At 39.3% G+C, this 40,968-nt stretch carries 37 protein-coding genes, 2 pseudogenes and 1 riboswitch; of the genes and pseudogenes, 18 read left to right on the top strand and 21 right to left on the bottom strand.

Going from position 1 to position 40,968, the window contains the following annotated elements:
- Together QOS06_RS08480 and tnpA are read right to left on the bottom strand one after the other, a co-directional pair.
- Window positions 1-104, bottom strand: a 104-nt coding sequence (locus tag QOS06_RS08480; protein ID WP_283595822.1) for a helix-turn-helix domain-containing protein, incomplete at its 3' end; no start/stop codon positions are given.
- Window positions 104-502 carry an IS200/IS605 family transposase gene (tnpA, locus tag QOS06_RS08475; RefSeq protein ID WP_041816996.1) on the bottom strand — a complete coding sequence of 133 codons (399 nt, stop codon included), beginning with the start codon at window positions 500-502 and terminating at the stop codon, window positions 104-106. The genes QOS06_RS08480 and tnpA, both read right to left, overlap by 1 nt.
- Window positions 503-678: 176 nt before the next feature.
- Between tnpA and QOS06_RS08470 the strand changes: the two are divergent.
- Window positions 679-1,433 (top strand): annotated as a pseudogene (locus QOS06_RS08470) (glucose 1-dehydrogenase).
- A gap of 177 nt (window positions 1,434-1,610) precedes the next feature.
- On the opposite strand, the gene QOS06_RS08465 reads toward QOS06_RS08470, so the two are convergent.
- On the bottom strand, window positions 1,611-2,396 hold the full coding sequence (locus tag QOS06_RS08465) for a sulfite exporter TauE/SafE family protein (RefSeq protein WP_078009635.1): 786 nt from the start codon (window positions 2,394-2,396) through the stop codon (window positions 1,611-1,613).
- 107 nt (window positions 2,397-2,503) lie between these two features.
- Window positions 2,504-2,593, top strand: a riboswitch (TPP riboswitch).
- 67 nt (window positions 2,594-2,660) lie between these two features.
- Between QOS06_RS08465 and QOS06_RS08460 the strand changes: the two genes are divergently transcribed.
- From QOS06_RS08460 to QOS06_RS08440, 5 genes are all read left to right on the top strand, one after another.
- Window positions 2,661-3,221 (top strand): ECF transporter S component, encoded by a 561-nt coding sequence (locus tag QOS06_RS08460; protein ID WP_003670016.1) that lies wholly within the window; start codon window positions 2,661-2,663, stop codon window positions 3,219-3,221.
- A gap of 4 nt (window positions 3,222-3,225) precedes the next feature.
- Window positions 3,226-4,608 (top strand): ATP-binding cassette domain-containing protein, encoded by a 1,383-nt coding sequence (locus QOS06_RS08455; RefSeq protein ID WP_003670014.1) that lies wholly within the window; start codon window positions 3,226-3,228, stop codon window positions 4,606-4,608.
- Window positions 4,598-5,251 carry an energy-coupling factor transporter transmembrane component T family protein gene (locus tag QOS06_RS08450; RefSeq protein WP_035159611.1) on the top strand — a complete coding sequence of 218 codons (654 nt, stop codon included), beginning with the start codon at window positions 4,598-4,600 and terminating at the stop codon, window positions 5,249-5,251. The genes QOS06_RS08455 and QOS06_RS08450 overlap by 11 nt, the downstream gene beginning before the upstream one ends.
- Window positions 5,252-5,292: 41 nt before the next feature.
- Entirely contained in the window at window positions 5,293-5,634 is a 342-nt protein-coding gene (locus QOS06_RS08445) for a magnetosome magnetite crystal formation protein family (protein WP_003669070.1), read from the top strand.
- Between the two features lie 240 nt (window positions 5,635-5,874).
- On the top strand, window positions 5,875-7,836 hold the full coding sequence (locus QOS06_RS08440; RefSeq protein WP_003670011.1) for a cation:proton antiporter: 1,962 nt from the start codon (window positions 5,875-5,877) through the stop codon (window positions 7,834-7,836).
- A 47-nt stretch (window positions 7,837-7,883) separates the two neighbouring features.
- On the opposite strand, the gene QOS06_RS08435 is transcribed toward QOS06_RS08440, so the two are convergent.
- Together QOS06_RS08435 and QOS06_RS08430 are read right to left on the bottom strand one after the other, a co-directional pair.
- A complete protein-coding gene (locus QOS06_RS08435; RefSeq protein ID WP_003670010.1) occupies window positions 7,884-8,240 on the bottom strand; it encodes a DUF1304 domain-containing protein in 357 nt (118 codons plus the stop codon).
- A gap of 13 nt (window positions 8,241-8,253) precedes the next feature.
- Window positions 8,254-9,234: an alpha/beta hydrolase gene (locus tag QOS06_RS08430; RefSeq protein ID WP_003670008.1), complete on the bottom strand. Its 981-nt coding sequence runs from the start codon at window positions 9,232-9,234 to the stop codon at window positions 8,254-8,256.
- A 121-nt stretch (window positions 9,235-9,355) separates the two neighbouring features.
- Here QOS06_RS08430 and QOS06_RS08425 point away from each other — a divergent pair, with 121 nt between their 5' ends.
- Both QOS06_RS08425 and QOS06_RS08420 read left to right on the top strand, forming a co-directional pair.
- Window positions 9,356-9,769 (top strand): helix-turn-helix domain-containing protein, encoded by a 414-nt coding sequence (locus QOS06_RS08425; RefSeq protein ID WP_085650577.1) that lies wholly within the window; start codon window positions 9,356-9,358, stop codon window positions 9,767-9,769.
- Between the two features lie 10 nt (window positions 9,770-9,779).
- Window positions 9,780-10,637: an SAM-dependent methyltransferase gene (locus QOS06_RS08420; protein ID WP_099980003.1), complete on the top strand. Its 858-nt coding sequence runs from the start codon at window positions 9,780-9,782 to the stop codon at window positions 10,635-10,637.
- Window positions 10,638-10,690: 53 nt separating this feature from the next.
- Here QOS06_RS08420 and QOS06_RS08415 read toward each other — a convergent pair whose 3' ends face one another.
- Genes QOS06_RS08415 through QOS06_RS08405 form a run of 3 tightly spaced genes read right to left on the bottom strand, consistent with a single transcriptional unit; the run spans window position 10,691 to window position 12,832 of the window.
- Window positions 10,691-11,215 (bottom strand): zinc-binding dehydrogenase, encoded by a 525-nt coding sequence (locus tag QOS06_RS08415; RefSeq protein WP_229283245.1) that lies wholly within the window; start codon window positions 11,213-11,215, stop codon window positions 10,691-10,693.
- Window positions 11,184-11,375 (bottom strand): hypothetical protein, encoded by a 192-nt coding sequence (locus tag QOS06_RS08410; RefSeq protein WP_225429515.1) that lies wholly within the window; start codon window positions 11,373-11,375, stop codon window positions 11,184-11,186. Before QOS06_RS08410 ends, QOS06_RS08415 begins: the two co-directional genes overlap by 32 nt.
- Window positions 11,376-11,419: 44 nt before the next feature.
- Window positions 11,420-12,832 (bottom strand): PTS galactitol transporter subunit IIC, encoded by a 1,413-nt coding sequence (locus tag QOS06_RS08405; RefSeq protein WP_003670003.1) that lies wholly within the window; start codon window positions 12,830-12,832, stop codon window positions 11,420-11,422.
- A gap of 154 nt (window positions 12,833-12,986) precedes the next feature.
- On the opposite strand from QOS06_RS08405, the gene QOS06_RS08400 reads away from it, so the two are divergent.
- The 3 genes from QOS06_RS08400 (at window position 12,987) to QOS06_RS08390 (ending at window position 15,929) form a co-directional block, all read left to right on the top strand.
- The gene (locus QOS06_RS08400) at window positions 12,987-14,156 is read left to right on the top strand and encodes an MFS transporter (RefSeq protein ID WP_003670002.1); all 1,170 of its coding nucleotides are present in this window, start codon (window positions 12,987-12,989) and stop codon (window positions 14,154-14,156) included.
- A gap of 170 nt (window positions 14,157-14,326) precedes the next feature.
- On the top strand, window positions 14,327-15,208 hold the full coding sequence (locus QOS06_RS08395; RefSeq protein ID WP_003670001.1) for an XRE family transcriptional regulator: 882 nt from the start codon (window positions 14,327-14,329) through the stop codon (window positions 15,206-15,208).
- Window positions 15,209-15,218: 10 nt separating this feature from the next.
- Window positions 15,219-15,929: an ABC transporter permease gene (locus QOS06_RS08390; RefSeq protein WP_283595810.1), complete on the top strand. Its 711-nt coding sequence runs from the start codon at window positions 15,219-15,221 to the stop codon at window positions 15,927-15,929.
- Between the two features lie 232 nt (window positions 15,930-16,161).
- Here the strand turns inward: QOS06_RS08390 and QOS06_RS08385 are convergent, their stop codons facing one another.
- The 3 genes from QOS06_RS08385 to lplA form a co-directional block, all read right to left on the bottom strand.
- On the bottom strand, window positions 16,162-16,620 hold the full coding sequence (locus tag QOS06_RS08385) for a hypothetical protein (RefSeq protein ID WP_078009649.1): 459 nt from the start codon (window positions 16,618-16,620) through the stop codon (window positions 16,162-16,164).
- On the bottom strand, window positions 16,617-17,024 hold the full coding sequence (locus QOS06_RS08380) for a hypothetical protein (protein ID WP_003669993.1): 408 nt from the start codon (window positions 17,022-17,024) through the stop codon (window positions 16,617-16,619). The genes QOS06_RS08385 and QOS06_RS08380 overlap by 4 nt, the downstream gene beginning before the upstream one ends.
- A 284-nt stretch (window positions 17,025-17,308) precedes the next feature.
- Window positions 17,309-18,322 carry a lipoate--protein ligase gene (gene lplA, locus QOS06_RS08375; RefSeq protein ID WP_283595807.1) on the bottom strand — a complete coding sequence of 338 codons (1,014 nt, stop codon included), beginning with the start codon at window positions 18,320-18,322 and terminating at the stop codon, window positions 17,309-17,311.
- Window positions 18,323-18,522: 200 nt separating this feature from the next.
- Here lplA and QOS06_RS08370 point away from each other — a divergent pair, with 200 nt between their 5' ends.
- Both QOS06_RS08370 and QOS06_RS08365 read left to right on the top strand, forming a co-directional pair.
- Window positions 18,523-18,990, top strand: a complete 468-nt coding sequence (locus QOS06_RS08370; protein WP_085650117.1) for a universal stress protein — start codon at window positions 18,523-18,525, stop codon at window positions 18,988-18,990.
- An 11-nt stretch (window positions 18,991-19,001) separates the two neighbouring features.
- On the top strand, window positions 19,002-20,930 hold the full coding sequence (locus QOS06_RS08365; RefSeq protein ID WP_283595805.1) for an elongation factor G: 1,929 nt from the start codon (window positions 19,002-19,004) through the stop codon (window positions 20,928-20,930).
- 219 nt (window positions 20,931-21,149) lie between these two features.
- Here the strand turns inward: QOS06_RS08365 and QOS06_RS08360 are convergent, their stop codons facing one another.
- From QOS06_RS08360 to QOS06_RS08345, 4 genes and pseudogenes are all read right to left on the bottom strand, one after another.
- Window positions 21,150-22,052 carry an ROK family protein gene (locus QOS06_RS08360; protein ID WP_085680769.1) on the bottom strand — a complete coding sequence of 301 codons (903 nt, stop codon included), beginning with the start codon at window positions 22,050-22,052 and terminating at the stop codon, window positions 21,150-21,152.
- A 25-nt stretch (window positions 22,053-22,077) separates the two neighbouring features.
- Window positions 22,078-23,430, bottom strand: a complete 1,353-nt coding sequence (gene brnQ, locus QOS06_RS08355) for a branched-chain amino acid transport system II carrier protein (RefSeq protein WP_085680767.1) — start codon at window positions 23,428-23,430, stop codon at window positions 22,078-22,080.
- A gap of 133 nt (window positions 23,431-23,563) precedes the next feature.
- Window positions 23,564-24,310: an alpha/beta hydrolase gene (locus QOS06_RS08350; RefSeq protein ID WP_085680765.1), complete on the bottom strand. Its 747-nt coding sequence runs from the start codon at window positions 24,308-24,310 to the stop codon at window positions 23,564-23,566.
- Between the two features lie 34 nt (window positions 24,311-24,344).
- A pseudogene (locus tag QOS06_RS08345) lies at window positions 24,345-25,699 on the bottom strand (APC family permease).
- Window positions 25,700-25,785: 86 nt separating this feature from the next.
- Here QOS06_RS08345 and QOS06_RS08340 point away from each other — a divergent pair.
- Entirely contained in the window at window positions 25,786-26,709 is a 924-nt protein-coding gene (locus tag QOS06_RS08340; RefSeq protein WP_283595801.1) for an IS30 family transposase, read from the top strand.
- A 227-nt stretch (window positions 26,710-26,936) separates the two neighbouring features.
- Here QOS06_RS08340 and QOS06_RS08335 read toward each other — a convergent pair whose 3' ends face one another.
- Both QOS06_RS08335 and QOS06_RS08330 read right to left on the bottom strand, forming a co-directional pair.
- Window positions 26,937-29,348 carry a phosphoketolase family protein gene (locus tag QOS06_RS08335; RefSeq protein WP_085680761.1) on the bottom strand — a complete coding sequence of 804 codons (2,412 nt, stop codon included), beginning with the start codon at window positions 29,346-29,348 and terminating at the stop codon, window positions 26,937-26,939.
- Window positions 29,349-29,666: 318 nt separating this feature from the next.
- On the bottom strand, window positions 29,667-30,398 hold the full coding sequence (locus QOS06_RS08330) for a GntR family transcriptional regulator (RefSeq protein ID WP_003669974.1): 732 nt from the start codon (window positions 30,396-30,398) through the stop codon (window positions 29,667-29,669).
- Between the two features lie 128 nt (window positions 30,399-30,526).
- On the opposite strand from QOS06_RS08330, the gene ybaK reads away from it, so the two are divergent.
- The 3 genes from ybaK to nrdJ all read left to right on the top strand — a co-directional run bounded on the left by ybaK (window position 30,527) and on the right by nrdJ (window position 34,891).
- Complete coding sequence (ybaK, locus tag QOS06_RS08325) at window positions 30,527-31,033, top strand: Cys-tRNA(Pro) deacylase (RefSeq protein ID WP_013923874.1); 507 nt, start codon at window positions 30,527-30,529, stop codon at window positions 31,031-31,033.
- Window positions 31,034-31,111: 78 nt separating this feature from the next.
- Entirely contained in the window at window positions 31,112-32,548 is a 1,437-nt protein-coding gene (locus QOS06_RS08320; RefSeq protein WP_063164364.1) for a C69 family dipeptidase, read from the top strand.
- A 138-nt stretch (window positions 32,549-32,686) separates the two neighbouring features.
- Window positions 32,687-34,891, top strand: a complete 2,205-nt coding sequence (gene nrdJ / locus QOS06_RS08315; protein ID WP_180874858.1) for a ribonucleoside-triphosphate reductase, adenosylcobalamin-dependent — start codon at window positions 32,687-32,689, stop codon at window positions 34,889-34,891.
- A 72-nt stretch (window positions 34,892-34,963) separates the two neighbouring features.
- On the opposite strand, the gene QOS06_RS08310 is transcribed toward nrdJ, so the two are convergent.
- The 3 genes from QOS06_RS08310 to QOS06_RS08300 are packed head-to-tail and all read right to left on the bottom strand — an operon-like array spanning window position 34,964 to window position 38,974.
- The gene (locus QOS06_RS08310) at window positions 34,964-36,793 is read right to left on the bottom strand and encodes an ABC transporter ATP-binding protein (protein WP_003675109.1); all 1,830 of its coding nucleotides are present in this window, start codon (window positions 36,791-36,793) and stop codon (window positions 34,964-34,966) included.
- Window positions 36,777-38,519, bottom strand: a complete 1,743-nt coding sequence (locus tag QOS06_RS08305) for an ABC transporter ATP-binding protein (protein ID WP_078009657.1) — start codon at window positions 38,517-38,519, stop codon at window positions 36,777-36,779. Before QOS06_RS08305 ends, QOS06_RS08310 begins: the two co-directional genes overlap by 17 nt.
- Window positions 38,516-38,974, bottom strand: coding sequence for a MarR family winged helix-turn-helix transcriptional regulator (locus tag QOS06_RS08300; RefSeq protein WP_003675113.1), 459 nt, complete (start codon window positions 38,972-38,974; stop codon window positions 38,516-38,518). The genes QOS06_RS08305 and QOS06_RS08300 overlap by 4 nt, the downstream gene beginning before the upstream one ends.
- A 285-nt stretch (window positions 38,975-39,259) precedes the next feature.
- On the opposite strand from QOS06_RS08300, the gene QOS06_RS08295 reads away from it, so the two are divergent.
- Complete coding sequence (locus QOS06_RS08295) at window positions 39,260-40,282, top strand: D-2-hydroxyacid dehydrogenase (RefSeq protein WP_035161748.1); 1,023 nt, start codon at window positions 39,260-39,262, stop codon at window positions 40,280-40,282.
- Between the two features lie 257 nt (window positions 40,283-40,539).
- Here the strand turns inward: QOS06_RS08295 and QOS06_RS08290 are convergent, their stop codons facing one another.
- Window positions 40,540-40,725, bottom strand: coding sequence for a DUF8462 domain-containing protein (locus QOS06_RS08290; protein ID WP_283595798.1), 186 nt, complete (start codon window positions 40,723-40,725; stop codon window positions 40,540-40,542).
- Between the last annotated feature and the right edge of the window lie 243 nt (window positions 40,726-40,968).

Raw genomic sequence — 40,968 nt, 5'->3', positions numbered from 1 at the left:
AGCATTTGATTCCATACAAAACGAACACAACCGAAGGTTTGCCAGAGCTGATTTCGTTGTGCTGAATTTGGATAGATGCGCATTTTAACGGCTTTTAGAACCATTATTTTCTCCCTTGACTTTCAATATATCGTTTTACAACTTCTAAAGGCGCTCCACCAGTGCTAATTAAGCAATAGCTTTGTGTCCAAAAGGCTGATTTCCAAAGATATTGCTTGATTTCTGGAAATTGTTTTTTGACCATTCTGGAGCTAGACGATTTGTAAGCATTTAAAAATTTAGCCATTTCCGTATGAGGCGTTGCTCTAAACAAAACATGTACGTGGTCCTGATCATAATTCCATTCTTGCAAATTAATGCCGTATGCTTGTCCCACAACTACAAAACGATGTTTAAGATATTCAGATATTTCATCGTTAATTACTTTTCGACGATACTTAACCACCATTACCAAATGGTAATTAAGCAAGTATACTGAATGCTGATTTCTATCTAATTCTATTGTTATCACCACATTTTATAGATATATACTAAATATATCATAGAACAAAAGAAAAAGCACTAACGTACTTTAAGAGAGCGATTCATCCCCTACTTATAGAAGTGGGGTATTCTCGCAAATTTATGGATAAAATTTGTATAAGATTGTTTTGATTTTACTAAGGAAGTGTCTTATCAATGGGTCGTTTAGATAATAAAGTTGCAATTGTTACTGGTGGTTCTAAAGGAATTGGAGCTGCTGTCGCAAAAAAGTTTATTGAAGAAGGCGCAAAGGTTGTTTAACCGCTCGGAAGATGGATGAAGGACAAAAAGTCGCTGACCAATTAGGTGACAATGCGATCTTTATCCAACAAGACGTTGCTCGGAAAGGAGACTGGGACCGAGTAATTCGTCAAACTGTCCAAGTCTTCGGGAAGCTCAATATTGTGGTTAACAACGCGGTAATTGCCGAATACGCCGATGTTGAAAAGACACCTGCTGAAATTTGGGATAAAACAATTGCTGTTAACCTCACCGGTACAATGTGAGACACTAAGCTTGGTATTGAAGCAATGAAGAACAACGGGGAAAAGAATTTGATCATCAATATGTCATCCATTGAAGGACTAATTGGGGATCCTGATCTCTTTGCCTACAATGCTTCTAAGGGTGGTGTCCACCTCTTAACTAAATCCGCTGCGCTTGATTGTGCCCGAAAAGGCTATGACATCCGTGTAAATACAATTCATCCTGGTTATATCTCAACTCCACTAGTTGATAATTTGGTTAAGGATGATCCAAAAGCAGAAGGACACCTAGAAAGCCTTCATCCCCTTGGCCGTCTTGGAAAGCCAGAAGAGATTGCTAACCTCGCTTTATACCTTGCCTCAGATGAATCAAGCTTTAGTACTGGTTTGGAATTTGTCGCTGATGGTGGCTATACGGCTCAATAATATTCATAAAGGGAGCGATCGTGACTTCGTTTTTCGACGCGAAGCTAGCCTCTGGGAGCCCCTGCAAGCAACAATAGGCCTCCAACGTTCGGTTTTACCGGACGTTGGAGGCCATTGGTGTACTGCGCCATTTGTCTTTTATGAAAATAACTTGGCTTATGTCACAATCCTTTTGTTTCACATTAAATTCCGAATTACCAATGAAATTGCCAAAATCAATGATCCAATCCCGACAATTATTTGCATAAGACGGCCAGGCAGGTGGCGAACAATAATCGGTCCTAAGTAGCCCCCGATTACATTTCCAATCATCAACGGAATAACATAATTCCAATAAATTGTCGTCTCAAGGGCGAACACTATCCAGGATGTTGTATTTGTAACAGTCATCGCAACATTTTTTAGCGCATTATTAACTGCAAAGCTCTTTTGCCGATTGATCACTGTCAGCAAGGTTAGCATTAACACTCCGGCACCCGCATTAAAGAAGCCGGAATAAATCCCAACAATAAAAATACCAATGATTGATAAAAATTGGCCGATCCGTGACTTACCAAATAATTTACTGTTTCCTGCCATCGTCCCTGTACTTTGCTTCGGATGATGGGGAAACAACAAGATAATTCCGGCTAACGCAATGCATAATGGCACCAGTTCCGCAAACCACTTACTGGGGACAGCAAATAGCAAAAAAGCCCCAATAATGGAACCAGCAAATACCAATGGCAAAATAATCCATAATTGTCGCCGATTATGCTCTAATTCCTTAAACGATGAAAAGACCGAACTATAGTTACCAGTGACTGTCGAAAAAGCACTCGTTACGTTTGCCATCACTGGCGGTAACCCCAATGCAAGCAGTGAAGGATAGGAGACTAGTGATGCTAAACCAGCGGCTGCACTAATAATCCCCGAAAGAATTCCAATTCCCAGTAATAATAAAACAAAAACTACTCCACTCATTTTTGAACCATCCCTTTAAATGCTAGTACTAATTGTAAACCACTTTTCTAAGATAAGTAACCTAATTAACGATTTGCATTCTGTTATAATATTAGCTATGATAATAGAGAATAAATCTGGGGTGCCAAACGGCTGAGATAATACCCATTGAACCTGCTCTGGTTAATACCAGCGAAGGGAGATTCAGTGATATTAACTTAATGATTAACTCCATGATTTTTTGTCATGGAGTTTTTTTGCCCTTATATCTTAAGGAGTTTTATTATGACTAAACGTTCATTACATTTGCGTGACATTATTTTGCTTGCCCTGATTGGAATTATTTTTGGTGTAATTTATTTTGCAGCCAGCTTTGTCTATAACGGGCTAACTGTTCTACTGACACCAATTGGTTATGGTCCAATGGCTAACGATTTAACAATGGGAATCTGGTGTATGGCTGGACCGCTTGCCGGCTTTTTGCTTCGGACACCGGGAGCGGCTTTCCTTGGTGAGTTTTTGGGAGCAGCCGTTGAAATGCTTCTCGGCGATCAGTGGGGAGCAGCCAACCTAATTTCTGGAGCGGTTCAAGGTATCGGGTCTGAGCTAGGTTTTACTTTTACGTTCTATAAAATGTATAACTGGTTAACCCTCCTCATCTCATCCCTCACCCTTACATTTGTTACCTTTGGCTGGGATTGGTTCCGCAATGGCTATAACCACTTCAGCGGACAAATGCTAATCATTATGCTCATCGCCCGTTTCATTTCAATGTTTGTCTTCTCTGGAATTCTGGTTAAATTGATTACTAACCTTCTCCAACGAGCCCACTTAATTAAACACTAAGACTATGAAAAATATACAATTTAATGATCTTTCATTTAATTTTGATCAGCAACCGATTCTTAAAAATATTACCGCCAAATTCACTGTTGGAAAGATTCACTTACTTACCGGGGTTTCTGGGAGCGGTAAATCCACCATTCTCAAGTTAATCGCTGGTCTCCTGCCTAAATATGGTGGTGAAATAGTTGCTGGAGCAGTCGATGTACCAACAGATGCCCATATCGGGATGGTATTCCAAGATCCGTTAATGCAGTTTGCTCTTGATACGCCACGCCACGAATTAGAATTCACTCTGGAAAATTGCCAAGTCCCAACTGACAAAATTCCAGAACGCGTTAAAGAAGCTTTACAATTCGGTAAAGTTGACGACCTTGCTAACCGGTTAATCACCACGCTTTCCGGTGGACAACAACAGCGCGTGGCTTTAGCAGCAGCTACGGCAATGCAACCGAACGTGCTTTTATTAGACGAACCCTTTGCCAATATTGACGAAGAAAACCGGCAACTTATCCTTAAACAATTAGTCCGCCTCAACAGTGACTATCACACAACAATTATCATTACTGACCATGATTTGCATGGTTACGAGCGACTACATCCATTGGTTTGGCAATTAACTAAGGGGCACCTTGCTCAACTTTCCAGTAAAAATAGTAGCCAACTTTTAACAGCGAGCGCGACTCCCCAAATTACCACTACCCTTCCTCCGTCAACCTTGCCCACGATTATCAAATTTGATGAATTAGCAATAAAACGAGAGAATTATTCCTTACTTTTACCAACCAATTTAGGCATTGTTAAAAATAAAATAACTTTATTAACCGGACCAAATGGGATTGGTAAATCTACCCTTCTAAAGGCAATTGCCCGACTTTTGAAATATGAAGGAAAGATTGACTATGCGGAGGAAAACATTCAAAAAATATCACCTGGGAAATATTACAAGCATCTGGGATTGATTTTCCAACATGCCAACGATCAATTCCTAAATGTAACCGTTGGCGAAGAAGTGGCATTAGGCTTTAAAACTTGCCAGAACCCCTATTTTAATCAACAACAAGTCAACGAAGCATTAGCAGCTCTTGGTCTGAACGGAAGAGAAGATCAAGTTGTTTATTCTTTGAGTGGTGGTCAAAAGAAAAAGCTGCAAATCCTTCTGATGTTAATGCGCGGACAAGAAACCTTATTGCTTGACGAACCATTTACTGGTTTAGATCCAACATCTTTAAAGACTGTCCTGCAACTAATCAAAGCATCCCAAAAAGAAAAACCACAAACTTTGTTGATTGTTAGTCATCAATTAAGCGGACTTGATGGTTTCATTGATTATCATCTTACAATGAATCATCAACGTCTTAATTATGTTGGAGGGAGTTATGAATCCTAGTTTAAAATTATTACTTGTTATTTTGCTTTCACTTGAGCTGACTTTTGTAACTAAGCTGTGGATTAATCTGATTGTCATTGTAATGTGTTTGCTAATCCTTATTCATCAGCGATTTCACTGGCGACAATTTTGCTGGTTGGCTTTTGTCCCCCTCTTTCCGGCACTAGCTATTTTTATTACAATTGTCTTCTTCAGTCCTAGTCACAGTTTCTTTGATGGAACTGTTCTTTTTAGTCGACTTTACGTTTATGTCTGCCTTGGAACGGTCTTTACATTTACAACCGATACCTTAACGCTTGCTCGCTCATTAGAACAAAATTGTCACCTTCCTAGCAAATACGCTTATGGGGTGCTCGCCGCTCTTAATCTGATTCCGAAAATGAAACAAGCCGTTACAACTATTTATACGACCGGACAAATGCGGGGTGTTAATTTACATTGGTGGTCACCAACGCTCTACTTCAAAGCGATTCTGGTTGCTATTCAATGGTCGGATCAATTAGCGCAAGCCATGGAATCACGCGGTTTCGTAGAAGGACAAGCACGAACAGCTACCGTGAATATCCCGATTACCAGCCACGATTGGCTTTCTTTTTTAAGTATTATTTGCCTTGTACAGATAATTGTAATTGCGCTCCCTTGAGTTTTCATGCGATAATAATATAAAAAGAAGGGACTGATATAGTGAACGATAATAATTTAACGGACCGGATCGTTAATGCTTTATCCTATTTAAGCATCTTATTTTTACCAGTTATCTTTCCACTAATCGTGTGGATAATTGCCAAAAGCAGTGATCGACCAACTATTGCTAAAAACGCTCGCTATGCATTTTGGAGTCAAATTTTCCCATTGTTATATGTAATAGGCGCAATTTTAGTCTTTAGTGTCTTTTCATTAAACCCCGCTAACTTCCACGGGGGCGCATTGTTTGGAATTCTCCTAACATTTGCTCTTTTATTAGCCCTTTTGTTATTTATTTATAATATTGCCATGGCCGTGAAAATGCTGATTGGCCGTGAGTAAGCTAAGAGAGTAGTAAGTGGGAATTAACCTCCTCGACAAGGCGGTGGGCTAAGGATAGAACGGTGATTAGCACGGCACGGGCTGATTATCGTTCGGACTTAGCCTCGAGCCTTGTGGTTACGACGCGAAGCTAGTTCCACGATATCTTAACAATGTTCGTATAAATAAAGAGGCTGTTGAAAAAAATAAATTTTTCCAGCCTCATTTTTTATCCAAAATATCAAGTGAGGTGATTAATCGATGGAAATGATTTTAGGCATTGTTCTTCTATTGACTGCTGTTGTTGCAGCTAATGTTGTTCATCTTGTTTACCCTAAGATTCCACTATCCATCTATCAAATTATTGCAGGAATTCTTTTAGCATCCCTGCCTACTGAGGCCACTAACTTTACCATGCATCCAGAATTATTCATGATGGTGATCATTGCTCCTTTAATGTTTAATGACGGGCAGAACCAATCATTCCGTTATCTTTCAAGCAATATCAAATCGATCCTATCAATGACTGTTGGATTAGCACTTGTAACGGTTTTGATTACTGGTAGTTTTTTACACTGGCTTCAACCAGGAACGTTCTCCTTAGCACTCGCCTTTATGTTGGCTGCGATTGTTACGCCGACTGATGCGGTCGCTGTAAAGTCAATTACTACTAATATGAAAGTACCGAAAAACGTTAATGGTGCTCTGGAATATGAATCCCTCTTTAATGATGCATCGGGAATTGTGCTTTTAGATTTGGCGCTGGAAACCTACCGTTCTGGACAATTTTCGCTTGGTCATGGAATCTGGATCTTTGTTTATGTTTTCTTTGGCGGAATTATCTTCGGAGCAGTGTTAGGGAGTCTGTTAATTAGTCTCCGTACTAGTTTGATGCGAAAACATGTTGATATTGGCTCCATCGTTATTCCGATCAACGTAATGACTCCCATCGTTGTTTACTGGTTAGCTGAAGAACTACACCTTTCAGGAATCCTAGCCGTCGTTGCAGCGGGAGTTGTTCATAGTATCCTCTATGATCGAATGCGGCTTACATCTACTAAAGTGCAAATGTCTACTACCACTATTTGGAACATCATTAGCGATGCGTTAAACGGGTTAGTATTTGTTCTTTTAGGGGTGATGCTTCCGCCGGTACTTGGAAGGACTTCTTGGCAAAATCTGGGTGCAATCGTTGCCTTAGCCTTTGCTATCTATATTATTACAACCCTTTTAAGATTCTTATGGGTCCGGTTTAAGCTCGTCAACATTCAATCGACTAACCTCAACCGTGATAGTCTCTTAATGGCGTTAGGAGGAATTCACGGAACAATCACTCTGGCATTGGCTTTCTCGCTGCCAGTTCTGATTAACAACCATCAATTTGCGTTCCGTAATTCAATGATCTTGATTGCCGCAATTGTTATTTTGATTAGTATTGCTGTTGGCGCAATTGGGTATCCAATTATTTTACCGCCTAAATCTAAGAGTTATTCGAAGAGTGAATTTCAAAAAGAACTTATTAAAACAGTTCAATATGCTATTAATGAGCTACGGACTTCAGAAAAATATTCCCCAGAAAAAGCCGTTGTTATTGACCAATTGAGTAGTCAAATGACGCAATACCACGAATTTAATCGTAATGTTTATAGTCAATTAATGGGTAAAGCTCATCAAATTGAATTAGCTACCTTAGACCGACTTAACGAAGAAGGCCGAATCTCTGACAAGGAGGCCAAATTCCTCGTTAATTTTGTTACGCGGTCGATTTTCCGCGTAAATAAACACAGCTTTCTTGAATTATGGATCATCTTATGGCACCGGTTAAAATGGCGTTTTATTCGCTACCGCCATCTCAAAAAAGGATCCCGCTATAATGTGGGACCAAAATATCAATTAACCAAGGAACAGCGCGCTGAAACAGCTGAGATCCTAGAAATAATTAATCGTGAAATCGATAAATACCTTCATTTGATTGAAACTCCACAAAACGCGAATGAAGTTGCCATGGTACGACGGACGTACTTCCAACGAAAACGATTCTTCCTCCACGATATTTCGATGGATACCGACCTCATTACTTCTTTATTTATTGAGGCATTTCAGCTTGAACATAGTTATGTTCAAATGCAACTTGCCGATGACCAATTTTCACAAGAATTAGCAAACGCATTAAACGAACAGATCTCAACTGATGAATTGGTTTATACTCAATCATTAGACTAAAAAAGGAAATTGCTGCAAAATCTTGCAAAGCAATTTCCTTTTTATGTTTAAAGAAATGTAAGTAAAAAAGCAATCAATGCTGGTAAAAATTGAATTAGAATAATTTTTTTGGTTGCAGTAAGTGCACCAAATAATGCAACAACCATCACAAAAACCAAGAGCATTCGCCATACTAATACTAAGGTTGCCCCACTAAATAACCAGTAACTGGCGATGATAGCTGCTCCTAAGGCGCCGTTATAAATCCCCTGGTTAGCAAATGAAACCCGTGCTTCATGCTGTTGCGTAAACTTAAGCGGTAAGTCAAACGCCTTGGCTTGCTGTGCCGGGTTACCAAAGATTTCTAAGGCCATAATACCTAAATGTTCGATTGCAACAAACATCGTAACAATAATTGCAAGCATCTTTTTCCTCCAACTATTTAATATAGTGATCTAAAAATTTTGTCAAATGGCGCCGATATTCGCTAGGATGGGTCGCATATGACTTCGCGTGCGCTGCTCCTGGCACTACCCACAATTCTTTACTTCCCTCTGTTGCACGGTAATTGCGATAAACCATTTCAGTTGGAACAAAATTATCTTTTGCTCCATGGATAAATAGCATTGGACGATGATTATGATGCAGCATATTTAAGGAGCTAGCTTCATGAATGTAAAAACCATTCTTCACCCGATTAATTAAACTCATCGTACTTATTAATGGCACCCGTAAAAACTTCGGAATCCCATATAAATTACCGGCTTCATAATTCAATTCATCATTAAGACTCGTATATCCACAATCTTCGACAAATGCTTTTACTTGTGACGGAAGGTTAATGCCACTAGTCATCATTGTTGTCGCACCACCCATGCTAACACCAAATAAGACTACTTGGCTATCTTCCCCATTATGCCGAATAAGTTTATTAATCCATTTGCGAATATCGTAACGCTCTGGCCATCCATAACCAATGTATTTCCCTTGGCTTTGACCATGAGCACGCGCATCTGGCATTAGAACATTATACCCCATCTGATGGAAAAGCGCGGCATATTCGCCCATCTTCTCTTTGTTACCCATAAATCCATGGGCAATTACCACATTTTTAGTTGTCGGTTTAGCAGCAGGGATGTAATCAGCAACTAGTTTATAATTTCCACTAGCCGATTTCATTGTCCATTTTTCTTTTTTGGCATGCTTAAACCACATTTTCTGCTCATACAATGGATCATTTCGTGAAATTTTAGTTGAATTATTAATAAAATCCTTATGCCCCGGTACCATTGCCACCGAGAAAAAATAGCTACTAGCGGCAAAGATTGCCACAGCGATTACAACTACAATTCCAATGAGCCATCGCCAAGGATGCCGCCGTTTCTTTTTTGTCTTTGTTTCCAAAATAATTAACCCCATGTCACATTATTTAATCAATGCGCCTAGTTTAGCACACTTTCTGTTATTTTGCATATTCTTTTCATTCAAAATTGTTATGCTAATGTTAAAATAGATAATGATATATTAAGGGAGTGAAATAATGTTTCCAGAACGCCTACGAGCACTTCGCAAAGGACAAAAGATAACCTTAAAGGAGCTTGCTACCCATCTCAATGAAAACCTTAGTCCCAATGAAAAGCCAAACACTGCTTCACAAATCGGTAACTGGGAACGTGGTATTCGGACCCCGTCATACGTTGAAGCACGAAAACTAGCCGAATTCTTTGATGTCAGTCTGGACTATCTTACCGGAAAAACTGATCGTGATGATTTTGACTTAGCAAAATTATTTTTCTCTAGTAAGAACCTGTCGTTTAATCAAACTGTACTTTCAAGTGATGATCGATATGAAATTTTTCAACTAATCGATGGTTACTTAAAGGGACGGCATAATCGCCGGGATACAGACACCTTCTATGGTAAGCAAGAACAACTAGATTTAAAACTTAAATAAGGAGTTTCTGATGAATCCTAAAAAATTAAAACAGCTAAAAAAGCGGGTAAAAAAAGCTCATCAAATTGTTAATGAGCCTTCATATATTCAAGAACTAAATACTTACCGTGACCTATTCGATGACTTTCCTCCTGTAAAATACCTCATTAATAATGTTTTAGAAAGTGATCGACTACTCAAAAACGGCTTATTGCCACAACCTCTACCAAAATTATTATTACCGGATAACATTCAAGATGCCATTTTCAAAAAGGTTAATGAACAGTTCCCACAAGGTGATCCACGTGGCGATAAACTTTGGAATAAATATAGTGAGGCGTTGCCAAAATTAGATAAGGCGTTGCGCAACTATCGTGATTATCTCGAGGAAACATACGGAATGTGGTCATACGTCAATGCACCTTTTGCCAAAGCACTTTCTGATTATTTAGGTGGGGCACCGACATTAGAGATTATGGCCGGTAATGGTTATATTTCTAAGGGATTACGCAATAACAATGCCACCCAAAAGATTTATACTACCGATAGTCAGGCATGGATAAAAGAAAACGAAACGGGCAAACACCCTGTCACTAAGATTGAGAAGTTGGACGCTCTAGAAGCAATCAAAAAGTATGGTGACGAGGTCGAATATGTCATTATGTCATGGGCTCCCGATAAGGGTGAAATTGACTGGGAGGTCCTGAAACTTCTTCGTTCAACATTCCCTGAAGTCAAATTATTAGTTATTGGCGAAAAAGATGGCGCAACTAACTCTAAGAAATTCTGGCAAGAAGCCCAATTGAGTCAAGACGATGAGTTACAGAAAGTTAATGCTAACTTGCACTCGTTTGACTTGATTGATGAACAGATTTATCTAGCGAAATAAAAAAGTTGAGGTTAAAAGAGAACAAAAGTTTTCTCTTAACCTCAACTTTTTATTTAATCAATTTTAGCCACTAATTTTCCGACTACTTCATGATTTTTAATCGCTGTTAAACCCTCAATAATTTGATCAAACGGAATCACCTTCTCAATCAAAGGCTTTACATCCCCATTAGCTATTAATTTTAACATTTCCGCATTCATTCGGCCCAAATCAGCTTGCTGATATGGGTTGCCACTGAGATGCGCCCCACCAAGATTAACGACATCTATCCCTAGACCGCGATCAAACATTGGAACATTATCAAGTGAAGGAACGTCAACAATCGTTACTAAGCGTCCATTATAGGCTAACCGCCACAAATCAAGTTCTGCTTCTTTTTTACCTACCGTATCAATGATCAAATCAATGCCAAGCCCATCGGTGAGATCGGCTAACTTTTTATCCACATCTTCAGTTTGATAGTTGATGATTGTATCTGGAGCAAGCTGCTTTACATAGTCATATTTACTAGATGAAACAGTTGTAAACACCTTACAACCATGAAGTTTAGCAAGTTGGATAGCGATACTGCCAAGCACTAACGCCGCCTTCAACAATTTTATAGTCGACCGGATTAAGCCCAGCAGCATGCACCTTGATTAGAACTTTATGTTCAGCTGGCGTAGGAACCGAGACTTCCGCAAAATTCAAATCTTGCAATGAACGAGCTGACGCTTTTTCAACTACTAATGCTTTCATTTTTCGTTCTCCTTAATTTTATAATAATTATTATAACACTTTGCCTAGGCATTCTTCATAGCCATCTTATTAAGGTAGTGCCAAATTTGCGAACGATATTTCCGTAATCCGAACAACATCACAAGGTAAATGATAACTGCTAGTGAAATCCAAACGGGACTTTCTGATATAAAGGCAGCAAAAACCAATGCATTCAATGGTCGTGCTACTAAGTTAAAGCTTGTTACCAGGACTACCCCGGTTGGAATTGCAACGCCATAGTGGGCCACTGCTGCAGTATAGACCGGACTGAGCCAACTGGCCGCATATAAGCCTAAACTAAACCACACAATTCCCGTCGCAATTACTTTTAAGATATTTCCACGAGTCACCGCGACAATTGATTCAATCATGTACGGAATTGCAATTAAATCAACTACCGGAAGGGTCTTATTGCCAGGAAGAATAAAAGCAATTAAAACCATAATCGGGATTAAAATGATTCCTGAAATTAAAGTGGCTGATTCTCCATAGCCAACGCCATCATCAACAGCTAGGAACCACCGCTTTTTATCATAACGGCTATTTTTATTTTCGCCATGTCGTTTTTTCTGCTGCTCATCAATTTCATTCGCGATGGGAATAAATGCCTTTGCGAATACGTTTGTAACAAGGGGAAAGATCGCCATAACGGCAGCTAATTGAATCGCAAATTTAGTAATCTGTCCCCAAGCGCTTATTTTCCCCAGTGAAGATAAATTACCCAAGATCCCAATTATTAATCCCAGGATAATTCCCATTGTAATTGGTTCCCCAAAGACACCTAGTTTTTTCTGAAAATCTTTAGGAGTCATTTTCACTTTGTTAAATCCCAGTAAATTCCATAACGGATCTAAAATAATCGCTGGAACCACTTGCTCGATATTATGTAAGGAGTCGACGGTGGTATTCTCAATTCCATAATAGTCTGCCCACCGATCTGCTTGAATTTCCGCTAAGACTAGTGAGTACAGGAGCATAAAAAATTCCAGCCCTAATGATAGCCAATAATTATGAGTTACATAAAAAGCTAGCGTGCCCCAAATCATATACCCAAAATTATTCCAAATATTAGAAGGCAGAAATACTTTGGTAACGCCAAGCGCAAATAAAATTAATTCAGTTAGTAATCCAAAAACAAAAAACGATAAACCAACCGTTGATCCAAACGCTGCTAATGACCCTGCTTGCCAGCCGATATCAACCACTGGTAGTTTAATCCCCGTATTATCAACCATTTGGCGGACAATCTTAGTCACCACTGGCGTAAATTCTGTGATAATCCAGGTAAAACCAGTTAAACCGACACCAGCATAGAAAGCACTCATCATTGCTGTCTTAGGCTGCACTCGTAGTAATAAAGCAATGATAAAAATTATTATTGGGACAACTACACTCGCGCCAAAAGTTTGAAAAATAGCATTAATTTCTTGAAGCATGTTTTACTCCCTCCATCGAATAAACTGTTACCTATATTTTCCCTAAGACTGGTCTTTTTAGCAAGGCAAAAGGTTTATCTGCGTTTGCTGTAGAAATCTATTCAGAAATTTGCTACAGTATGATGAGTTTAATCTATTAGGGAGGGTACATTTTATGAAATATCGTTTACAAGCTATTATTTTTGTCTTCGTTGCCTTTATGCTCGGGTGTAACGAATATATGATTGTCGGCGTTTTACCTGATATAGCTCACGAATATCATGATTCGCTTGGTAAGTTAGGCCTACTTGTAACTGTATTTGCCTTGGTTTATGCTATTTTCACTCCGATTATTACTTCAATGGCAAATCGGTGGCGACGACATCATGTTTTATTAGTTCTCATGGTCATCTTCTTTATCGGCAATACGTGGACAGCAATGGCGCCAAACTTTATTTCAATGTTGCTTTCGCGGATCCTAACTGCTAGTGTTGCCGGTGCGATTATCTCAATGGTCCTCGTAATGGCGAGCTATGTTGCGCCGCGTGAAAAAAGAGCAAGCCTGGTTTCATGGGTTTTTGCTGGATTTAGTATCGCGTCAGTTATCGGCATTCCAATCGGGACCGTTATCAGCACTACCCTTACTTGGCATGACAGTTTTTGGATGATTTCTGGAATTACGATCATTGTTTTTGTCGCCTTGATTTGGCTCGTCCCACGTGATACGCCTCAATTTAAGAGCACCCTTAGTAAACAGTTTGTGTTATTTAAGGATTCACGAATTATTCTTGGTGTTAGTTTCATTGTTGCTATTTGTGCGGCCGACTACACAATTTATACCTATATTCGTCCTTTAATCACTAACGAAATGGGCTTTGATAACATATGGTTGAATTGGCTCCTATTCGGAATGGGAATCTTCTTTATTATTGGTAATAAATTTGGTGGATACTTGGCTGACCGTGGCGGAATTCATCGTCTCAGTGGAATCTACGCGGCAATGACAATCTTATTTCTCATCTTTGGTCCCGTCTTACCATTCAAGTGGGGTGCCATTATTATTGTGGCTGTCTTATGTATTGCCTTTTCATGCTATGGTTCTTCCACCCAATTAATGTTCCTTGATATTGCCGAAAAACAATATCCTCAATCACTTGACTTAGCTTCATCCTTAAACTCAATTTTTGCTAATATTGGTATTTCACTAGGCTCTTTTACTGCCTCTCAGGCTGTCACCTTCACTGCCATGAAAAACCTCGGTTACGTTGGCGCAGTCTATGGGCTTATTGCAACAATACTAGTCATAGTCCTGAGTAAAAAATATACGGGAATGCGCAATTATTAAACTTAACTTTGAGTACAGATTTTTCCATCTGTGCTTTTTTATTTCCCGGGAAATTAATATGCAACTAATAGTAGCGGGGTGAGCAATTGTTGTTATCTAAGGATTCTATTGACCTTTTGATTAGATCCAATTAAATTCTAAATATAGATTTTGAAAAGGAGCTTTTTGCTATGCCGTATTCTTTTCCGCATCAACTGCTCAAATTGCGGACTGAAAAACAATTATCACAAGCTGAACTAGCTACGCGTCTATTCGTTCCCCGCCAGGCCGTCTCTAAATGGGAAAATGGGGATGCTGAACCAAGTATCGATAAGCTAATTTTGCTTGCCAAAGTTTTTAATGTTTCATTAGACCGCCTTATCTTGGGAACAAACGACTTTAATCAACCAGTGGTAAAACTTAATAATATTGTTAAAACTTTTAACTCACCAGTTCTCAACAGCCTTGATTTAACTATTCACAATAATGAACGCATTGCCCTTCTTGGTAGCAATGGCGCTGGTAAAACAACTTTAGTAAAAATAATTGAAGGTGCTTTGAAACCCAACAAAGGTACTGTTAAATGGTATTTTAGTAAAAATGATTCTTTAAATATCATGTCTCAAGAAAATATTTTAATTCCAACCCTAAAAGTTAAAGAGCAGATTATCTTGACAGCCGCCATAACTAAGGTCGGTTCAAAGCAACGAATCAATTATCTTCTTGATCAATTCAAATTATCATCCCAGCAAAATACAATTATTGCGAAATTATCAGGTGGACAAAAACGTCGCCTTTCGCTTTTGCTTAGTGTCCTCCGTCAGTCCAAACTTCTGATCCTAGACGAGCCAACTGTTGGGATGGATTTAGAATCAATTGACTATTTTTGGCATTTTATTGAAAAGGTTTCGGGAAGTATTTTAGTTATTACTCATAATTTCAATCAAATTGATAAATTCTTTTCCCGTGTTCTGCTCCTTAAAGATGGCCAAATCTCTCAAGACATCCCTATTAAGGAAATCCACCAACATAATCAGACAATCGAACAATGGTATCGTCAACACAATCGTTAGGAGTTTTCTTATGAGCATCATAGCAATTCAACTAAAACAAGTTTTGCGCAATCGTCGTTTCTTTCTTTTTACTATTCTACTGCCAGGTATTTGGTATGTGTTTATGATTCAAGTTGCTAGTACATCCCTCCCCGCCACTGGCAACTTCCAGCTCGCTTTACTTTTGCTTGCTCTCCTGATGGGAATACTCGGTAATTCGATCGTTACTTTCAGCAAACGGATTTGTAGTAATAAGGACTTCTATATTCTTCAATCGCACATTAGCCATTATTCTCTGTGGAACTATTTATTTTCGCAATTAATTACCCAAGTCATCATCAATTTGTTCATCACCATCGTAATTATGATTCTTGCTATTTTCCTTCATACTATCGAGTTCAACTTCATTACTATCACTAGTATTTTGTTAACCAATATCATCGGAATATATCTAAGCGTGATCGGGTTTGCAATTGGGCTTTCCTTTGACGCGCCAACTGTCGATGCCGCTGGAACCCCAATCCTATTTATAATCGCAACTTTTATTATTCCGCGGAAACACCTCTTACCAGCTAATTCTTTTATTAATTTCTTTACTAATGTTCAAAAGCTATTTCCAACTTATTATCTTTACGCCGGCCTCGATCATCTATCGGTTAGTCATCTTGGACTACTATTTGTAACTGCGATTATTACTCTGCTACCTTGGCTTAGCTTTATCTATCGAAAATTAATCAACTAAAAACCGGAATACCTAGTACTAAACATACTAAGTATTCCGGCTTTTTCGTGTATTGATATTATCTCAAGTCAATCAGCACTGTCCACATGGCCGATTAACTAGACACCTCACAATCCGGTGAGTTAATGTGTCCCACTTGTCAAAATGTCAATGGTAGCTCTTAGGGTCGCTACCAGACCTCTCGACTCATCGCAAATTATAATTTAGCATATTTGACCTATGGATGCAACTCTTATGCTCTTGCTTCCATTATATCTGCAAGGTGTTCGGCTACCCATTCTTGAGCTTTAGTAATCAAATCAGTTGTCTTTCCACTTTGATCGGTTTCATTTGCTAATTCATCGATCCGCAATCCCGTTTTATTAATATCTTCACTCTCCATTACTAAATAAAGATTAACAGGGTACTCGATCTCTTTATCCAATAATTTAACATCTAATCGCTCTGCCTCATCCATCGGTATGTTGATTAGGTTGGTTTCTAAGCGAAAGCTAACTGGATCACCTTTTTTCATTTTAATATTCATCTTATATTGACCAAGGTGTCCCGTATCAAGCTGTTCAATCATAAAATTAATTGCAGTTGTTAATACTGTTTTTTGCTGTGATTGGGCAGCAGTTTTTTCAACTTCTTCTGTCACAACCTGATCGCTCGTCAACTGTGACAAATAATCAGCTACTGACATCTTCATTTTTTCATTTGCTCCTTCATTTTTTCAATTTTAGCTTTTGTATAGTCTGCACGCTGTTTTGCACCATAATAAACACCAGCAGCTCCTACTAAAATCCCAACAATACTTAGTGCTTGAATAAATAATCCGTATGCACTTTCTCGTGGACTTACCATTTGAAATGCGGCTAAACTAGCGATTGCAAAATAAAGATTTACTAAAATCGTTGCATATCCACAAAAGCGCATCTTTAAAAACGATAATCCGTTAACAATGATTGCTAAAACGATAAAGAGGAGCAGCCGCGGCCATACAGATGATGATGTCAGCGAGTGACCATGCTGAACAAACATAAAAGCATCAAGGACTAATGCAATTACTGCTGCTACTGATGTTACAATAACAACTTTTTCATTATTCTTCATTTATTTTGCCAACTTTCTTTTTTGCTATCCCCGCGGATGACCAATATTTTCACATCCCTTAATTAACGAAAAGTAAGTGGGAATTAACCTTCTCGACAAGGCGGTGGGCTAAGGATAGAACGGTGATTAGCACAGCACGGGCTGATTATCGTTCGGACTTAGCCTCGAGCCTTGTGGTTAATTTCCACGATATCTTAAACAATGTTCGTATAAATAAAGAGGCTGTTGAAAAAACAAAGTTTTTTCTCAGCCTCCATTTTACTAAATTAAGTTAAAAAGCTCAATTATGCGAGTAAATCAGCTACTTCAGCGGTTGGAATTCCCGTAATATATTGTTGGGTTCCTTCCGCTTCAAGGACTTTAGCAATTTCATCATGGTCATACTTAATCCCTTGGAGCTTTTCTGCCAGTTGGTTAATATCCTGTGGGCCAAAGAAATCGCCATAGAATTTCACGTTTTTGATTACGCCATCTTTAATATCAAAGCGGGCATCAATTGTCCCCATATCAAAGTGTTTCCGCCGCTTAACCGTAAACTCTGGCGACTTACCATAGACCCAATCCCAGTTGTTATAGTACTGCTCATAGATCTTATCAATTTCTTTTTGATCTTCAGGGGTAACCACGTATTGCTTATCCTTAATCTCCTCAAGGTCGTCAACATGGAAGAGACCTTTTAGCAATTCATCCCTAAATGTTGGCACATCAATATCTTGGTACTTTTCATCCAAGTATGGACGAAGATTCGTAACCCGTGATCGAACTGATTTGATCCCCTTTGAAGCAATCTTATCTTTTGCCACATGAAGGGCATCCGCGACGACACTTAAGTCAACATCAAGCATTAAAGTTCCATGGGAGAACGTCTTTCCATTACGTGAATACATCGCATTCCCCGAGAATTTCTTACCATCAACTAAAATATCATTACGACCGCTGACTTCTGCACTAGTAGCACCCATTTGATGAAGAACATTAACAATTGGCTGGGTAAACGATTTAAAGTCACCGAATTCTTCACTATCACTTGGGACCACAAAACTAAAACAGAGGTTCCCTAAGTCTTGATAAACAGCACCACCGCCTGATAAACGTCGGGTTACCCGGATACTGTGTTCCTTTACATAATCATGATTAATCTCTTCAAGCGTATTTTGGTTCCGGCCCACGATAATACATGGTTCTTCATAATAAAATAGTACTAAAGGCTCTTTCCCAAAATCCTTATTATTCATTAAATATTGTTCTGTAGCTAAATTCATTCCAATATTATGAGAAGTCATTGAAACATAACGCATAACTAGCACCCTCTTATAAAAACATCAACATAAATAGACTAAAAATTTACTTTTGTCATTTAGTCATCCATTTGTAGTGTACGTCTTTTCGTAAGCGTTTGCAATATATTATCGACAAAGCAAAAAATACTTTCTTTTTTACATCTTTTTAGGGCGAAAACATTTTATAATAAAGGTATAAACTTTCGGAGGTGTCTATTATGACAGAAATTTATCCATACAAACACATTCTAGTTGCTGTCGATGGCTCAAAAATTACTAGTAACGTCTTAGAAAGTGCCATTGATTCTGCACTACGGAATCATGCTAGCCTTGATATCTTACGGATCGTTCAAGTAACGCAACTAACAGATGGCTATAGTAATGCGGCCCTTAGCAACGAAGAAACATATAACATTGTTAAAACTACCAAGGAACGACTCGATGACTTGAAAAAGCGCGCGGTCGATGCGGGGGTTGAAGATGTTAACGTTCATATCCGGTTTGGAAATCCAAAACGTGTTATTGCTCATGAATTTCCGTCAGATCACAACACCGACTTGATTATTCTCGGTGCGACTGGTGTATCTGGTCTTGAACGCTTTGTTCTTGGCTCTGTTACCCACTATGTTAGTCGGATGGCAAAATGTGATGTTCTTGTTGTTCGCAAAAACGACCATGTTAACTAGGTGAAAAAACGGTGAAACAAATTGTTACTGGCATCGTTGCTCATGTCGATGCTGGAAAAACGACTTTAACCGAAGCACTCATGTATGAAACCGGCGCTATTCGAAAGCTAGGTCGCGTGGATAATGGAGATGCTTTTTTAGATCCTAACACACTCGAAAAGCAACGTGGAATCACTCTTTTTACTCATCAAGCTGAGCTAACATATAATGACCTTGCGCTTACCCTTCTCGATACCCCAGGACACGTCGATTTTGCTAGTCAAACAGAACAAGTCTTACCAGTTCTTGATTATGCAATTCTTGTCGTTTCAGCTACTGATGGCATTCAGGGATACACTCGCACATTATGGGATCTTCTTGCTCGTTATGATATCCCGACCTTCATTTTCATTAACAAAGAAGATGTGATTGGTGCTGATCCTAGCAGTGTTATCAAACAACTGCAAAAAGAATTTTCGCCGGCTTGCCTTAATTTTGCTGATCCATTAACTGACGAAGTTCGTGAAACAATTGCCATGCAAGATGATAAAGTTTTAGAAAACTACCTCAGTACTGGTAGCCTTAGCGATCAAACAATTCAGCAATTGATTAAACAACGTAAAGTGTTCCCTTGTTATAGGGGAGCAGCCCTAAAGTTAACTGGAATCACTAATTTCTTAAATGGACTTGAGAAATGGACAGTTACGCCTGCGTTTTCTGATGAGTTTGTGGCGCGGGTATTCAAGATTTCCCATGATGACAAGGGTAATAGGCTTAGTTGGGTTCGTGTATTCGGTGGCAAAATTCCAGCTAAATCAGTTTTACTAAACGAAGAAAAAGTGAACCAAATCCGAATATATAACGGGGCTAAATTTAGCCCAACTCAGGTTTTAAACGCAGGTCAAGTCGGTGCTCTTACTGGATTAACTTCCACATCCCCTGGACTTGGTCTTGGTAAAACAAAGCCACTCCCTGCGCCAGTCATAAAACCGGTCTTAAATTATGCCGTTAAAGTTGCTAAAGAGGACCTTCATGCTTGTCTCAACGCCTTAAAAGAGCTTGAAGATGAAGATCCACAACTACAGATCTCTTGGCATCCTCACATCCAAGAAATTCACGTTCAGATTATGGGAGAAGTTCAACTTCAGATCCTGCAACAATTGCTTCAAGAACGTTACCAATTGGAAGTTACATTTGATGAGGGAAACGTTCTTTATCAAGAAACGATTACTAACAAAGTCGAAGGAGTCGGTCACTTTGAACCATTACGTCACTATGCTGAGGCCCACCTTCTTTTAGAACCAGGAAAACAAGGCTCTGGAATTACAATTAACAGTGACTGCAGTCTTGATATTCTGGATCGCAATTGGCAACACCAGATCTTAACTAGTTTACAGGCCAAAGAACATTTAGGAGTTCTTATAGGAGCTCCTCTTACCGATGTCAGAATTACCCTCATTGGTGGTCGCGGCCATATTAAACATACAGTTGGTGGAGATTTTCGTCAGGCTAGTTGGCGAGCGGTTCGCCAAGGATTGATGGAATTGAAGGAACAAAACGAATATCAATTATTAGAGCCTTGGTATGCTTTTCATCTTAAAGTCCCGAATGACCAAGTAGGACGCGCAATTAATGATATTCAACAAATGCATGGTACGTTCGCGCTTGATGAAGCTAATAGTCAAGACCTAACCCTGATTACGGGAACTGCTCCTGTTGTGGGCATGCGCGACTATGTCCAAAGCGTTCGCACCTACACTCACAGCCAGGGTCAGCTCGAGCTTGTTGTTGCTGGCTATTATCCATGTCATAATGCTGAAGATGTTATTAAAGATGTTAATTATGATCCGGTTGCTGACCTAGAGAACACTCCTGATTCTGTCTTCTGTGCTCATGGTGCTGGTTTCCCCGTTCCATGGAATGAAGTCCCCGCAATGGCGCATTATCCGTATAGAAAATAGGTTGTTGATAAAGAGAGAGGCTGAGAAAAAACTTCGTTTTTTCAACAGCCTCTTTATTTATACGAACATTATTTAAGATATCGCGGAACTAGCTTCGCGTCGTAACCACAAGGCTCGAGGCTAAGTTCGAACGCTAATCAGCCCGTGCCGTGCTAATCACCGTTCTATCCTTAGCCCACCGCCTTGTCGAGAAGGTTAATTCCCACTCACTCTCTTTTTTCATTCAATTGTCAATAGCAATCCATACAATGCACCTAATAAATTAGCCTCATTGCCAAACTTTGCGGTCATTATTTCTGGCATCGTAACATCATCATGAAGACGGTAATCACTCTTCTGCAGAATCATAAATTGCTTCTTTATTTCATCAATTAAAATTTTTTGCGTACTAATGCCACCACCAATGAGCACACGTTCAAGGTCAACAACTGTCTGAATATTTAAAATCAAAACAGCTACTCGCCGACAAAACCCTTCAAATAAGGACCAAATAACTGGATTATGACAATTAATTTCTTTAAATACTCGTCGGCCATCAGTTTTATCCTTAATATCACAAATATCAGCCATGGTTTCAATCATCTTAACTGCTGAAGTAGTAGCCCCCATTGTCGAATAGTGAAGTTCAGGCGCATCATTATCAATGATCATGGCACTTAATTCACCGGCCTGAAAATGTGGTCCATGCAAGAGCTGATTATTAATAACAATCCCGCCGCCAACGGAAGTTCCTAATGTAATTACAGCACCATTACTGATACCGTTGAGATTGCCAAGCCACATTTCTGCTAACGTCGCACAATTAGCATCATTACCAACATATACTGGACAATGAGCTCGTGATTCCAGATAGGCCGCAAAGTTAAAGGTCCCCATAAAGCCAAGGGCGCCAGTAAATTTTACCTCTCCAGTCGTCGGATTAACGACTCCTGGAAGACTGACACAAATCGCAGTAACCTTTTCTAAAACTGGTTCAACCACAGCAAAGATTGCAGCCAGAAACGCTTCTTTTTGATGAGGAGTTGAGACATGATTTTTCTCAAAAATATTACCAGAGTGATCAATTAAAGCACTCTTTACCTCTGTCCCACCAATATCAATACTTAAATACTGTCGTTGCATAACTCCTCACCTCATTTCTCTTATATTATACACGACTCCGCTGTTGAAGGTACCAAATACAAATACTGATGAATAAGCCCACCAGGGTAAAAGGCAACCAACTAAAGCCAAGTTGATACAAGGGAAAGTATTTTTCTGCAAAATGGATTAATGACATGCTAAATGTGGTATCTCGTAAAACCGGTGGGAAAGTATTTACCATATCAAAAAATGCAGGAATCATTGTTATACCTGTCGTGATTCGGTAAATTAACGAAGCTCCCTTGAATAGGGGCGAAAAAATACCTAGTAGGATCAACACAATGGCTAGCGGGTAAAGAAACATTAAAACTGGTATCGACCATGAAACGATCCGGTCCAGTCCCATGTTAGCAACTAAAAATGACAACAGGCAATTGCCCCGCAAAAAGGCTTTATAAGAAATCTGGGGAAAACGATAGTGGAAGTCCTGAGCAAAAGCGACTACTAACCCCATCGCCGTTGTCATACACGTGATTGTCGCAAGGGTTAACAATAATACATTTCCAAACTCTCTCATATAATAATGAGCAATTTGGTTTAATGTTGTTCCCCCATTAGCTGCGATTGCGAATTGATGCCGACTCGTTGTCCCCAAATAAATTAGTCCAATATACAAAATCCCAATTCCCAAAATTCCAATCATTCCACCCTTGGTAGTAGCAAGTGAAACTGATTGTTGAGATTTAAAACCAAGTTGGCGAATTGCGGTAATAATCGTAACGCCAAAAACCAATGCTGCTAATGCATCAACAGTATTATATCCTTGAATAAAACCATTACTAAAGGCATGATTAACATATTCTGGAGTTGGTTGGGGAGTAGTTGTACTTCCCATTGGATGAACAAAGGCGAGAAGAAAGATCAAAAATAACATAATAAGGAAAATTGGATTTAAAACCTTACCAATTATTTCGGTGATTTTTCCTTCACACGTTGCAAAAAAGTAAACAATTAGAAAAAATGCTCCGGTATAGGCTAATAATCCCCAGCCTTGCATCCCTTTACTTAAATATGGCGCAACTCCAATCGTATAAGGAACAGTTGCCGTACGCGGGGTTGCACATAAAGGTCCAATAATTATTTGAACCAGGATAAGGAAAATAAGGGCAAACCTTTTCCCATTTGGTAAAGCTAGTTCATATAATCCATTTGCATGTGTAATACTAATCGCAAGTAATGCAAATAGCGGTAAAAGAACACCGGAAAGCAAGAATCCGCCCGTTGCTGCTATCCACTGGTTACCGGCTAATTGTCCTAAATGTACAGGAAAAATTAAATTTCCTGCCCCAAATAACATTCCAAAAATTAGCGACCCAATTACCAAGTAGGTTTTACACGCTGCTTTAATTGAGTTCATAGTTAATCACTCGCTCCTTTTCTCTCAATTTAATCTGACGCTAAATTATACCATGAAATAGTCGCTGGAACAGAAGTACATTTTAATCAAAAAGGACCGTTACATCCTCTCAAATGTTAACGATCCTTTAAAACTAATTTTTTAAAAAGTTAGCTACTAGTTCCAAAATTTCTTGGCGTCGTGAGCCATTAAACATATGCCCTTCTCCAGGAATTAAATGCAACTCACTGTTAGGCATGATTACATTATATTTCTTTGATGCTTCAAGGGAAACCACATTATCAGCTAACCCATGAATTAGCAGTGTGGGGCCACTATAATGTTGTGCTGTTTCGTAAATTGGTAAAAGCTGCACCGTTCGGAAGTAGTCACCGCCAACGGTAAAGCCATGCACATCAACCGTTTCTGGTATATGGTTAGGGTCATATTGGCTTCCCTGACAAACTCCTTTTAATGCATCATCTTTCAAGGTTGCAGCAGGTGCCAGCAGTACTAGTTTTGTAATAATATCGCGATAATAAGCCGCCAGCATCGAAGCAACTACCCCACCTTGCGAATGACCAATTAGGTAAATCTTCTTTGCTTGCATAGTTGTGTGAGCATAGTCAATGATTTTCATTCCATCCAGAATTTCACTAAAAACTGTCATATCCTTGAATTCACCATCACTATGACCAGTTCCATCAAAGTCAAAGCGTAACGTTGAAATTCCTTGTTGATTTAAATAGTGCGAAAGAGCATACAGAATTTTAGAATCATCATATCCCAGATTGCCCTTAAAGCCATGCATCAGAATTGCGACTGTATCGTTTATAATCGTCGTTGTTCCCTCAAGAAGACCATATAGCTTTAGACCATCTCGTTTGATTGTTATTTCCATCAAACCACCTCCCACTTATTATACACTGTTTGATTTAATGTTTTAGCTTCTCCAACATTGCATGGTGGTGTGCCTCGTGTTTCTCATCCACCTTGATAAAGAAGTAAGAAACCGCAGCCAATACGGCAACTACAACACCAACTGTAATCGTCTTAATTGTAAAATTGGTTCTCATATAGCATGAGATTAAGAGCGCTAACACTGGAATAATATATTTTCCGAGAAGCTTAAACCCGTGATTAGGGAATTCATTAGTATGTTTAAACTTAATTACTGCTAAAATTGATGGAACATATTGAACAAACGAAGCAAGCACAATACAAGAAACAAGAAAGAGGTAAGATTGAGTAACTAATAACATCGAAACAACGGCTGTCAGGATAATCGCTACCCATGGTGCATCATGGCGGTTCTTTTTACCAACCCACTTTGGTAACATTGCGTGTTCATTCGCTAGTGAGGAAATTAATGACGGAGTGTTAAAGGAGGCCGCAAACGCTACCCCAAAAATACTGATCAACATTCCCACAATCACTAAAATGTACCCCCCCATTTACCGACACCAGTTCCAAAGGCATTGGCAATTGGTGTACTATACTTTGACATCCTAGTTCCTAAAATACGGATTGCTACTAGCATCATTAGCGAATACATAATCGTTACACTAACCATTACGGCAATTAATACGCGCGGAATATTTTTCTCTGGATCGGTCATTTGTTTTGCAGCAATTGGGATAAAGGAAAAGCCAGTAAACATATAGAAGACAACACTAAAGGCTGCTCCAAAATGTTTGGCAAGCGGCATTGCCCCGGTGGTTGCTGCATGAGGGATTACCGGTGAAAAATTAGCAAAGTGAATACAAAAAACGCCAATAACAATAAAAGCAAGGATCGTAATCATTTTTGCAGCTGAAGAGAGGTTATCGACCAACTTAACAAGCGTCCGGCCGAAGAAGTTAATGATTGAAAATAATAAAATTAAGCCAAAAACAGAAACATAGTATACCCAATGAATATTAAAAAGTGGTAAAAAGCTTCGGAGAGTTGTCAATAAGGCTACCACTTCGGCAGATAAAGTACAGCATCCTAAAAGCCACGTAAAGATGCCGAGCTCATAGCCAGTAAACCGGCCAAATACATTATATGAATAAAGCCAAGCCGCACCTGATCCTGTAAAACAACTAGAAAGGTCCGCATAACATAACGCAACCATGCTAACCGTAATAGCGGCACAGAGTAAGACAAGGACACTTGCTAAATCCATATCTTTATAGATAACTTGTGGTAGCAAAAAAGCACCTGACCCAATAACACCATTAATACCTAAAAAGTAAATTGAAATGAACGATAACTTTTTAGGATTTTTCTTTTTGGCAGATTGTAAAATTTAAGTTGAACATTTTAGTGGACAGAAAAACCCATAAAGGTCTTTAATGGTGTCGTCACAACATTCCATTAGAAAGAAGGACCTTTATGGGCACCACTATTTTATCATTTGAAGACCGCATTGTCATCGAAACGCTTCGTCATGAAAAGCGATCTCTTCGATATATCGCTGATTACCTGGGCTTTAGTAAGACTACTATCTTTAATGAAATTCACCGGTTAAAGGGTGAATACCATGCGACTAGTGCGCAAGCCGACCACGAAACTAAACTTAGTTATCGTGGCCGGAAATGCTCATTAACGGTTAACCTCAAACGACTAATCGAAGAAAAGATCAAGGTCCAAAAATGGTCAATTGAACAAGTAGCCCATGTGGTTATGATCGCCTATAAGACTATCTATAACTGGGTTGATCAAGGCCTCTTAAAGATTAGCTTAACTGACTTACCAGATCATGGTATTCGCCGTAAGCGGGCTAAAGAAACTCGTGGTACTTTTAGTCATGGTCGTTCGATTGAAGATCGTCCAGCTGAAGCTTCTGATCGTAATATTGCAGGTCATTTTGAAGCTGATACGGTTTTATCTGGCAAGCGCAAAGGTCAAGCAGTAGCCACGTTTGTCGAACGCAAGAGTCGCCTTACTATCGTTAAACGGCTTGGTGGACGAGATAGCACTTCAATGACTAAGGCTATCCTTGAGTTAGCTAATCAATTAGGAACTAATCTCAAGACACTGACGGTTGATCACGGGAAAGAGTTCGCCAACTACCAATCAATTGAGAAAAATACCGGCGTGCCGTTGTACTTTGCCCATGCTTATTCTCCGCATGAACGTGGTAGTAATGAGAATCGTAATCGAGTGTTACGGCGATTTATTCCTAAGGGTCAGCCAATTGAAGAGATTAGTGATGATGAATTGATTCAGATTAACTGGTATCTGAATTCACGGCCACTCAAATGTTTGAACTGGCGAACTCCAATTGAGATCTTTTTGCTTAATCTGCGTCATTAAATTTGTTCAAGTTATTTATTGCAATCTACCTTTTCGTATTGATAAGCTCCACCTTCTATCCTTTATAACAAAAATAATATTATCTTCATTTAAAGTCTATTCTTATTTTAAAGGCTTTACAGGTAAGCAAGTTAACCAATTTTTATATTTCTAAACAAAAAGAGACCGAGTTAAACTCGATCTCTTTTCTTAATTTATTAAGTGTTTAATTAGCAATCAGTAGCTGATTACTTAAGACCCTTCCAAGTCCAGTTAGTAACTTCTGGTAAGTCCTTACCTTCTGAACGAATGTAGTGGTTGTGCTTGTTAATCATGTTGTCCATCTTGGCAACAAATGCAGCACTCTTTTGTTCGTAACCAGGAACGCTTTGGATAGCATCCTTAGCTAAGTGGAACCGGTCAAGTTCGTTTAATACACGCATGTCGAATGGAGTGGTGATATCACCATTTTCTTCGTATGAGTGAATGTGAACGTTACGGTTTGCACGATCGAAGAACAATGCTTGGATCATGTCACGGAATCCGTGCCATGCAAAGATAACTGGCTTGTCAGTAGTGAAGTAACGGTTGAATTCTGCGTCAGACAAACCTTCTGGGTTCTTGTCTTGCTTCATCAACTTCATGATTTCAATGATGTTGATGTAACGAATCTTCAATTCAGGGAAGTTGTCATGAAGAATGTCAATAGCTGCAAGAGCTTCTTCAGTAGGTTCAGTACCAGCTGAAGCAAATACAACATCTGGTTCGCTACCTTGGTCAGTAGATGCCCAGTTGATGTAGCCAAGACCATTGTCAACTAATTCAGTAGCTTCATCAATGGAGAACCATTGTGCACGTGGGTGTTTTGAAGTTACAAAGAGGTTGATACATTCTTGGTTACGGAATGCCTTGTTTGATACAGCCATAAGTGAGTTAGTATCAGCAGGTAAGTATTCCTTAACAAGGTCTGGACGTTCCTTTTCAAATAAGTGAGTCAATAGACCTGGATCTTGGTGAGTGTAACCGTTGTGGTCTTGTTGGAATACAGTTGAAGTATCAACAAAGTTCAATGCTGGGTATTGACGACGCCAGTAAAGATCCTTAGCCTTACGTAACCACTTCATGTGTTGAGTAAGCATTGAATCAACAACACGACCGAATGCTTCATAAGTTGCGAAGAATCCGTGACGACCAGTTAATGTGTAACCTTCAAGGAATCCTTCAGCTTGGTGTTCTGATAATTGAGAATCAATCATCCGACCTTGTGGAGCAACGTTTTCATCGTTTGGTTCGTGAATGCCTTCCATCCATTGACGCTTTTGGTTGTCAAGGAATGCGTAAAGACGGTTTGACTTAGATTCGTCAGGACCAAATCCACGGAAGTTAGTTGGGTTCAATTCAGCCATCTTGCTGAGGTACTTACCCCATTCAAGCATATCTTGCTTTACAACAGAACCTGGAGTTTGAACGTCAACAGCAAAGTCACGGTAGTTTGGTAATACAAGTGGCTTAGGATCGATACCACCATTAGTGATAGGATTCATAGCCATACGACGGTTACCTTCTGGTGTGTTCTCTTCAACAAGAGCAACTGGGTGACCGTTTTCGTCAAACAATTCTTCTGGCTTGTATGACTTCATCCAGTCAATAAGCATGTCCTTGTGTTCCATGTCATCTTGTGATACCGGAATAGGAATTTGGTGAGCACGGAATGAGTTTTCGATTGGGTTACCATCAAGATCCTTAGTAGGACCAGTCCAACCCTTAGGTGCACGGAAGATGATTAATGGCCATTGTGGTAATGAATCATCGTTGTTTTCACGAGCGTTCTTTTGGATAGCCTTGATTTCTTCAACAGCCTTATCCATAGTCTTAGCCATTTGTTCGTGAACTTCCATGTGTGGCTTGTAACCATCGAATTCACCATCACGGTCAGCTTCTTTGTAAGCTGATACGAAGTATGGCTTCCAGCCCATACCTTCAAAGTACTTAGTAAGTTCTTCGTCACTCATCCGTGAAAGAATAGTAGGGTTAGAAATCTTGAATCCGTTAACTTGGATGATTGGTAATACCGCACCATCCTTGATTGGGTTGATGAACTTGTCTGAGAACCATGATGCCATTAATGGACCAGTTTCAGCTTCACCATCACCAATTTCAACAGCGGCAATAACATCAGGGTTATCTAAGATAGCACCTACACCGTGTGAAAGTGAGTAACCAAGTTCCCCACCTTCGTGGATTGAACCTGGAGTTTCAGGTGCGGCGTGAGATGCAGTACCGCCTGGGAATGAGAAGTGCTTGAATAACTTAGCCATTCCCTTAGTGTCTTGTGTGTATTCAGGATAAATTTCAGTGTATGAACCATCCAAGTATGAGTTGTTAACCATAACTTGGCCACCGTGACCTGAACCTTCAATGTAGAACATATCAAGGTCATACTTCTTAATTACACGGTTTAAGTGTGCGTAAATGAAGTTTTGAGGAACAATAGTACCCCAGTGACCAATTGGCTTAGGCTTAACGTCTTCAGCCTTTAATGGTTGGCGTAATAATGGATCACCCATTAAGAACAAAGTACCAACTGAAAGGTAGTTAGCTGCACGCCAGTAAGCATCAACACTTTCCAAATACTTCTTGGAATCGTAATCTACTGCCATTCTAATAAACACTCCTTCTATATAAATCAATACGTCCTGTGCTCTATAACAACATAACGTAAATCATTAAATTTACAATGTTAATGATAAACTGTTTTTTCAAAAAGTCAACCTTTTTACAAATTGATACGGTCCAATTATAAAAAATTAATCTTTTTAAGGTGTTCTTTAACATTTTTCTATTTATCTTAATCCGCAGAAATGCTAATTTACCTTTGTTTAACCCCGTTCAATACCAACAGTGTACAATTAAAATTTCTTTTGAAAAAAATAAATTTTACATCTATTTTAATACTTTAAATACTGCTATCATATTCACTAGTTTTCTTGGTCTAGGCTAACAAAAGTACTATATTTCATGTATTTATAGTGAATTCGCATATTAGAAACTTCAAACGGCGTCCCATCATCCAAAAAGAAAATCCCTTCAATTGTTCCAACCGGCTCTGTTTCATTCAACTTCAATAAGTCTTGATCTTCATTTGTTGACGGCGAAACACCAATCGTCATAAATGACTTTGTAACCCTTTTCCCCATCATATCTTCTAAATAATTAAAAATTGACCCATTAACAACTTCGGGAGAAAGAGTGGGCGTAATTCTAATTGGAATAAAACCCGTTTCAATCATAAACGGCTGATCATCAATTAACCGTAGCCGTTTAATCTGATAAACAAAGTCGTTATCATTAAGAAATAGTTCTTCTTGAACATCTTTACTTGCAGGAACAACTTGGTAATCAAGTAATTTTATTCCTTGCTTTTTACCATCTACTTGGAAACTGTCCGTTACACCCAAATTACTACCTTCATAATGGAACAATGACTGGTTTTTTAGGTATAACGGATTAATAAATGTACCGGATCCGCGTTTCTTAAAAATAATTCCTTGCTGAGCGAGCACTCCCAATGCCCGTTTTATGGAACTGCGGCTTACCTGATAGATTTCACTTAAGCTTCGTTCATCAGGTAAACGCATCCCTTGGTATTTATTGTCTAGTATTTTTTGTTTTATATCACGCATCACTGAGCGATATACTAAGTCTGCCATCTAATTAACTCCTCGGATTTAATTAATTCGCAATTTAAGCTACACTTTTAGTATAGCAGACCTATTTTAAATTGGGATCCTTTTGTAAAATATTGGTGCGTCCCAGATAAACTTAGGAGGAAATTTTTATGAGTAAAAAAAATAAAAAAAGCAAAATGAAAAAAACACAGGTAGAACAAATCCTCGATAAAAATAACATTGCTTACGAGCAAGCTGAATTTCCGACTCACCAAGATGGCGATGTACGTTCAATGAGTGTTGATCATACCGGGGTTGACGAACATATTATTTATAAGACCCTAGTATTAACCGGTAACGTAACCGGACCGCTAGTTGGCGTCATCCCAGTCGATACACACTTAGATGAGAAAAAGCTTGCTAAGGTTTCGGGCAATAAAAAGGTTAATATGGTGCCGCTAAAAAATCTTCTCAAAACTACCGGATATGTGCATGGTGCTAACACCCCTGTAGGAATTTACGAGAAGTTTGAATACCCTATTTTTATTGATAACGAGGCCAGAGAACAAGGCGATATTTTCGTTTCGTCAGGTAAAGTGGGCCGTTCTATTAAATTAAATGCCGAAGATCTTGCCACCCTAGTTCATGCTACTTTCGCTGATTTAGAACAAAAGTAGTTTCTTGACGATTGACCCGGTTAATGTTGAAGATTAAACTGATTATTGTAGTTTGTTTGATAGAAAGGTCCTGAAAAGATGAAAAAGAATTTATCTGCTTGTACCACTGTCCTTGTGGGTCGCAACGCAACGATTGATGGTTCAACAATGGCAGCACGGAATGATGATACATTTGGTCCACTTACGCCCCAACGCTTCGTTACTTATCCCGCATATCATAATCACCCTAACCAAGTAAAGGCATACTTAAATAAATGTGTAATTGATCGCCCTGCTGATGGTTATCGTTATCAAGGTACTCCTAATGTTGATTATCGAACTGAAGGGGTATTCGATGAGAGCGGCTTTAACGAAAAAAATGTTGGAATGAGTGCAACCGAAAGTGTTTATGCAAATGAACGCGTCCTTGCCTGCGATCCGCTTAATACCGAAACCGGAATCAATGAAGATCTTGTGGTCGCTGCTACCCTTCCCTTTATCGATAGCGCTCGTGACGGGGTTGCATACCTTGGTAAACTAGTCGCCAAATACGGTTCTGCTGAAGGAAACGGTATTATATTCAGCGACAAAAAAGATGTATGGTATATGGAAATCGTCACTGGTCACCACTGGGTTGCTCAACGGATCCCCGATGACTCTTATGCCGTAACTGGAAATCGAGTAGCAATCCAGCAAGTTGACTTTAATGACCCTGATAACTTTATGTGGTCTGACGGCATCCAAGAATTCGTTGAGAAAAACCACCTCAACCCTGATAAATATGGTTGGGACTTCCGCCATATCTTTGGGACTGCTGACGTATTCGACCAACATTACAACACACCACGTCAATGGTATGGTCATAAGGTATTAAACCCCAGCGTAGAATTCGATCCCTTGGATTTTGATATTCCATTTATCATGCAAACCAATCACCGTGTTACCCTTGAAGACGTGCAAAAAATCCTCAGCAGTCACTACCAAGGAACTCCTTACGATCCCCTCGGTCACGAAGGAACTGAACAGCAAAAACAGCTTTTCCGGCCAATTTCTCTAAATCGAACACAGAATTCCCATATTCTGCAGGTTCGGAATGATTTGCCAGAAGCTGCTTCAACTATTATGTGGATGAGCTTTGGCGTACCAACATTTACTCCTTATATTCCATTTTTCGGAAACGCCGAAGATATTGATGTCAGCTACCGTGAAACACCAGAAAAACTCAACATGGATCTTAAGAGTGCTTATTGGATGTACCGTACCCTTTCAATGCTTGTTGAATCACACCACGCTGAGTTCTCTAAGGAAGACTTAGATTACCTCAAAGATTCACGCGAATATTTGTACCGCTGGGTTAATGAAATTGCTCCACAAGTTAAGGGGATGGCACCTAGTGAAGTTAGCGACTTTTTGAGTTCCAAGACTCATGAGATGGTTGCTGAAATGGCTAAGCGAACTAAGAACCTAATGGCTGAATTAGTTATGCACGGGTTAGAGCTTTCTAAACTTACCTTCAAAATCGACAAGAACCTATAACTAAATTTTTATAATTTGATTGAACCGCAATGATCGTCTAATTCATTGCGGTTTTTAAAAATCACTATATGTTGTATATCACGCTGGATTAGATTACCATATATTGTGTTATCTAATTTAAAGGGAGCACTAATTACCATGCAAAAAATCACACTTAAAGAATCATTTATTGATCAAGCTACTAAAAAAATCACACCACATTGGGGTCCGCTCGGTTGGGTTACATATAAGCGGACATATGCTCGGTGGCAAGCAGATAAGGATCGAACTGAAGAATGGAAAGAAACCGTTAAACGCGTTATTGAAGGAAACATTAACCTTGATCCCCGTCTTAATGATAACCCATCCCAAGCTGTTATTGATGAGTTAACAACTGAAGCAGAACAGTTATTCAAATTAATCTACGGTCTCGGTGCAACACCATCTGGGCGAAATTTATGGATTTCAGGTACTGATTACCAGAAACGGACCGGTGACTCACTAAACAATTGCTGGTTCATTGCTATTCGTCCCCAGAAATATGGTGATAGTCACATTCAGCCAAGCTACTTAAATAATGAGCAAGTAGCAGTATCAATGCCTTTTGCTTTTCTCTTTGACGAATTAATGAAGGGTGGCGGTGTCGGCTTTTCTGTGACAGACGATAACATTAATCAAATTCCAAGCGTAGATCACAAAATTAACTTATCCATCGTAATTGATAAAAGCAGTGCTTCTTATGATGAATCAATTAGTGCCGGCGCTTTCGATCGAAATGATATCAAAAAGCCGCTCCAGGAAAATGAAATTTACTATCAGCTTCCCGATACCCGTGAAGGCTGGGTACTTGCTGTTGCTCAATTAATTGACCTTCACTTTAAAAACACCAACCAAAATAATGTAAATAAGCTTATTTTGGATATGACCAATATCCGTCCACGTGGTGCTAAAATCCACGGCTTTGGCGGTACTGCTTCTGGCCCTACACCCCTAATTGAAATGCTTCAAGATGTTAACAAGGTGCTTAACGCTAAAGTCGGTACGAACCTAAGCGCCGTTGACTGTACCGATATCTGTAATCTAATCGGCAAAGCTGTCGTCGCTGGTAACGTTCGTCGTTCAGCTGAACTAGCTCTTGGTTCAGGAAATAATCACCAATTTATTACAATGAAGCAAGACCAAGAAAAGCTCCAGCATCACCGGTGGGCATCAAATAACAGCATTAGTATTGATAAGGATTTTGACCACTTCCAAGAGGTCGCTGATTCCATTCAAGAAAATGGTGAACCAGGAATCGTCAATACTAGCCTATCGAAAAATTATGGCCGAATAGCTGATGGCTACCAGAAAAATATCGATGGCGACGTTGAAGGAACTAACCCGTGTGGCGAAATTTCTCTTGCTAACGGCGAACCTTGTAACCTGTTTGAAGTTTTCCCGCTTGTCGCTGAAAAACAAGGCTGGGACCTTAATGATGCTTTTCGGCTTGGCGTTCGTTTTGCAAAGCGGGTTACATTTAGTCACTATGATTGGGAAGTCTCCCGTAAAATGATCCAGAAAAACCGGCGCATTGGGATTTCAATGTCAGGAATACAAGATTGGATTTTAAACGACTTTGGTAACCGCGTAGTAACCGGCTTTGCAAAAAATAATGATGGAGTAATGGAACCTGTCTACGACCAACGAGTAATTGACAAGTTCAACACCCTGTATCAAGCGGTAATTAACGCCGATAAGGAATACTCTGCTGAATTGAATTGTAATCTGTCAATCAAACATACTACTGTTAAACCTTCTGGAACAGTAGCAAAATTAGCTGGTGTTTCTGAAGGAATGCACTTCCACTATGCTGGCTACCTTATTCAACGGATTCGTTTTCAGGATACTGATCCGCTGCTTGATGCATTAAAAGAATGCGGCTATCGGATGGAACCTGATATTTATACTGACCATACTATCTGTGTTGAATTCCCGGTTAAGGCAACTAATGCTGAAAACAAAAACTTTGCTTCTGCTGGAAATGTATCAATTGCAGAACAATTCGCTACTCAGGCGTTCTTACAGAAATACTGGTCTGATAATGCCGTTAGCTGTACCATTACCTTCCAAAATAAAGAAGCTGCCCAAATTCCGGTACTATTAAAGCAGTACCTTAACGGAATCAAATCTACTTCACTATTACCTTATTATGGCGGTTCGCTAAAACAAGCACCTAAAGAACCAATCACTAAAGAATTTTTCGTTAAACGACAAGCCGAAATTACTGGTAATGTAATTGATGTATTTAACGCGCAACAACAGGATAAAGCACTTGACCTTGTTGATCAGTCCGACTGTGCTGGCGGTGCATGTCCAATTCGTTAATAATTTTTCTCTAAAAAAAGCGACTAGAATCAGCCTCTCCGCCGATTCTGGTCGCTTTTTGCTAGTCTTAAGCTAATTTCCTGCAAATTGGCTATTATAAAGTGCCGCATAGAATCCCTTTTGATTCATCAATGATTCATGATTACCGGTTTCGATAATCTTCCCATGATTAACAACTACAATTTGATCAGCTTTGCGAATTGTTGATAAACGGTGTGCAACAACGAAACTAGTTCGTTCCTGCTGTAATGCATTCATTGCTTCTTGAATTAATACCTCTGTCCGTGTATCAACAGAACTCGTAGCTTCATCTAATATCAAGATTTCTGGATCAGCTAAAAATGCCCGAGCAATCGTTAGTAGTTGACGCTGCCCTTGCGAAATATTAGATGCCGATTCATCCAGCACTGTTTGATAACCATCAGGCAATTCACGAATAAACGCGTCAGCCCGTGCCATTTTTGCCGCATGATAAACTTCCTCATCTGATGCATTTTCGTTCCCATACTTAATATTTTCAAAAATTGTCCCCGTAAAGAGCCACGTATCCTGAAGAACAATTGCGATATGTTTCCGCAAATCATCGCGGGTCATAGAGCTAATATCTTGTCCATTGAGATAAATGTGCCCGCCTTGAGGGTCGTAAAAGCGCTCTAAAAGGTTAATGATAGTTGTCTTTCCGGCACCGGTTGGACCAACAATCGCAACCATCTTATCCCGTGGCGCCTTAAGGTTAAAGTCTTGAATAAGCGGTTCATCAGTATAGCTAAATTGAATATCTTTAAACTCAACCTTTGGCAAGTTTGTGCCTGCCAATACTGGCGTCTCTTTAATCTTATCGTCCATTTCCGGCTCATCAAGCACTTCAAAAATCCGTTCAGCAGAAGCAATTGTCTGCTGGATGGTATTACTAAGATTGGCAATTTGCGCAATTGGTTGTGAAAACTGGTTGGTATATTGCAGAAACGCTTGAACATTACCAAGTGTAATTTGGCCGTGGATAACCTGAATTGCACCAACAACTGCAACAACTAAATAGCCGACATTTCGAATAAAGATCATCATCGGCATCATTAGACTAGAAAAGAATTGCGCTTTCCACGCTGATTGATAATATTGATGGTTACGCCGATTAAATTCTTTTTCTTCGTCCTCTTCTTTATTAAACGTCCGAACAATTGTATGAGCAGCATAGGTTTCTTCGACCTGGTCATTGATTTTTCCTAAGGCTGCTTGCTGGCGGCCAAATAATCGTTGTGAAGTAGGCGCAACAAACGCAACAACTAAAATGCTCAGCGGAATCGTCACAAGCGCAATAATGGTTAACTTCCAACTAATGGTTAGCATTAAGATAAAGACGCCAATAACCGTTAATACACTGGTAATAATCTGAATTAGGCTTTGCTGGAGTGTTCCGGCAATATTATCCATATCGTTAACCATTCGACTCATAATATCCCCGTTATTGTGGGTATCATAGTATTTAATAGGTACCCGTCGCATCTTTTCTTCAAAGTCTTGTCGCAAATTATACACAACACGCTGTGATACCCGTGTCATGATTTGTAATTGCAAGAAACTGAACAAACCGGAAAAAAGGTATAGCAAGATAACAGTAATTCCAATCTGCCAAATGCGGTTGAAATTAATGGGAAGCGTGCTTAGGTGTTCTCCTGCTTTTATTTCCGCATATCCTTTTAACATTCCATCATAAATAATAGTAGTGGCTTCACCTAAAATTTTAGGTGCCAAGATTGAGAGGATAACTGAAACAATTGCCAGAAAGATCGATACAATAACACCCACACGCCAAGGCCGTAAGTAAGCAATCAAACGCTTAGTAGTTGGCCAAAAATGCTGCGCTTGTTCAGGTACACGTGGTCCTCTACGCACGATCGACATCCCCTTTCTCAACCTGTGACTGGATTATTTGCTGGTAAGTCTTATTATGGGCCTTTAATTCTTGGTGAGTCCCTTGACCAACTACCCGGCCTTCTTCAAGAACAATAATCTGGTCAGCATCGACAACCGTTGAAATCCGTTGGGCAACAATTACCGTAACCGCCTGCTGAATTTGCGGGTCTTTAGCCAAAGCAGCCCGCAATTTAGCATCAGTTTCAAAGTCCAGCGCGGAGAATGAATCATCAAAAATATAAATTGAAGCCGGTTTAATAATCGTCCGCGCAATCGCCAGTCGTTGACGCTGTCCGCCAGAGAAGTTGCTTCCATTTTGCTCTACGACAGCATCTAGTCCGCCCTCTTCAAGAACAAAATCTGCTGCTTGTGCAATTTCCAGTGCACGACATATCTGCTCGTCACTTGCATCTTCATAACCAAATTGAAGATTAGAACGAATTGTCCCGCTAAAGAGAACTGCTTGCTGTTGCGTAATTGAAATAACTTTATGAAGGTCATGCTGACTGAGCTTTTTAATTGGTACTCCGTTAACTTTAATTTCACCACTCTCGACATCAAAAAGACGCGGAATTAAGTTAACTAAAGCTGATTTACCAGAGCCGGTTCCACCGATGATTGCTAAAGTCTGTCCCGCAGTAATTTTAAAGTTCAAATCCTGTAATGCAAGTCTTTCCGCACCGTTAAAGCGGAAGTCAACGTCCTTAAATTCTAGGGATGCTGGTTGATCGATTGAAATCTTCTCCTGGTCTTTTTTAGCTGCATCATGGATACTAATTGGCTGGTCTAAAACAGCGTTAACCCGTGCAGCAGATGCCGAAGCCCGTGGAACAAAAACAAAAATCATTGAAAGCATCATAAAACTAATCATAATTTGAGTAGCATAGGTCATAAAAGCAATTAAATCACCGACCTGCATATTCATACTTGCCACAAGGTGACCACCAAGTAAGATGATAGCAACATTAGTCATCCCTAAAATCAGCGTTACAACCGGAAATAATGTCGAAACAATCGTAAAAGCCTTGATCCCGGTTTGCGTGTAATCTTCATTAGCAGTTTTAAAACGTTTTTGTTCGCGTTCATCTTGGCGGAAGGCCCGAATAACACGTACTCCTGTGAGCCCTTCACGGAAGATCAGATTAATGCGATCCGTCTTTTTCTGAATACTCTTAAATAATGGCACTGCAAAGTACATCACCATCATTACAATAATCGCTAAGATAGGCAAACTGATAAAGAACACTTTTGTCAGCCGCGGTTCGCGAATATAAGCCAAAACACACGCAGCAACCAGCATAACCGGCGCTTGAAGCATCATCCGTAGCATTTGAACCATTACGTTTTGAATCTGCACAATGTCATTAGTCGAACGCGTAATTAATGAAGAGTCCCCGAATTCATCCATCTCACGATTAGAAAAACGTAAAACTTTATGATAAATTTGGCCCCTTAATTTTTCACCAACCCTCATTGATTGGGTGGCCGCAAAGTAAACGTTAAGCCCCGCAGCGAGAAGACCGATTGCTGCGACAATCAGCATCTTAATTCCCTTACTCCAAATCACGCCCATATCTTTTTGGACAATTCCACGATTAACAAGATCTGCAGTAACCGTTGGCAAATATAAATCACAGGAAACTTGAATTAGTAAAAAGAGAACTGCTCCTAAGGTTGCCCATAAAGCTAAATTTTTTCGTGCTATCCGTATCAATTATTTTTCATCTCCTTTTGATGCTGATCAATATATGTATTAAATTGTTTTCGTAATATCGTTAAAGTCGCGACAAACTGATCTATCTCTACCGGTGTTAACGGAGCAGTCATAAATTCTTGAAAATCACGATGATACTTTTCGTTTTTTTGAAATTGCTCTTTTCCCTTATTGCTTAGGCGAACATAAATCAAACGTTTATCGTTATGGTCACGTTTACGGATAATTAATTGCTCATGTTCCATTTTTTCAAGAATCTGAGTTAACGATCCCGGCTTTATTTTGGCAAGATTAGCAAGTTGATTCTGATAAACATAATCATTATTTGCCAATAACCACAAAATTTTACCGCGGCCAATAAACGCGCTATGTGCCCGGTGGCTTTGAATAATCCGCTGATGAATCTCATTAGAAAAAGAGAATAATTCCTTTGTTAACTCTTCACTAGTAGCCATTAAATTCTTCCTTTCGTCAACTCGTTTGGTACCTAACTTTTTATATGTTACTCTTTTATAAGAATAATGCAAATTAAAATGTGAGCTCATATACTGCTATCTATAACATTACTCACTATTTGACAGCGTTTAACTAGTTATTTATTATAAGCTATAATATAGTTTGTTTAATTTGCATATGGGATTAAGTTCCTTATAAAGAAACGAGGTTTTTAAATTATGGCTAACGTTGATGTAAACCCAGAATTAGTTAAAAAGATTGTCAAACAAGTACTAAATCAATCTATGCAAAATTCTTCCAGCACTAATAAAAAAATTTTTGCGTTCAGTATCCGTAAAGACGAAGAACCTTATGTCAAAGAATGGGCCGAAAATCATCCAGAAGTTGAAGTCGAATATACCAGCGAACTATTAACTCCTGAAACTGCTAAAAAAGCAAAGGGTGCTGATGGTGTTGTCGTTTATCAGCAACTTGATTACACTGCTGATACTCTTCAAGCGCTTGCGGATCAAGGCATTACAAAGATGTCATTACGTAACGTTGGTGTCGACAATATTGATATGAATAAGGCAAAGGAACTGGGATTTGAAATTACCAACGTTCCTGTTTATTCCCCTAACGCAATCGCAGAACACGCTGCTATTCAAACTGCTCGTATTCTCCGTCAAACTAAAGTATTAGACGAAAAGATTGCTAATGGTGACTTACGCTGGGCACCGACAATCGGTCGTGAAGTTCGTGACCAAACTGTTGGTGTTATCGGTACCGGACACATTGGACAAGTCTACATGCAAATTATGGAAGGCTTTGGCGCTAAAGTAATCGCCTATGACCCATTTGAAAATCCAGAATTAAAGAAGCAAGGTTACTACGTGGACAGTCTTGATGACCTCTACGCTCAAGCTGATGTAATCTCACTTCACGTTCCAGCAACTAAAGAAAACTTCCACATGATTAATCGGGAATCAATTGCTAAAATGAAAGACAACGTTGTAATTGTTAACTGTTCCCGTGGTGCATTAGTCGATACCGATGCAGTCATTGAAGGCTTAGACAGCGGAAAGATTTTTGGCTTCGTAATGGATACTTATGAAGATGAAGTCGGTATCTTTAATGAGGATTGGCGTGGTAAAGAATTCCCTGACAAGCGCTTGAAGGACTTAATTGATCGCTCAAATGTATTAGTCACCCCTCACACCGCTTTCTACACCACTCACGCTGTCCGTAACATGGTTCTTAAAGCTTTCGATAATAATTTCAAACTAATTAATGGTGAAAAAGCTGACACACCAGTTAAGGTCGGCTAGTATAAATTCTCTAACTATAACTATTAAAAGCCAAAGTAACATTTATTTTGCTACTTTGGCTTTTTTAAGTCCTAATTTAATTAATTATTTTAAATACTTGTCTGCTTCACTATCGGTTAGATTATATCGTACCTTAATTTTTTGACGAATTTTTCTTTCATCTACATCTAACTCTCTAAGTGTTTTAACGAGGTTTTTGATTCCTTCAATATGTCCTTTTTTCGCCGACATTCATCCTGAATTTTTATTTTATATAGTTAAAGCAATGGGTCATAGCGAACATAATTGATATCTTGAGTATCATCAAGATATTCTTTAAATAACGGTAATTTAAATCGCACTTGACCATTACCAGCCGGTGTAATTAAATCTTGTTGAATCATACGGCGGCGATATTGATTAACATAATTTTGTTGCTGCTTAGCTGTTCGATCGTAATTCATTAGCAAATGGATTTCTTTGTAAATTATTCATAGCATTTCACTCTCTTTTTACATTCTTTTACATTTTGATTATATTTTACATTTTCTATCAAACTACTGATATATCTAGTGCCAGAATCGAGTAGGAGATAATTGATTAGTTCGATTATCGACCTCTCACACCACTGTACGTACGGTTCCGTATACGGCGGTTCGACAACTTAATCACATTGAATTGACTGGAGCGTCTTGGACATATTCATA

The sequence above is a fragment of the Limosilactobacillus sp. DJ3M12 genome, from assembly GCF_947381695.1.
GTDB lineage: Bacteria > Bacillota > Bacilli > Lactobacillales > Lactobacillaceae > Limosilactobacillus > Limosilactobacillus kinnaridis.
The sequence above is the reverse complement of the archived record's forward strand: the minus strand, read 5'-3'. Positions and strand labels throughout refer to the sequence as shown.

Excerpts from the sequence above, each read along its gene's own strand:
- QOS06_RS08370 (WP_085650117.1), top strand. The coding sequence starts at position 18,523 with ATGACAGAAATTTATCCATACAAACACATTCTAGTTGCTGTCGATGGC.
- QOS06_RS08425 (WP_085650577.1), top strand. The coding sequence starts at position 9,356 with ATGTTTCCAGAACGCCTACGAGCACTTCGCAAAGGACAAAAGATAACC.
- QOS06_RS08330 (WP_003669974.1), bottom strand. The coding sequence starts at position 30,398 with ATGGCAGACTTAGTATATCGCTCAGTGATGCGTGATATAAAACAAAAA.
- QOS06_RS08380 (WP_003669993.1), bottom strand. The coding sequence starts at position 17,024 with ATGAAGAATAATGAAAAAGTTGTTATTGTAACATCAGTAGCAGCAGTA.
- nrdJ (WP_180874858.1), top strand. The coding sequence starts at position 32,687 with ATGCAAAAAATCACACTTAAAGAATCATTTATTGATCAAGCTACTAAA.
- QOS06_RS08405 (WP_003670003.1), bottom strand. The coding sequence starts at position 12,832 with ATGCTTCAAGAAATTAATGCTATTTTTCAAACTTTTGGCGCGAGTGTA.
- QOS06_RS08460 (WP_003670016.1), top strand. The coding sequence starts at position 2,661 with ATGACTAAACGTTCATTACATTTGCGTGACATTATTTTGCTTGCCCTG.
- QOS06_RS08435 (WP_003670010.1), bottom strand. The coding sequence starts at position 8,240 with ATGCTTGCAATTATTGTTACGATGTTTGTTGCAATCGAACATTTAGGT.
- QOS06_RS08295 (WP_035161748.1), top strand. The coding sequence starts at position 39,260 with ATGCAAAATTCTTCCAGCACTAATAAAAAAATTTTTGCGTTCAGTATC.
- QOS06_RS08350 (WP_085680765.1), bottom strand. The coding sequence starts at position 24,310 with ATGGAAATAACAATCAAACGAGATGGTCTAAAGCTATATGGTCTTCTT.
- QOS06_RS08430 (WP_003670008.1), bottom strand. The coding sequence starts at position 9,234 with ATGGGGTTAATTATTTTGGAAACAAAGACAAAAAAGAAACGGCGGCAT.
- QOS06_RS08455 (WP_003670014.1), top strand. The coding sequence starts at position 3,226 with ATGAAAAATATACAATTTAATGATCTTTCATTTAATTTTGATCAGCAA.
- QOS06_RS08465 (WP_078009635.1), bottom strand. The coding sequence starts at position 2,396 with ATGAGTGGAGTAGTTTTTGTTTTATTATTACTGGGAATTGGAATTCTT.
- QOS06_RS08320 (WP_063164364.1), top strand. The coding sequence starts at position 31,112 with ATGAAAAAGAATTTATCTGCTTGTACCACTGTCCTTGTGGGTCGCAAC.
- QOS06_RS08420 (WP_099980003.1), top strand. The coding sequence starts at position 9,780 with ATGAATCCTAAAAAATTAAAACAGCTAAAAAAGCGGGTAAAAAAAGCT.
- QOS06_RS08390 (WP_283595810.1), top strand. The coding sequence starts at position 15,219 with ATGAGCATCATAGCAATTCAACTAAAACAAGTTTTGCGCAATCGTCGT.
- QOS06_RS08450 (WP_035159611.1), top strand. The coding sequence starts at position 4,598 with ATGAATCCTAGTTTAAAATTATTACTTGTTATTTTGCTTTCACTTGAG.
- QOS06_RS08300 (WP_003675113.1), bottom strand. The coding sequence starts at position 38,974 with ATGGCTACTAGTGAAGAGTTAACAAAGGAATTATTCTCTTTTTCTAAT.
- QOS06_RS08400 (WP_003670002.1), top strand. The coding sequence starts at position 12,987 with ATGAAATATCGTTTACAAGCTATTATTTTTGTCTTCGTTGCCTTTATG.
- QOS06_RS08340 (WP_283595801.1), top strand. The coding sequence starts at position 25,786 with ATGGGCACCACTATTTTATCATTTGAAGACCGCATTGTCATCGAAACG.
- QOS06_RS08360 (WP_085680769.1), bottom strand. The coding sequence starts at position 22,052 with ATGCAACGACAGTATTTAAGTATTGATATTGGTGGGACAGAGGTAAAG.
- brnQ (WP_085680767.1), bottom strand. The coding sequence starts at position 23,430 with ATGAACTCAATTAAAGCAGCGTGTAAAACCTACTTGGTAATTGGGTCG.
- QOS06_RS08395 (WP_003670001.1), top strand. The coding sequence starts at position 14,327 with ATGCCGTATTCTTTTCCGCATCAACTGCTCAAATTGCGGACTGAAAAA.
- QOS06_RS08290 (WP_283595798.1), bottom strand. The coding sequence starts at position 40,725 with ATGAATTACGATCGAACAGCTAAGCAGCAACAAAATTATGTTAATCAA.
- QOS06_RS08335 (WP_085680761.1), bottom strand. The coding sequence starts at position 29,348 with ATGGCAGTAGATTACGATTCCAAGAAGTATTTGGAAAGTGTTGATGCT.
- QOS06_RS08440 (WP_003670011.1), top strand. The coding sequence starts at position 5,875 with ATGGAAATGATTTTAGGCATTGTTCTTCTATTGACTGCTGTTGTTGCA.
- QOS06_RS08385 (WP_078009649.1), bottom strand. The coding sequence starts at position 16,620 with ATGAAGATGTCAGTAGCTGATTATTTGTCACAGTTGACGAGCGATCAG.
- QOS06_RS08410 (WP_225429515.1), bottom strand. The coding sequence starts at position 11,375 with ATGAAAGCATTAGTAGTTGAAAAAGCGTCAGCTCGTTCATTGCAAGAT.
- ybaK (WP_013923874.1), top strand. The coding sequence starts at position 30,527 with ATGAGTAAAAAAAATAAAAAAAGCAAAATGAAAAAAACACAGGTAGAA.
- QOS06_RS08310 (WP_003675109.1), bottom strand. The coding sequence starts at position 36,793 with ATGTCGATCGTGCGTAGAGGACCACGTGTACCTGAACAAGCGCAGCAT.
- lplA (WP_283595807.1), bottom strand. The coding sequence starts at position 18,322 with ATGCGTTATGTTTCAATGACTTCTCATAATATTGGAATGAATTTAGCT.